Here is a 56,899-nt window from a genome sequence, read left to right as displayed (position 1 = left end):
CGAAGTCCACCTGTCCCCGGGGCACCCCGAGCGCGTCCGCGTCCACGGACCGCCGTAGCGCCTCGTGCAGTTTCGCCGGGGTCAGCACGCCGAGGAAGCGTGCCCCGTCCAGCACGGCGACCCATCCGGCGTCGTGCTGGAGCATCACGCCGAACGCCTGCTTCAAGGGGGCGCCCACCGGCACCCACGCGTTCATGCGGTGGGCGAGTTCGCCGACCGTGCCGCCCGCGGAGAGTTCGTCGGCCTTGACCCAGCCCTGCAACTCACCCTGTTCGTCGAGGACCACCGCCCACCGCGCGCCCTCCACCCGCAGCCGGTCGGCGGCCCGCTGTGCCTGCTCGTCCGCACGGGCGACCGGCGGCTGTTCCAGGTCGTCGGGCTCGATCTCCGTCACCGACAGCCGTTTCAGACCCCGGTCCGCGCCCACGAACTCGGCGACATACGGCGTCGCCGGCTTACCGAGCACCGCGCCGGGGGTGTCGTACTGCTCGATCCGGCCCTGCCCGTACACGGCGATACGGTCGCCGAGCCGTACCGCCTCCTCGATGTCGTGCGTGACCAGCAGCACCGTCTTGCGCACGGCGGCCTGCATCCGCAGGAACTCGTCCTGCAACTGCTCCCGCACCACCGGGTCGACCGCGCCGAACGGTTCGTCCATCAGCAGCACCGGCGGATCGGCGGCCAGCGCCCGAGCGACGCCGACGCGCTGGCGCTGCCCGCCCGAGAGCTGCTCCGGGTAGCGCGGGCCGTACGTCTTCGGGTCCAGGCCCACCAGATCGAGCAGCTCGGCGGCCCGGGCCCGCGCCTTCGTCCGCTTCCAGCCGACCAGGGACGGCACGGTCGCCGTGTTGTCGAGGACCGTGCGGTGCGGGAAGAGGCCCACCTGCTGGATGACGTATCCGATACGGCGGCGCAGTCGCACCGGGTCGACGGTGGCGATGTCCTCGCCGTTCACGAAGATCCGGCCGGAGGTGGGTTCGATGAGCCGGTTGACCATCATCATGGTCGTCGTCTTGCCACAGCCGGACGGGCCCACCAGCGTGACGAGTTCGCCCTCGTTCACCTCGAAGGACAGCCCGTCCACGGCCGTCGTACCGTCCGGGTACCGCTTGCTGACCTGCTCGAACCGGATCATGCCTTCACGCTAACGGCGCCGGTCCGCCGCCGCCCTTCAACAGCGTCCCACCGGCTGGTGACGCGGACACGCGGACCCTGGAATGATCCGAAGTACCTGCATCTTCCGGCGGGCCGAAGGGACAGCGGCATGAACGACGGAGTCGACGGAGTCCACGGAGCCGACGCGAGGGCCCGCACCGGAAGGCTGCGCCGCCGCACCTTGCTCACCACGGCGGCCCTGAGCGTCGTCCCCGCGGCGATGGCAGGAGGCAACGGCGCCGGAGGGACTACCGCGGCCGGCACCACGGTGTCGGGCCTGACCGTGGAGCACCGCACCGACCCGCTCGGCATCGACGCGGCACACCCGAGATTCGGCTGGCGCATGGCGTCCGCCGCGCGGGGCCGGCACCAGACGGCGTACCGGATCAAGGTCGCCACCTCGCCCCGCCACCTGAACCACGGCAGCGCCGACGTCTGGGACAGCGGCCGCGTCGACGCGGCGGACTCGGTCGCCGTCCGCTACTCCGGCCCCGAACTGCGCGCCTCGACCCGCTACCACTGGACGGTGACGGTGTGGGACGAGCACGGCCGCGCGGTCACCGCCGCACCCACCGCCCACTTCGAGACCGGCCTGCTCAGCACCGACGGCGTCACCGGCTGGGACGGCGCCCAGTGGATCGGCATGGCCGGCAAGCGCCCGAACACCGCCGGCGCACCCCTCCTGCGCAGCCAGACGGCGCTGACGGGCGGGCAGGTGACCGAGGCCCGGCTGTACGTCTCCGCGCTCGGCGTGTACGACGCCTACGTCAACGGCCGCCGTGTCTCCGTGCCCCAGGGCGACGGCACCACGTACGAGTTCATGCCCCCGGGCTGGACCAACTACGACACCACCGTCACCTACTTCACCTACGACGTCACGGACCTGCTCGCGGACCCGGCCCAGGTCACCCTCGCCGCCGTGCTAGGCAACGGCTGGTACAACGGCCGCATCGCCGAGAACAGCACCCACTACTCGGCCGACGGCAACCCCCTGGCCCTCAAGGCGAAACTCCTCGTCCGGTACGCCGACGGCTCCACCCGGACGATCGTCACCGCCCCCGACTCCGACTGGCGGGCCACCGACACCGGCCCCTACCGCGCCGACGACATCTACGACGGCCAGCTCTACGACGCCCGCAAGGAACTCCCCGGCTGGACGGCGAACGGCTTCGACACCTCGGCCTGGTCGCCCGTCGAGGCACAAGACCCCTTCCCCGACGCCCAGTTGGTCGCCTATCCCGGCGAGAGCGCCCGCCTGATGCCCGAGTGGGACCGCAAGCCGCACTCCGTCACCGTCTACACGGGAGTCACCGAGGCCGCGGAAGTCGCGGGAATCGCGGGCGTCTTGGGCCAGGACGGCAGCCTGAACGGCAAGGGCCGTATCGTCGTCGACCCCGCCCGCACGGTCACCGACCCCGTGCGGGCGTCCACCGTCTCCGTCACCCTGCACCCCGGCGACACCGCCGTCATCGACCTCGGCCAGAACCTGGTCGGTGTGCCCCGCTACACCCTGCGCGGCCCGGCGGGCGCCCAAGTCGCCTTCAAACCGGGGGAGATGCTCAACGACGACAGCGTGGGCGCCGACGGCCCCGCGGGCTCGGTCTACCGCGCGAACCTCCGCACCGCCGAGGCCACCAGCACCTACATCCTCAAGGGCGACCCGGCAGGCGAGACCCACCAGGACTCGCTGACCTTCTACGGCTTCCGGTACATAGCCGTCACCACGACCGAGACCGTGACTCTCGTCGAACTCACCGGCAAGGTCGCCACCTCCGCCGTCCACGACCTCGGCACCATCACCACCGACGACACCCACGTCAACCAGCTGATCGGCAACGTCCGTTGGGGCCAGCGCGGCAACTACCTCTGGATCCCCACCGACTGCCCGCAACGCGACGAACGCCTCGGCTGGACCGGCGACACCCAGCTCTTCTCCAGCACCGGCCTGTACAACACCGACGCCGTCTCCTTCCTCAGCCACTTCCAGGACACCCTGATCGACTCGCAGCACAACTACGGTGCGGGGAAAGCCCAGTTCCCCTGGGTCGCCCCCGGCCACCGCTTCAGCCAGCCGCTCCCGGCCAGCGGCTGGTCGGACTGCGGGGTGGTCGTGCCGTGGACCGTGTGGCAGATGTCCGGCGACACCACGATCGTCGACCGCAGTTGGGCGTCGATGACCAAGTACCTGGACTGGATCCGGAGCCGCACCGGCGACACCTACGCCGGCCAGGGCGCGATCTTCGGCGACTGGCTCGCCTTCCAGATCACCAGCACCCAGCTCATCAGCGACGTCTACTACGGCTACAGCGCCCGCCTCATGGCCGACATGGCCCGCGCCACCGGCCGCACCGCCGAAGCGGCCACCTACGAGCGGCTGTTCACCCACATCAAACGGGCCTTCATCACCAAGTACTTCGTCACCGACGCCCTCACCGGACAGCTGACCGTCCGGTCGAGCCTCGGCGACCCACCGCCCCACACCCCCGGCAACAGCGCCGGAAAGACCGAGGACGACACCCAGACCGCCCTGCTCTGGATCCTCAAACTCGGCTTCTACGACACCGAGTCGCAACACCGCCAACTGGTCACCCTGCTCACCGACAACATCGGCAACAGCCCGGCCTACAAGGCGGCCCACCCCGACAGCACCCGCGTGGAGTACCCGGAGAACACCCTCGCCGTGGGCTTCCTCGGCGTGAACGTCATCGCCCCGGTCCTCACCGACGAGGGCCGCGCCGACCTCGCGTACAGCCTCCTCCACCAGAACGCGATGCCGTCCTGGCTGTACTCGGTGGCCAACGGCGCCACCACGGTCTGGGAGCGCTGGAACTCGTACTCGAAGCAGGACGGCTTCGGTCCGGTCGACATGAACTCCTTCAACCACTACGCCTACGGCGCGATCATGGAGTGGATGTACGAGAGCATGGCCGGCATCGCCAAGGACCCCGAACACCCGGGCTTCCAGCACTTCTTCCTCCGGCCCCACATCGACCCGACCGGCAGGATCACGAAGGTCCGCGGCTCACACGTCTCTCCCTACGGCGAGATCGTCAGCGAATGGACCGCGCGGGACGGGAAGTTGACGTACCGGGCGGTCGTCCCCGCCAACAGCACGGCGACCCTGCACATCCCCACCACCGACCCGTCGACCGTCCACGAGGACAAGCGGCTCCTGGCCGAGGCGCTGGGCGTCGAGTTCCTCGGCTTCGCGGACGGCACGGCCTCCTACCAACTGCCGTCCGGAACCTACGAGTTGACCTCCACGCTCGCCTGATCGCTCACCAGCACCACCTCCAGGGTGCGCGGACCGTGCACCCCCTCGACCCGGTCCAGCTCGATGTCACTGGTCGCCGACGGGCCGGAGATCCAGGTCAACGGGCGTGTGGGATCGAGGAGTTGGAGCGCCTGGGGAACCGAGGACACCACCTGGTCCGGCACCCGTACGACACAGATGTGATGGTCGGGGACGAGCGTGATCCGGCGCCGGCCCTGGTCCGGGCCGCCGTCCAGGACGATGGTGCCGGTCTCGGCGATGGCGATCGCGCAGCCCGTGACCACGCTCTCGACCTTGTCGAGTTCGTGCGGCGTGCTCACGGCGCGGTCGTGGACGCGGGTGGGATCGGCGGCCGACATCCACTCCGGCGGCAGCCCCGGGGGCACCAGGACATACTGAGGTCCCCGTTGGGCGAGCAGCCGCATGATCAGGTACGGCAGTTCCTCCGGGTCGGTACGGTGCACGATTGCCCGGTAGTCGGCCAGGTTCTCGGCAAGCAGATCGACCGTCTGCTCGACACTCCGCTCCCCGTGCTCGCGCAGATAACCGCGCTCGAAGGCCTGCTCGTAGGGCGTGTCGTCCCGCGGCACGTCCGCGAGCGCGCGCTCCACGCGGCCCAAGATCCGTTCCCTGCTGCTCACTTGGCCGCCCCCTTGTCGCTGTTCCCGCCGTGCGTGCGCTGCCACCAGTCGCGGAACGGTTCCGCGGGCACGGCGGGCAGCTCCCGGGTGCCGGTCCACGCCTTGCCGGGGCCGGGCAGGGTCCGTGGGTGGAAGCGGCGGGTGCGGGACGCGAGCCGCTGGCCGGTGCGCAGGGCTCCCGGGTGGGAGAACGTCCAGCGGGCCGCCCGCATGGCCGCGCGCTCGGCGGCATGTCCCTTGGCGGGTTGCAGGACGACCTTGTTGCCCTCGCGGGTCACCGGCCCGCCCTCCACGATCCGCTCCCGCAGATGCACCAGCACCTCGGGGATGTCGATGGCGACCGGGCACACCTCGTAGCAGGCACCGCACAGCGACGAGGCGTACGGCAGCGAGGCGTCGATCTCGCTTGCCGTGCCCCGGAGTTGGGGGCTGAGGATCGCGCCGATCGGGCCCGGGTAGACCGAGCCGTAGGCGTGCCCGCCGGCCCGCTCGTACACCGGGCAGACGTTCAGACAGGCCGAGCAGCGGATGCAGCGCAGGGCCTGGCGGCCGACCTCGTCGGCGAGGGTGTCGGTGCGGCCGTTGTCGAGCAGCACCAGGTGGAAGGTGCGCGGGCCGTCACCGTCGGTCGTGCCCGTCCACGTGCTGGTGTACGGGTTCATGCGCTCGGCGGTCGAGGAGCGGGGGAGGGTCTGGAGGAACACCTCCAGGTCCTGCCAGGTGGGCACGATCTTCTCGATGCCGACGACCGAGATCAGCGTCTCGGGGAGGGTGAGGCACATCCGGCCGTTGCCCTCGGACTCGACGACGACGAGTGTGCCGGTGTCCGCGACCATGAAGTTGGCGCCGGATACGCCGACTTTGGCCCGCAGGAACTTCTCCCTCAGATGCAGGCGGGCGGCCTCGGCGAGTTCGGCGGGCGTGTCGGTCAGCCCGTCCGGGGCCGGGCGGCCCCACTCGCTCATCTCGCGGGCGAAGATCTCCCGGATCTCACCGCGGTTGCGGTGGATCGCGGGGACCAGGATGTGGGAGGGGCGGTCCTTGCCCAACTGGACGATCAGCTCGGCGAGATCGGTCTCGTAGGCGCGGATGCCCGCGGCCTCCAGGGCCTCGTTGAGCCCGATCTCCTGCGTGGCCATCGACTTGACCTTGACGACCTCCGACTCGCCCGTCTCCTTGACGAGTCGGGTCACGATCCGGTTGGCCTCGTCCGCGTCGGCGGCCCAGTGCACGATGCCGCCGGCCGCCGTCACCGACTCCTCCAACTGGACCAGATACCGGTCGAGATGGCGGAGGGTGTGGTCCTTGATCTGCTTGCCGGCCTCGCGCAGCGCATCCCAATCGGACAGCTCCGCCACGGCCTTGGCCCGTTTGGCGCGGATCGTGTGGGTGGCGTGGCGCAGATTCCCGCGCAGGGTCTGGTTGTTGACGGCCTCGTGCGCGGCCACGGGGAAGGCCGGATAGACGGGCGGGGGAAACGCGGGCATCCCGACGAACGTCTCGCTCATGCGCCCGCCTCCTCTTCCGTCTCCGTCGCGGCCAGAATCTCGGCGATGTGCACCGGCCGCATGTCCGTGTGAAGCCGGGCCATCGTGCCCCCGATGTGCATGAGACAGGAGTTGTCCGCCGCGCACAGCACCTCGGCACCCGTCGACTCGGCGCTGCGCACCTTGTCGGCACCCATCGCCGCCGAGACATCGGCGTTCTTCACGGCGAACGTCCCGCCGAACCCGCAGCACTCGTCCGCACCGGGCAGCTCGACCAACTCCAGCCCCTTGACGGCCTGGAGCAGCTTGAGCGGCCGGTCGCCGAGCCCGAGGCTGCGCAGCCCGTGGCAGGTGGGGTGGTAGGTCACCTTGTGCGGGTAGTAGGCCCCGACGTCCGTCACCCCGAGCACGTCCACGAGGAACTCGGTCAGTTCGTACGTCTTCGGCACCACCGGCGCCAAGGTGGCCGCCAGGGTGTCCCCGCGCCCTTCGGCCCGGGCCCGCTCGCCCATGCGCGGATACAGCTCCCGCACCATCGCCCCGCACGACCCGGACGGCGTGACGATCGCCTCGTACTCCCCGAAGACATCGGAGAAATGCCGGGCGAGCGGCTCGGCCTCATGGCGGTAACCGGTGTTGTAGTGCGCCTGCCCGCAGCACGTCTGGGCCATCGGGAAGTCGACCTCGACGCCCAGCCTGGTCAGCAGTTTCACCACGGCGCGCCCGGTGTCCGGATAGAGCGTGTCGTTGACGCAAGTCAGGAACAGGGCGACACGCATCGCGGCTCCTTAGTGGTCGATCATCGGATGGATGCAGCGTAGTCGGAGGTCACCGTCAGGGGGAGTCCCCGGTTGACCGCGTGCCGAGCCGGGCCGCCGAGCGGAGGGCACCCTCTCGGCGAGCCTCGGTTCACCGCCCGGCGAGCCGGGCCTCCGCCGCCCGCCACCGGGCGGTGTCGCCCTGAGGCTCGTAACGGGTCGACGGCTGCGTACGGGCGAGCAGCCCCCGCATCCCGGCCAGGTCACCCACGAGCCCATGGGCCCGCGCCTGGACGAGGACGTTGCCGAGGGCCGCAGCCTCCGTGGGACCGGCAATCACCGGCAACCCACAGGCATCGGCGGTCAGTTGGCACAACAGGGCGTTACGGGTACCACCCCCGACGATGTGCACGACGTCCACCGGATGCCCGGCGAGTTCCTGGGCATCGGTGACCGCCCGCCGATGGGCGAGCGCGAGGGAGTCGAGGATGCAGCGCGTGATCTCGGCCCGGGACTCCGGCACAGGCTGCCCAGAACCGCGACAGGCATCGGAGATCCGCTCGGGCATCCGCCCCGGCGCCAGAAACGCCGCGTCCCCCGCGTCGACGACCGACCGCAGCGCCGGCACCCGGGCCGCCCCGCGCAGCAACTCGCCCAACTCCGGCTCGCCCCAGGCCCGTACACACTCCTGGAGCAGCCACAGCCCCATGATGTTGCGCAGATAGCGGACCGTACCGTCGAGCCCCAACTCATTGGTGAAGTTGGCGGCACGGCTGGCCTCGCCGAGCACGGGCGCGTCCAGCTCCAGCCCGGCCAGCGACCAGGTACCGGTGCAGATATAGGCGAACCGCTCCTCAACCGCCGGAACAGCGGCAACAGCTGACGCAGTGTCATGCGACCCCACCGCCGTCACCGGCACAGGCCCCCGAAGCCCCGTCTCCTCCACCACCTCATCCCGCAACACCCCCGCGGGATCGCCCGGTTGCCGCAAGGGCGCGAACAGTCCGAGGTCGATACCGAGGCGCGAGGCGATGTCGTACGCCCAGTCGCGCGTCCGGGGATCGATGAGTTGGGTGGTGGAGGCGTTGGTCAGCTCGGTGCCCTGCTCGCCGGTGAGCCAGTACGACAGGAGATCGGGGACGAGCAACAACCGTTCGGCGTGCGCGAGTTGGGCCGAGTCGCGAGCGGCGGTCAGCTGATACAGCGTGTTGAACGGCGCGTACTGCAACCCGGTCGACGCGTACAACTCACTCGCGGGCACGGTGGCCCACACCTTCTCGGCGACCCCCTCCGTGCGGGCGTCCCGATAGTGCACGGGATTGCCCAGCAAGGCCCCGTCCGCGTCCAACAGCCCGTAGTCCACGGCCCAACTGTCGATACCGACCGAGTCGAGCCGCCCACCGGTGACCGCACCCGCTGCCCGGAGCCCGTCCAGGACACCGGCGTACAGCGAGAGGATGTCCCAGCGCAGCCCCTCAGGAGTCCGAACGGGCCGGTTCGGGAAACGATGGGCCTCCGCCAACTCCAGGGAGTCGGGCCCGACACGGCCGACCATGACCCGCCCACTGGACGCGCCGAGGTCGACCGCGGCGTACACGTTCACGTCAGCGCTCACCGAAGGAAGGCGGCCGCAACGCCGGCGTCGACCGGGATGTGCAGCCCGGTGGTGTGCGTCAGGTCCCCACCGGTGAGGGCGAAGACGGCGTTGGCGACATGCTCCGGCAACACCTCACGCTTGAGGATGGTCCGCTGGGCGTAGAACTCACCGAGCTTCTCCTCCTCGATCCCATAGGTCGCCGCCCGCTGCGCACCCCAACCTCCCGCGAAGATGCCCGACCCGCGCACGACACCGTCCGGGTTGATCCCGTTGACCCGGATACCGTGCTCGCCCAACTCGGCGGCGAGCAGCCGTACTTGATGGGCTTGGTCGGCCTTGGTCGCGGAGTACGCGATGTTGTTGGGCCCGGCGAACACGGCGTTCTTGGAAGCGATGTACAGGATGTCGCCCCCGAGCCCCTGCGCGATCATCGCCCGAGCGGCCTCACGAGAGACGAGGAAGGAACCACGGGCCATGATGTCGTGCTGTAGATCCCAGTCCCGGGCCGAAGTCTCCAGCAGGGGCTTGGAGATGGAGATCCCCGCGTTGTTGACGACAAGATCGACCCCGCCGAAGGCGAGCAGCGCAGCCTTGAAGGCATCGGCGATCTGCCCCTCGTCCGTCACATCAACGGTGACGGCAACGGCCTTGTCGGGCCCACCGAGCTCCTCCGAAACGGCCTGCGCACTATCGGAGTTGAGATCCGCGACAACAACACAAGCCCCTTCATCGACCAACCGCCGGGCAATGGCCTTCCCGATCCCACTCCCCGCACCGGTGACGAGCGCGACCCGAGTGGCAAGCGGCTTGGGCTTCGGCATCCGCTGAAGCTTGGCCTCCTCCAACGCCCAGTACTCGATCCGGAACTTCTCCGACTCCTCGATCGGCGCGTACGTAGAAGCGGCCTCGGCCCCACGCATCACGTTGATGGCGTTGACGTAGAACTCGCCGGCCACCCGCGCCGTCTGCTTGTCCTTGCCGAAGGAGAACATCCCGACACCCGGGATCAACACGATCGCCGGATCGGCACCACGCATCGCGGGGGAGTCGGGCAGAGCGTGCCGCTGGTAATAGGCGGCGTACTCCTCCCGGTAGACGGCATGCAGCTCCTTCAGCCGAGCGATCGCCTCGTCCAGCGGAGCGGTAGGCGGCAGATCGAGAACGAGCGGCCTGACCTTGGTCCGCAGAAAGTGGTCGGGACACGAGGTCCCGAGCGCGGCAAGCCGGGGATGCTCGGCCCGAGCGAGAAAATCAAGCACGACATCGGAATCGGTGAAGTGCCCGACCTGCGGCCGGTCTTGAGAGGCGACAGCACGAACGTACGGCGCAAGCGCGGCCCCCCGCTCCCGCCGCTCACCCTCGGCCAACGCCCCGTACCCCTCGACGACGGGCCCGAAGGGCTCAGCCTTCCCCCGCTCGACGAGAAACGCCTCGGCGGTACGGATGATGTGCAGAGAGTTCCGCTCACACTCTTCAGAGGTGTCACCCCAAGCGGTGATCCCATGCCCCCCGAGCACACACCCAACGGCCTGCGGATTGGCGGCCTTGACGGCGGCGATGTCCAGCCCCAACTGAAACCCGGGCCGTCGCCAGGGCACCCACACCACGCTGTCCCCGAAACACTCGGCGGTCAGCTTCTCCCCATCGGCGGCACAAGCGAGCGCGATCCCCGAGTCGGGATGCAGATGATCGACATGAGCGGCATCCACGAGCCCGTGCATAGCGGTGTCGATCGAGGGCGCCGCACCCCCCTTCCCATGCAGGCAGTAGTCGAACGCGGCGACCATCTCGTCCTCGCGCTCCACCCCCGGATACACGTCGACCAACGCCCGCATCCGATCCAGCCGCAACACGGCCAGCCCACCCTCGGTGAGCGTCCCGAGATCCCCTCCGGACCCCTTGACCCACATCAACTCGACATCACCCCCGGTAACGGGATCAGTGTCGGTGCCCTTCGCGGACGTATTCCCGCCGGCGTAGTTGGTATTACGAGGATCGGAGCCAAGCCGATTGGAACGAGAGAGGAGAGCATCAGCTTCGGGGTGCGGTCCCATGAACTTCCAGTCCTTTTCGAGAGAGGGCGAGCGCATTACCTTCAGGGGCGCGGGGAACTGCGCGACCAGCCACATACGACCCGCACCCAGCAACAAACAGAACCTGGCAGACGCTTACGCCCCCCAACCAGCCTGCTGCCCCCCCACCCGCTCAGCAACAATCCGCTCCTGCCACCCGCTGGAGCGATACGCCGCAATCGGGTCAGGGGCGAGCCCCTGTTCCTCCCGCAACTCCCTCAACAACGGCCGCACGTCAGTGTTATACGCGTCCATCACCACGGCATTCGCCTCCAACACATCACCGGCCCGCTGAGCCGCACCCAGGGCGACAGGGTCCACCAGCAACGCCTTGGCGGTAGCCTCCTGCACATTCATCACCGACCGAATGATCGCCGGAATCTTCGCCTCGATGTTGTGACACTGATCCAGCATGAAGGCAACATCCGCGGTGAACCCCCCACCCCGAATCACCTCATACATGATCCGGAACAACTGAAACGGATCAGCCGCCCCCACCATCAGATCATCGTCCGCATAGAACCGAGAGTTGAAGTCGAACGCCCCGAGCTTCCCCTCCCGCAACAACGTCGCCACGATGAACTCGATATTGGTCCCAGGCGCATGATGCCCGGTATCGACCACGACCTGAGCCTTGGGCCCCAGCTTCAGACAATGCGCGTACGCGGTACCCCAGTCCGGCACATCCGTCGCATAGAACGCCGGCTCGAAGAACTTGTACTCCAGCAACATCCGCTGCCCGTCCCCAAGCCGCTCGTACACGGCCGCGAGCGCCTCCGCCAACCGATCCTGACGCGCGGAAAGATCATCCTGCCCCGGATAGTTCGTCCCGTCGGCGAACCACAACTTCAGATCGGCGGAGCCCGTCGCATCCATGATGTCGACACACTCCAGCAGATGATCCAGCGCCTTGCGCCGCACCGCCGCATCGGGATGGCACACACTTCCGAGCCGGTAGTCGTCGTCCTGGAACGTGTTCGAGTTGATCGCGCCGAGCTTCAGCCCGTGGTCCTCCGCGAACTTCCCCAGCGCCCCGAAGTCGTCGACCCGGTCCCACGGGATGTGCAGGGCGACCGTAGGGGCCACGCCGGTGAACTCGTGGACCTTCGCCGCGTCCTCCAGCTTCTCCTGCGGAGTCCGGGGAACGCCCTCCTGGGCGAAGACCTTGAATCGGGTCCCCGAGTTCCCGTACGCCCACGACGGCGTCTCGACTGCCTGGGTCTGGAGAGCGGCCTTCACCGCGGCGAGATCGGTCACTTGAGGGCTCCTGTGACGTGCGACGGAACGGCGTGTGTATGAAACGATTCAGAGAGCGAAGTTATGAGCCTCCCGAAGGGGTGTCAAGCCCTACGGCGAAGCCTGTGGCCCGTGACTCCAATGTGACCTTTGGCTATCGAAAGTTTTTCGAGGCGGACCCATTGACGTGACAAGGCTGGCGCGCCTAACGTCCCGGCAACCAAGTTGAAACCTTTCACGACGCTGTGAGGGCCTACCCGCCGGCGTCGTCGAGGAGCCCCTCATGACCCACCCGTCAGAAGCGGGTCCGGCCCCGGTGCTCGCGCTCAAGGGCATCTCCAAGTCCTTCGGCGCGGTGCGCGCCCTGCGGGACGTGTCCCTCGAACTGTTCCCCGGTGAGGTGCACGCACTCGCCGGTGAGAACGGCGCGGGCAAGTCCACTCTCATCAAGACCCTCGCCGGTGTGCACCGGCCCGACGCCGGCCAGGTGCTGCTCGACGGCGCGCCCGTCCTCTTCCACGGCCCCGGTGACGCCCGCGACGCGGGTATCGCCGTGATCTACCAGGAACCGACGCTCTTCCCCGACCTGTCGATCGCCGAGAACATCTTCATGGGCCGCCAGCCCCGCCGCGCGCTGGGCCGTATCGACCACAAGGCCACCTACGCGGCGACCGCGGCCCTGATGAAGCGGCTCGGCGTCGAGCTGGACCCCGACCGTCCGGCGCGCGGACTGTCCATCGCCGACCAGCAGATCGTGGAGATCGCCAAGGCGCTCTCCTTCGACGCCCGCGTCCTCATCATGGACGAGCCGACGGCCGCCCTCACCGGCAGCGAGGTGGCCCGCCTCTTCGGCGTTGTCCGCACCCTGCGCGAACAGGGCGCCGCCGTCCTGTTCATCTCGCACCGCCTGGAGGAGATCTTCCAGATCTGCCAACGCGTCACGACCCTGCGCGACGGCGCCCTGATCTCCAGCGAGCCCATCGACGGGATGACCGAGGACGATCTCGTACGCCGCATGGTCGGCCGCGATCTCGACGAGCTGTACCCCAAGCAGGACGTCGAACCCGGTGAAGTCGCCCTGAGCGTCAAGCGGTTGACCCGCGAGGGTGTCTTCACCGATGTGTCCTTCGACGTACGGCGCGGAGAGATCGTCGGTCTCGCCGGACTCGTCGGCGCCGGCCGCACCGAAGTCGCGCGGGCCGTCTTCGGCATCGACCGGTGGGACGCCGGCGGGGTCGAGGTCGACGGCAGGTCGCTGACGAACGGCGCCCCTTCGACCGCGATGGCAGCGGGGCTCGCCCTCGTCCCCGAGGACCGACGCGCCCAGGGCCTGGTGATGGACATGTCCATCGAGCGGAACATCGGCCTGACCGGCCTGCGGACGACCGTCAGGGCCGGCCTCGTCGACCGGGGCGCCGAGCGCAGCCGTTCCCTCGACTGGGCGGTGAAGCTGCACGTCAAGTACGCGCGGATCGCCGACACCGTCAACACCCTCTCCGGCGGCAACCAGCAGAAGGTCGTCCTCGCCAAGTGGCTGGCCACCGGCCCGAAGGTGCTGATCGTCGACGAGCCGACCCGTGGCATCGATGTCGGGACCAAGGCCGAAGTGCACCGGCTGCTCAGCGAGTTGGCCGCCGACGGGGTCGCCGTCCTGATGATCTCCTCCGATCTGCCCGAGATCCTCGGCATGGCCGACCGCGTGCTCGTCATGCACGAGGGCCGCCTCACCGCCGAGATCCCCCGTTCCGAAGCCACCGAGGAAACCGTGATGGCCGCAGCCACCGGGAGGGCCGCCGCATGAGCAGCGCCTTCATGACGATCGCCGTTCTCGGGAGGGCCGCCGTATGACGGTCACGGCTCCCAATCCCGCGCCCGCCGCCGAAGTGCCCGAGTCGAGCAGCACGCGGCTCGTCGACCGGGTGTTCAAGATGCGGGAACTCGCCATCCTGGTCGTCTTCCTGGTGATGATCGGCATCACCCAGGCGGGCAACAGCGAGTTCCTGTCCGAGCAGGGCATCAAGGACCTGCTCCTCAACGCGACCATCCTGGTGCTGGTCGCCACCGGTCAGTCGCTGGTCGTCATCACCCGCAACGTCGACCTGTCCGTCGGCTCCACCCTCGGCATCACCGCCTTCGCCACCGGCACCTATCTCCAAGGTGGTGGCAACGCTGTCATCGCGATCCTGCTGGCGGTCCTGCTCGGTGTCGGACTCGGCCTGGTCAACGGGCTGTTGGTCAGTCTGGGGCAGGTGCCCGCGCTGGTCGTCACGCTCGGCACGCTCTACATCATCCGGGGCGTCGACTCCATCTGGGTCGGCTCACGGCAGATCACCGCCGCCGATCTCCCGGGCGGATTCGTGGACTTCGGCTCCGGCGGCCTGTCGGCCGTGCCCTGGCTGGCGATGATCGCGCTCGCCGTACTGATCGCCACCGCCTACTACCTCAAACACTTCGGCAGCGGACGGGAGTTGTACGCGCTCGGCTCCAACCCCGAGGCCGCCCGGCTCGCCGGCATCCCCGTCCGCAAGCGGATCCTCGCCGCGTACACCTTCTGCGGCGGACTCGCCGGACTCGCCGGCGCGATGTACCTCGCCCGCTTCGGCAACGTCGACTCCGGCACCGGCACCGGATACGAACTCACCGTCGTCAGCGCGGTGGTTGTGGGTGGCGTGGTCTTCACCGGCGGCTCCGGCAGCGTCTACGGCGCGGCCCTCGGCGCACTCCTGCTGACCTCCATCAACAGCGTGCTGCCCGCCCTCGGCGTCAGTTCCGTCTGGGTGCTCGCCATCAACGGCATCCTGCTCATCCTCGCCATCGCCGTCGACCGGATCGTCGCCCTGCGTGTGGCCACCGCACTGAAGAAGAGGAACGCCCGCCATGCCTGAGTCGTTGACGCGCGCGATCCGCTGGGACACGGTCGTCGGCGCCCTGCTCATCGTCCTGCTGCTGTTCTCCTTCTCCTTCGTGGACGGCTTCGGCAACGCGCTGAACCTGTCGTTCCTGATCGGCAACACCCTTCCCATCGCGCTGATCGCCCTGCCGATGACGCTGCTGGTCGTCTCGGGTGAGATCGATCTTTCGGTCGCCTCCACGGCGGGGCTGTCGGGCGCGGTGATGGGCAAGCTGTGGAACGACGGGATGACCATCGAGACGATCATCCCGATCTGCCTGCTGCTGGGCGTGGTCTGCGGGTTGATCAATGGGCTGTTGGTGACCCGGCTGGGGCTGCCGTCCCTCGCCGTCACGATCGGCACGCTCGCCGCGTATCGGGGGATCGCGCAGATCGTTCTCGGCTCCGATGCGGTGACCGATTTCCCCACGCAGTACCTGGACTTCGCGTCGGGGCGGCTCGGGGGCACGTTCCTTCCGCAGGCTTTTCTGCCCTTCCTCGTGTTGCTCGCGATCGCCGTGGTCGTGTTGCATGCGACGCCGTTCGGGCGGTCGTTGTTCGCGATCGGGGCGAATGTGGAAGCGGCGCGGTTCGCCGGTATTCGGGTTCGGCGGCAGAAGTTGATCCTGTTCACGGTGACGGGGTTGATGGCCTCGCTCACCGGGGTGTTCTGGGCGCTGCACTACGCCAGTGCTCGGTATGACAACGCGACCGGGCTCGAACTGTCCGTCGTAGCCGCGGTGTTGCTCGGCGGGATCGATTTCGACGGTGGGAAGGGGACGTTGGGAGGTGCGGTCGCCGGGGTGTTTCTGCTCGGGGCGTTGCAGAACGTGATGAGCCTGGTGAATGTTTCCGCGCAGTCTCAGATCGTTGTCACCGGTGTTCTGCTCGTGGTCTCGGTACTTGGGCCTCGGGTTGCTCGGCAAGTCGCTGTCTCTCGGGCCGCGGCACGATCCACCTAGTCGGTCGGTTGGCGGCTGCGAGTCCGTTGTGGCTGGTCGCGCCGTTCCCCGCGCCCCTGAAAAGGGGCGCTATCACTCAACCTCGTATCAAAGGAATCCCTGCCATGCGCAAAACATCCCTTCGGCGGGCCTGTGCCGCCCTCGTTGCCGTCACTTCGCTCACCCTTGTCGCCACCGCTTGTGGTGGTACCACCAAGAAGGATGTGAAGGACGAGAACACCGGGTCGGCCGTCACCGGTGGCAAGGCCGATCCGAATGCCGCGCTCAAGAAGGGGCTCACCGTCGCCTTCCTGCCCAAGGCGGTCAACAACCCGTACTTCACCACGTCCGACAAGGGCGGCGAGAAGGCGCTCACCGAACTGGGCGAGAAGTACAAGGAAGTCGGCACGACCAGTGCCACCGACACCTCCGGTCAGGTCTCCTACGTCAACACGCTCACCCAGCAGCAGGTGAACGCGATCGCCGTGTCCGCGCAGGACCCGGGCGCGCTGTGCACCGCGCTCAAGCAGGCCATGAGCAACAAGATCAAGGTCGTCACCTACGACTCCGACACCAACCCGGAGTGCCGCAACGCCTTCGTCTCGCAGGCCAGCGCCGAGGACCTCGGCCGCACCGAGGTGCAGTTGCTCGCCCAGCAGATCGGCTACAAGGGCGAGATCGCGATTCTGTCGGCCGCGCAGACCGCGACGAACCAGAACACCTGGATCGGCTTCATGAAGGAGGAGCTGAAGGACCCGAAGTACAAGAACATCAAGCTGGTCAAGGTCGCCTACGGCAACGACGACGCCCAGCAGTCCTTCCAGCAGACCCAGGGTCTCCTCCAGGAACACCCGAACCTGAAGGGGATCATCTCCCCGACCACCGTCGGCATCAAGGCCGCCGCCCAGTACCTGTCCGGTTCCAAGTACAAGGGCAAGGTCAAGCTGACCGGCCTCGGCACCCCCAACGACATGCGCAAGTACGTCAAGAACGGCACCGTCGACGGCTTCGAGTTGTGGGACCCGGCGAAGCTCGGCGCCCTCGCCGCGCAGACGGCGGTGGCGCTCGTGTCGGGGCAGATCACCGGCAAGGAGGGCGAGACCTTCAAGGCCGGCGGGACGTCGTACACCATCGGCAAGGACGGCGTGATCAGCCTCGGCAAGCCGACCGTGTTCGACGCGAAGAACATCGACCAGTTCAACTTCTAGTAGCCGAAGTCCCTTAAACCGGAGGGCTGTTGATGCAGCGTGTGTGCTTTCTGCTGAAGGTTCGGGCGGACCGCCTCGACGAGTACCGCGAGCGGCACGCCGCCGTGTGGCCCGAGATGCTCGACGCGCTCTCGGCCACCGGCTGGCACAACTACTCGCTCTTCCTGCGTGAAGACGGCCTGCTGGTCGGCTACTTGGAGACCGAGGACTTCGCCGCCGCCCAGGCCGGCATGGAAGCCACCGACATCAACTCCCGCTGGCAGGCGGAGATGGCGCCGTTCTTCGAGTCCCTGGACGGCGCCCGTCCCGACGAGGCGATGAAGCCCCTCACCGAGGTCTTCCACCTCGCGTGATCCCCCACAGGAGCCGTTCATGAGAAGACGCGCCGTGCTCACGACCGCCATACTTGCGGCCGTGGCAACGCCGGGCATCGCACGGGCGGCCGACCCCGGCCCGTCCGTCACCAAGAAGAGCACCACCCAACTCGACGCCCAGGCCGTCTACTTCGTCTCGTACGACGGCCTGGTCAACAACAACTCGTTCCAGAAGAACGGCCTGTTGACCTACAAGGGCTACCAGTACGCGGTCTGGTACACCGCCACCAAGCACGCCGTCGTCGCCCGCCGCGTCCTCGGCGGTTCCACCTGGTCCACGATCACCCTCTCCCACACCCTCAAGAGCGACGACTCCCACAACGTCATCTCCATGGGCGTCTCCCGCGTCGACGGCCGTCTTCACCTCGACATGGATTCCCACAGCGACGGCTTCTTCTACGTCAAGTCGGTCGCCGGCCTTCTCGACAACCCGGCGTCCACCGCCTGGACTTCGGCCGTCCTCGGCGCCGTACAGACATCACTGGACGGACTCGCCCTCACCACCCAGTTCACCTATCCTCAGTTCATCGCCACCCCTGAAGGCAAGCTGCAACTCAGCTATCGTGTCGGGATCTCCGGCAACGGACGCAACGCCCTTGCGGAGTACGACGGTTCGACCTGGACGGCGCTGGGGGAGTGGAGCAGCTCGACCGGCACCTACACCAGCGCGCACGGCTCCAGCACCGCCCGCAACATGTACCTGCACGGCATCGACTACGACGTCAACGGCCGACTGCACTCCTTCTTCACCTGGCGCGAGCAGTCCGCCGCCGTGATGTGCAACAGCGGCGGCATCACCAACCACGACACCGGCTACGTCTACTCGACCGACCGGGGCCGCAGTTGGCGCAACGACGCCGGAACTGCCGTAGGAACGACGGGTAGTTCGAACACCGTGGCCGTCACGGACGCCGGGTTGGTCGTCGACCCGCTCGACCCCGACCACTCCCTGATGAACCAGGAGAGCCAGTCCACCGACTCGACCGGCCTCCCGCACGCGATCATCAGCTACGTCCCCGGCCGCTTCGGCCAGTGCACCACCGACTACGTCACCGACCGCACCGCCAACGGGCGCGCCTTCCACGTCCGCAAGAACTCCGCCGGGACCTGGCAGAAGACGGAGATCCCGGTCGCCCTCAACTCCAGCCAGCGCACCAAGCTGGTCCTGGACAAGTACGACAACGCCTACGCGGTGCTGCCCTACGGCCGTGTCGCGGGCGCTTCGAAGGCCTCCGGATACACCGACTGGGCGCTGCTGTACGACGGGAGCGGCCTGAACGCGTTCGGTGAGGTCGTCGTCGACGAGCCACGGGTGAAGGCGGACAACGTGCTGTCGTTCATGTACCAGGAGAAGTCGAGCGGTACGACCCCCTCGGCACTCCACGTCGTCGACTTCGCCCTCCCGGCGTGAGCGGCGCCGCCGCAGGAGTCGGCACAGGTCATGGCGGTAATGTGAAGACCTGCCCGCCGCCCCATGTCACCCTGGAGGTCTCCGCCTGATGGCCCAGCCGGTGGGTATCAAGGACGTCGCCCGCGCCGCCGGAGTCTCCGTCGGCACGGTCTCGAACGTCATCAACCGCCCGGACACCGTCGCCACGGAGACCCGGGCCCGGGTGCTGTCCGCGATCGACCGCCTCGGCTATGTCCGCAGCGAGTCCGCGCGCCAGTTGCGCGCCGGGCGCAGCCGGATCATGGGGCTGCTCGTCCTCGACATGGGCAACCCGTTCTTCGTGGACGTGGCGCGCGGCGCCGAGCGGGCCGCGCGTGAATCGGGGCTCGGCGTGATGGTCTGCAACAGCGCGCAGAGCCCCGTCGAGGAGGCCGACTACCTGTCCCTCTTCGCCGAACAGCGGGTGCGGGGCGTGCTGTTGACCCCGGCCGACGCGACCGGACGCAACATCGAGTCGTTCCGCCGGCACGGCATCCCCTTCGTGCTCGTCGACCGGGTCGCCGAGGGCACCACCGAGTGCTCGGTCTCCGTCGACGATGTCGCCGGCGGCGCGCTCGCCGTACGGCACCTGATCGACGCCGGGCATCGCTCGATCGCTTACGTCAGTGGCCCGCCCGGCTTCAACCAGGTGCGGGACCGCCGTACGGGCGCGAAGAACGCGCTCGCCGAGGCCGGTCTCGACCCGGACACGCTGCGCGAACTGCCCACCGACCGGCTCGACGTGGCATCTGGGCGCGATGCCGGCGCCCGGCTGCTCGGCCTCGCCGACCGGCCCACGGCGGTCTTCTGCGCGAACGACCTCCTCGCCCTCGGCGTGCTCCAGGCCATGTACGCGGCCGGGGTCGGCGTCCCCGACGACCTCGCGATCGTCGGCTACGACGACATCGAGTTCGCCGCGGCGGCGGCCGTACCGCTCACCTCGGTGCGCCAACCGGCCGTCACCATGGGCGCGTTGGCCGCCGAGCTGCTCCTGGAGGAGACGGAGGCGGAGACCGCCGCGCGTCCGCACGAGCACCGGCGGGTCGTGCTCCAGCCGGAACTGGTGGTGCGCCGCTCCAGCCTGGCCGCCCGCTGATCGGTCGGTCAGTAGTGATCCGTAGGATTTCATGATCCAGGGGGTCGGATATCGGACGCGCATGTGCTGAGATGTGACGCGGCCCGTAAATCGTCCGTCCCAGGAGACCCGTTGTCCGTCAGCTACCGCCAGCCCGGCGTCGTCCTCACCGACCGCCACTTCACCGTGCCCCTCGACCACGAGGACCCCACGGGCGAGACCATCGAGCTCTACGCCCGTGAGGTCGTCGCGAGCGACAAGGCGCACCGTGAGGACCTGCCGTGGCTGCTCTATCTCCAGGGTGGACCCGGTTTCGGGGCGAATCGTTTCGTCGGTAGGCAGGCCTGGCTCGACCGCGCGCTCGACGAGTACCGCGTCCTCCTCCTGGACCAGCGCGGCACCGGCCACTCCACCCCGCTCACCCGGCAGACGCTCCCGCTCCGCGGCGGCCCCGCCGAGCAGGCCGAGCACCTCACGCACTTCCGCGCCGACTCGATCGTCCGGGACTGCGAGACGATCCGCCCGGCCCTCACCGGCGGCGCCCCCTGGACCGTTCTCGGCCAGAGCTTCGGCGGCTTCTGCGCGGTGAACTACCTGTCCACCGCCCCCGAAGGCCTGCGCGCCGCCGTCCTCACCGGCGGCCTCCCGTCCCTCGACGCCCACGCCGACGACGTCTACCGCGCCGCCTACCCGCGCATCGAGCGCAAGGTCGCCGCCCACTACGACCGCTATCCGCAGGACGTGGACCGCGCCCGCCGCATCGCCGAGCACCTGATGCGGCACGAGCCGGTCCTGCCCAACGGCTACCGGCTCACCGCCGAGGCCTTCCAGTCCCTCGGCATCATGCTCGGCGGCAGCGACGGCAGCCACCGCCTCCACTTCCTCCTGGAGAACGCCTTCGTCCGCACCCCGAGCGGCCACGAACTCTCCGACGCGTTCCAGGAAGAGGTCCAGAACTCCCTCTCCTACGCCGGCCACCCCCTCTACGCCCTCGTCCACGAGTCGGTCTACGGCCAGGACAGCCGCCCCACCGCCTGGTCGGCGGAGCGGGTCCGCGCCGAGTTCCCGCAGTTCGACGCGGCCAAGACCCTGGCCGGCGACAGCCCCCTCCTCTTCACCGGCGAGTCCATCCACCCCTGGATGTTCGACTGCGACCCCGCCCTGCGCCCGCTCCGCGACACCGCCGAACTCCTCGCCGCTCACACCGACTGGCAGCCCCTCTACGACCCCGCACGCCTGGCCGCCAACGAGGTCCCGGTCGCCGCGGCCGTCTACCACGACGACATGTACGTCGACGCGACCCACTCCCTCCGGACCGCCCGCGGGATCCGCGGCCTGCGCACCTGGGTCACCGACGAGTTCGAGCACGACGGGGTACGGGCGGGCGGCCCGCGGGTCCTGGACCGCCTGCTCGCTCTGACACGGGACGAGGCGTAAGGCAGCGGCTCTGCGGCCGGCGCGCGGGCTCCACCGGGTGGCCGTCGAGGACATGCAGTGTCGAAATGTCCGGCATATGGTTTATTTCGATGAATACCAAGCCACTGAACAGCAAGTCGCTCCGCCGGGGGCGCCCGGCCGCCCTGGTCCTCGCCGTCGTCGCGGCGAGCACGGTCGCGCTGGTGTCGTGCGGCGACGACAACGACAGCTCCGGCAGCAGCTCGCAGGCTTCCACCCCGGACACGGCCTCCTTCTCGGGCATGACACCGTCGGCCCTGAAGTCGGCCGCGTCTTCGGCGGTCGCGTCGGCCCGCGCGCAGGCCTCCGCCGCCGCGTCCTCCGCATCGGCCGCCGCGTCCTCCTTCGAGGCCTCCGTGTCGTCCGAGGTGGCCCGCGCGAGCAAGGACGCCCAGAACGAGCTGAAGGACGTCAAGGGCCAGGGCAACGCGATGTCGGACGTGGCCATGACCGGCAAACCGCGCGCCCAGACCGGCGGCCTGCTCGCCGTCCTCGTCACCATCACCAACAAGACCGACAAGAAGGCGTCCTACGCCGTCCAGGTCGACTTCCTCGACTCCTCGGGGAAGGTGGTGGAGACCCGTTACGTCGGCGCCGAGAACCTCGCCCCCGGCGCGAAGGCCCAGCCCGTCGCCATCAGCGCCCAGCCTCCGGAGCCGGTGCTGACCCCCAAGTTGGCGAAGGCGCAACGCTATTGAGAAATCCGGTGCCTCGACGAGGCACCGGATTCCCCTTCCGGGCTAGAAGGCCGCCGTCCTGTCCTCGCTGCGCGGGTCGGTCACCCGGTGCTCGGTGTAGACGCCCGCGCGTGCCTCACGACGCCAGGGACGGCCGTAGGTCACCGCGTCGGCGGCGGCCTCCGAACTGTCGTCGAGGTTCACGAAGGCCACCGACGCCGAGTCGTCCGAGGGGCACCGCGCGAGCCAGTGCCCGTTGGGAGCGACGATCCCGGACGGTGCGGTGCCGCTGTGCTGCGCGGGCACCGACAGGCTCACCCAGTAGCTGTTGACCGCGGCATGGCCCTGGGCCTGGGCGGCGATGTTGCCCGGGGTGCCGCTGGTCGAGAACAGGACGCAGCCGACGTCCGACTCCTCGTACTCCGCGAACAGTTCCGGGTAGTGGATCTCCATGCCGAGCAGGCAGCCGAAGCGCATCCCGTCGACCTCGAAGGTCACCGGTGAGACGCCCGGCGAGTACATGTACGAGACCTTCGTCCTCGACAGCAGGCGCTCGTCGTAGCGCGTGACGACCTCGCCGCGATCGGAGATGACGTAGAGGCTGTTGTGCGGACGGTTCGGGCCCGTCAGGCGGTGCACCGATGGGACCACCGTCCACAACCGCAGCTCGCCGGCCAGCTCGGCGATCGCGGCCAACTCCGCCTGGAGAACCGGCCATTGGCACCGGTCCCAGTCCGCCGGGCCGACCGCGTCCGGGCCGTCGACGGACATGACGAACTTGTTGGGAAAGCAGATCGCGCCTTCCGGGAAGTGCGTGATCCGCGCCCCCTGAGCACTGGCCTCGCGCATCAGCGCACGGACCTCACGCCCGCTCTCGCGCAGCGCTTCGACGTCTCGGGGGTCTTCGCGTACGGGGGTCTGCGCCACGGCGAGCCGCACGCTCCTGGTGTTCCTTGCTTCCGGCATGACGTCTCCTGATGGAGTCGGACGGAAGTGCCGGAGGGCGGTCGTATAGGACTCGCCGGTCTTGGCGGCGCGGGCGCGCACCTGGCGCTTGAAGTTCCTACGGGCTGTCATCGCGGCCTTCCACGCCTTGAGCGACGGCTCCCCGGCAACCCCGCCCGAGGCGATCGGGCTGCGACAACGACCTGAGACACTGGTCCCTTTGCCTCCGCTGGGAGACCGTGCCGGGGACGGTCGTGGGAGGTTCGGCGTAGGCCACGCAGTCGGTCATCATGCCGTCGCGTGCGGGCTCCGTCAATATCCTTCAGTACGTCCAGCGAGCCGTCCGACGACCGGCCGCCGGCGAGAAATCCACGACGGGGGCGGTATGAACGACGAGGAACTTCTGGCCGACCGCTTCGAGGAGCACCGGGGCCGGCTGCGCGCGGTCGCCTACCGCATGCTGGGCTCGGTGCCGGAGGCGGAGGACGCCGTCCAGGAGACGTGGCTGAAGCTCAGCCGGACCGACGCGGACGACATCAGGAACCTCGGCGGCTGGCTGACCACGGTCGTCGGCCGGGTCTGCCTCGACCTGCTGCGCTCCCGTACGTCACGCCGCGAGGACCCCATGGACGAGGCCTTCGCCGAGACCTTCGTCCCCGACCCCTTGATCAGACCGTTCACGGAGCTGGACCCGGAGGAGGAGGTACTCCACGCCGACTCGGTGGGCCTCGCCCTCCTCGTCGTCCTGGAGACCCTGGAACCCGCCGAACGGCTCGCGTTCGTCCTGCACGACCTGTTCGCGGTGCCCTTCGACGACATCGCCCCGATCGTGGAACGCGGCTCGGCCGCCACCCGCCAACTGGCCAGCAGGGCCCGCCGCCGAGTCCAGGGCGCGAGCCCGTCGACCGCCCCCGACCTCGCCCGCCAGCGCGAGATCGTCGAGGCCTTCCTCGCCGCCGCCCGCGAGGGCGACTTCGACGCCCTCGTAGCCCTCCTCCACCCGGACGTGGCCCTGCGCGCCGACTCCGGAGCCCTCGTGCGGGGCGCCGCCGCGTCCAAGTCGATGCGCGGCGCGGGCGCGGTCGCCGAACAGGCGCTCATGTTCGCCCCGTTCGCCCGCTACGCCCAACTCGCCCTCGTCAACGGCACGGTGGGCGTCGTCAACGCTCCCGAGGGACAGGTCCTCTCGGTCATGGGCGTCACCGTCGCCGACGGCCGGATCACCGAGATGTACATCCTGTCCGACCCGGATCGGCTGGCGCGCCTCGATGTGAGCAGGTCAGTACGCTGAACGGCATGGAAGATCACATAGCGGCCCGCTCCGACCTCCGCGGCGACTGCGAGCGCTGCTTCGGCCTGTGCTGTGTGGCACTGCCGTTCGCCACCTCGGCCGACTTCGCGCTCGACAAGGCCGCCGGGACGCCGTGCCCGAATCTTCAGGGCGACCACCGCTGCGGAATCCACGCGAAGCTCCGGCCCAGTGGCTTCACCGGCTGCACGGTCTACGACTGCTTCGGCGCCGGGCAGCGGGTCTCGCAGGTCACCTTCGCCGGCCAGGACTGGCGCACGGCTCCCCGGGAGCAGGCCCGGCGGATGTTCGACGTGTTCCCCGTCGTACGGCAGCTTCACGAACTGCTCTGGTACCTGACCGAAGCGCTCACCCTGCCCGCCGCCGGCCCGGTCCACCCCGACCTGCGCCGGGCCCTCGGCCGTACCGAGGAACTCACGCGCGGGACGCCCGAAGAACTCGCCGCGCTGGACGTGGGCGCGCATCGGCAGGAGGTCAACGTGCTGCTGCTCCGGAGCAGTGAGCTGGTGCGGGCCGGGGCGCGGGGCAAGAAGAAGGAGCGGCGGGGCGCCGACCTCATGGGTGCCCGGCTCAGGGGCGCCGATCTGAGCCGGGCCAATCTGCGCGGTGCCTACCTCATCGCCGCCGATCTCACCGGGGCCGATCTGCGCGGTGCGGATCTGATCGGTGCCGACATGCGGGACGCCGATCTCACGGACGCGGATCTGACCGGCGCCTTCTTCCTCACCCAGCCGCAGGTCAACGCGGCCCGGGGGAGCGCCGGGACCAGGTTGCCGGAGTCAGTCGTCCGTCCCGTGCACTGGACAGCGGGGCTCTGACCGCGCCTCGTCGGGGACCGTGACCGGTGCGGGGGCCGCTGCCGTGGTGCGGCGGTCGAGGTGCAGGCGCAGGCCCTCCGGCATCAGCGTCAGACGTTCGGTCACACGCAGGCGGTACGCCGGGTCGGGGCGCAGTTCGTAGCGGCGCAGCAGCAGGCCCAGGACCAACGTCGCCTCGTGCAGGGCGAATTGGCGGCCGATGCAGGCCCGCGCGCCCGTCCCGAACGGCTTGAAGGTGTGCGGGGCGCGGGAGCGTACCGCCTTGGCGTCGAAGCGGTCCGGGTCGAACTCCTCGGCGTCCGCGCCCCACACCTCGGGGTCGCGGTGCAGCATCGGCGTGAGGATCAGCGCCCAGCCGCCCCGGCGCATCGGGTGGACCCCGGTCAGTTCGGTGTCACGGGTGGCCTCACGGGCGTACGCGGGGGCCGTCGGCCAGAGCCGCAGCGACTCGTCGAGGATCCGGCGGACGTAGCGCAGCTTGGCGACCTGCTCGTAGCCCGGGATCTGCGTGTCGCCCCACACCTGGTCCACCTCGGCGCGGGCGCGGGCCGCGATGTCCGGGTGGCGGGCGAGGTAGTGCAGGGCGAAGGACAGGGAGCCCGAGGTCGTCTCGTGGCCGGCGACGAGGAAGGTGATGACCTGGCGGCGGACGTTCTCGGGGGAGAGGCGTTCGCCGGTCTCGGGGTGGCTCGTGTCGAGCATGCGGTCCAGGAGGTCGCCGTCGCCGGTTCCGCTCGCCTCGCGGCGGGTCCGCACCATCTCGTCGACCGTGCGGTTGAGGTAGGCGATGTCCGCTTCGTTGCGGCGAGTTGCGCTGCGCAGCAGGAGCGGGGCCAGCGGCGACGGCACGGAGTTGAGGCGCTGTGCGTAGCTGAGCGTGCCCACCATCGACGTCACGAAGGGGTGCGGGCGGTCGCGTTCGAAGGAGCCGAAGTCATGGCCGAAGCCGGTGCGCGAGATCGTCTCCAGGGTCAGCTTGGTCATGTCGGCGGGGACGTCCACCGAGCGTCCGGCCGTCAGTTCGCGGTCCCAGCTGTCGGTGAGGCGCTCCGCCACGGACAGCATCATCGGGTGGTAGCCCGCCATCGCCTCGCGGCTGAAGCCGGGGGCCAGGACGTCGTGCGCCAACTGCCAGTTGGGCTCGTGGTTGTACGCCGTGAACAGCCCGTCCCCCGCGACCGGCCGCAGGTTCGCGACCCCGAGACCGACATGCTTGGCGAACCGCGACTCGTCCGCCATGTCGGCGACCAGATCGGCGCCCCACACGAACACGAACTCTTTGCCGAACGCCTTCCGCCGGAAGATCGGGCCCAGCTGACGGGCGTAGCGCAGCGTGTCCTGGAGGGGGGTGCGGCGGTCGGCACCTAGGACGTCACCGAGCAGCGGGACCCGGCGCGGGGGATGCGGGATGCGGTCGAGGTGGGGCCAGCCCTGCTCGGCGCCCCGGAATCCCTTCGGCAGCGCGGTCGGCGTCGCCGTCGTCGTCTCCGCCATGACGCGATCTCCCTTGATCCTGCGGACCGTTGAGGGGCACAGAGCCTGTTGTACGTCGGTTCAATAACGTGTTTCAGTGTGATCCCGTCGGCGAACCGACGTCAAGTAAAGTGCGGGAATGGCCGCGAACCAGGGAGGGCGCACGCGCCGTCGGCTCAGCACCGAGGAGCGTCGGGAGCAACTCCTCACGGTGGGCGCGCGGTTGTTCTCCGAGGATCCGTACGACGACGTGTGGATCGAGCAGGTCGCCGAGATCGCCGGGGTCTCCCGCGGGCTGCTCTACCACTACTTCCCGACCAAGCGGGACTTCTTCGCGGCCGTCGTCGAGCGCGAGAGCGAGCGGATGCTGCGGATGACGGAGGCCGTGCCGGGAGTGCCGGCCCGTGAGCAGCTCGCCGTCGCCCTCGACACGTATCTGGAGTACGTGCACACCCACGCGCACGGCTACCGCGCCTTCCACCGAGCCGACGCGGCGGGGGATCAGACCGTACGGCGGGTCTATCAGCGGGCGTTGGCGGCGCAGGAGCGGCAGATCCTCGCCGCGCTCGCCGCGGATCCCGAGTTCGGGCCGGCCGTGGCCGAGCGGCCCGACGCGAAGCTCGCGGTGCGCGGGTGGCTGGCCTTCACCACCGCCGTCTGTCTGGAGTGGCTGCGGGGGCCGGAGTTGAGCCGGGAGCAGGTGCGCGATCTGTGCGCGCGGGCGCTGTTGGGCGTCATCTCGCCCTGAACTCGTCCTGGAGCCGCCCGGAACTCGTCCTGGACGACTTGGTGGAGAGATTGCGTGGCGTGGTTGGCGTGCGCCCCGATCTTCGGTAGGTTAGGCAAGGCTTACCTAAGGAGGTTCAGGGATGGGTGACAGCCAGACGTGGACGGCCGTGCCTGCCGCGGCCGAGCGAGCCCGCTCGGTGCTCGCCGCCGCATGGTCCTGCGCGGTGACCGCGGAGGGCGGTCGCGAGGAGTTCGTCGGTGCGCACAGCGTGGACGACGACGGCCGGGTGCTCCTGCAAGTGCCCGAGGACAGCGCCCTGTTGGCGGCCGCGATCTGCGCGCCCCGCGGAGAGCCGTCCGCCGTCCTGGAGTTCGCGGACGTCGCGCCCGTCCCCGTGCGCAACCGTATCCGGGCCCGGCTGTGGATGGCCGGCTGGTTCGTCCCCGAGGACGACCAACTCGCCTTCCGCGCCACGCGCGTGGTGCTGCGCCCGGCGACCGGCGCGGTCGTCGTCGACCTCGACGAGTTCGCCGCCGCCGAACCCGACCCGCTGGCCCTGGCCGAGGCCCAGCTGCTGACCCACCTCGCCGACTGCCACTCCGACGCGGTCGAGCGGCTCACCCGGCTCGTCGAACCCGACAGCCTGCACGGCGCGGTCCGCGTCCAGCCCCTCGCCGTGGACCGGCACGGACTGACGCTGCGCATCGAGCGCGCCCGCGCCCACGGCGACGTACGGCTGCCGTTCCACGCGCCCGCCGACACGGTCTCCCACCTCACCGAGCGCATGCATGTGCTGCTCACCCAGGCCAGCGCCGCGTCCTGCCCGCGCCCCCTACAGCGGCAGCGCACAGACGGCGACCGGTGAGGCGAACGGCTCGCCCGCGAGCGTGAGTTGACCCGTGTTGTCGTCCACATGGAACACGCTGACCGTGCTCGACCTCTGGTTCGCGGTGAACAGCAGCGTCCCGTCCGGCGAGAGCGCGATCTGCCGCGGGAAGTCACCGGACACCGGTACCGTGCCGAGCAGCCTGAGCCGGGCGCCGTCCGCCTCGACGGCGTACCGGGCCAGGGTGTTGTCACCGCGGTTGGCGAGATAGGCGTACGCGCCGTTCGACGTCACCAGGATCTGCGCCGGGTAGTTGGTGGTACTGCCCGTGCCGCCGCTGGACTGCGGGGCGCCGATCGAGAGGGCGCCCGTGCCCGGGTCGTAGGCGCAGACCGCGATGGTGTCGTCGACCTCGTTGGCCAGGTAGGCGTACCGGCCGCCGGGGTGGAACGTGAGGCTGCGCGGGCCCGCGCCCGCGCGGGTGTGTGCCTGCGAGACCTCGGCGAGCGTGCCCTTCGTGGTGTCCAGGCGGTAGGTGTAGACCGTGTCGGTGCCCAGGTCGACGGCGAGGACATGGCCGCCGTCCGGAGCGGTCACGAACTGGTGCGCGTGCGGCCCGTCCTGCCCCGGGCCGGGCTGCGGACTGGAGTGCTTGGCCAGCGCGGTGCGTTCGCCGAGCGCGCCCGAACTGTCGATCGGGTGCACGGCCACGCTGCCCGACGTGTAGTTGGCGCTGAGCAGCCAGCGCCCGGTGGGGTGCACGGACAGATGGCAGGGACCCGCGCCGCCGGTGCTCCGCGCGCCGAGGACCTTGCGGTCCGCCAGTCGTACGGCGGTCACCGCGCCGGCCGTCTGCTCGTCGACCGCGTACAGCGTGCGGCCGTCGGGGTGCACGGTGAGGTACGACGGGTCGGCGACCCCGGTGAGCGTGCCCGCGCCGGTGATCTTGCCGGTCGACGCGTCGTAGGTGGCCAGGCCGATGCCCGTGCCGCCGCCGTCGACCGAGGTGTAGGTGCCGAGGTAGAGGGGGCGGGGGCCGGAGGCCTTTCCGGCGGCGGGTGGTGCGGCGGGTGCCGGTGCCTTCGCGGCCGTCGAGCCCGTCGTAGGAGTGGTTCCGGGGTCGGCCGGTGCCGAAGCCGGTGCCGGGACCGCGATCACCGCCGCCGTTCCGCCCAGGGCGCCGATGAAACGGCGCCTGCTCCAGCCCTCGCGTGACGCCTCCGCACCACTCGTCATGCCCACACCCTCAGGTCGTCGCTCGCCTCGGTCGTCACAGCAACCTTGGCGTGCGGGGCCTGTTTAGCGCAAGACCGGCAACGGGCGTTGCGTTCAGTGCAACGAGTGTCGGGCGGGTGCCCTGCCCAGTCGACTGCCCGGGGATGGCCTACCAGTCGCCGTCCTCCACCGGCTTCCCCTGCGCGTCCTTGATGGGCTGCACCTGGTCGGCCGCGGGTTCCTGCCAGGGTTCGTGGTCGTCACCCAGCCAGTCACCGACCGGCTGGACCGCGCCCAGGGTGTCGGTGGGGGCGAGATCCTCGGCGTCCTGGTCGTAGTAGTCGAACCAGGGGAGCCCCGCCCGGGTGTACGCGGCACGGTCCACCGGTGACGGCGGCGGGGCCTCGCCGGTGATGCGGCGCCACTCCGGGGGCGTCACCAGGTGCACGAAGACCCGCCCGGCGGGCGCGTCGGCCCAGTCCTTCAGGGGGCGGTCGTCCTCGTAGACCTCCTGGTGCATCGAACCGCCGACACCGAGTCCCATGGCAGCGGCGGCGCGGGGGCTCGGTGCCGGTGGGGCGCCGGGCGCGGACATCATCGGCGCGGCGGGCATGCCGTAGCCGCCGGTCGGCAGGGTCGTCGTCCGCGCCCGCTCCGAGCGACGTCGCTCGGCCTCGCGCCACTTGGTCAACTCCCGCTCACCGAGCGGGAAGGACTGGAGTTGGACGCCGCCCCACACCTCCTCGCCCGTGACCTGCCCCTCGACCGTCGCGCCGAGACCGAGCGGGACCGCCACGAACTGACGGACCGTGTCCTTGCCGGAGTTGATGCCGTCGAGCCACGGCTGGCGGGGCAGCACCACGTAGTTCTGCGGGTTCCGGGACAGCCGGTCGCTCCACGGCTCGCCCGAGACCGCGCACACCTTGCCCACCCCGACCTGAAGTGCGGCCGGCTCCCGCGTGCCCGCGAAGCTCAGCCACATCGCCTCACGCAGATACACCGGCAGCAGCACCCCGCCCCGCGCGCGCCACTCCGCGGGCACCGTGTCCGGGAAGTCCGCGACCCGCCGGACCGGGAACTCGCCGATCCCCGGCGGCAACGGATGCGTACCCGTCTCGGGCAGCCGCAGCGTGCGGACGAACCGCACCGCCACCCCACCGGGCAGCCGCAAGGTGTTCCCGTCGATCCGTACGGTGCTGTCGGTCATACGCCCGCCCCCATGGTTCCGCTGTGCCGAGTCGTCCTCCTGGGCGCGCCCCGCCCCCAGGTGACCTCGTCACCTAGAACGATCGGCGCCCCTGCCCCGGTTCCTGCGCAGCCGATCCGGAACCCCCACCCGCTCCCGCAGCCACGCCAGCCACGGCAGGCGCTCGCGCTGCTCACTGGCACACCGGTCGAGTTCCTCCAGCAGCCGGCGCGAGCGGTGCTCGGTGTCCAGCTCGTCCAGCATGCGGTTGACCTCGGTCAGCATGGCACCCAGCAGCTGCCACTGCGCCGCGTCCCGCTGCACCTCCTCCAGGAGCAGCTGGGCCAGCTTGTCGCGGGTCGCGGCGGCCGTGTGCAGCTCGGTGGTGAGCCGTGACTCGGCGGACTCGGCGCTCACCGACACATCGGTGGTCACCAGCACCGCGAAACTGACCACGGCGTCACCGATCTCGGACAACAGCTGTTCTACGGCCGCGCCGGTGGGCGGCGCGAACAAAGGCTCGGGGTCACGCTGTTTCGCCAGGTCGGTGAAGGTGCGGGCGAGGACGCGGAGCACGACCGTGCAGATCTCCAGGGTGTCCAGGCCGGTCCGCAGCACGACCCGGTGCAGCAGCCCCTCCCGTACGCGCGGATTGAGCCGCAGGCTGTCCTCGGCCTGCCGCAGGGCCGCGTCCACCTCGACGATGTCGTGGTCGAGCCGGCGCGCCTCGTGCAGCCGCGCGGTGGCGTGGTCGACGGGTGTGCGGCCCGCCGCCTCCTCGCCCATGCGCCGCATCAGCCGCCGTAGCCGACGGGCCAGGCCCTCGATCGACTCGCCGGCCTCGTCCACCCACACCGGGGGAGCCAGCAGCAGATTGCAGCCGAGTCCGACGACCGCGCCGATCAGTGTCTCCACGATCCGCGCCCAGGCCGTGTTCCCGACCGTGGTGACCCCGAGGACCAGCATCGCGCTGATCGCCACCTCGGGCACGTACTCGTCGACCCGCACCAGCCGCCCCACCACCAGCGCGGCCACGATCAGCAGGGCCAGGCTCCACCAGGTCAGACCGACCAGCAGGCTGAAGGCGATGGCGACGAGCACGCCCGCGACCACGGCGGTCACGCGGCGGATGCCGTTCGTGAGGGTGGCGTAGAGGGTGACCTGGACGACGAGGAGCGCGGTGAGGGGAGCGGTCAGCGGGGCGGGCTCGGGGCTCAGGCGCAGGGCGACGACGTACGCGACCGTCGCCGCGGTCGCCGACCGCAGCGTCTGGACGACCACCGGGTCCCGGTGCCGCCCCAGGAACCGCACCAGTGGCGCCGTCCACTCACGGACATCTCGCATCCTTGGCCTATTCCCTCTCACCGATGCGCCGAACGTCTCTCTTGCGGACAGTAGCTGTCCGCAAGGCCTCCTAGATTGTCATCACCGCACGGAACGAAGGGGAGGGGAACGTTCATGACGAACATCCAGGGCATCGAGGTACTGGCCCGCTCGCACGACTACCTGCGCGAGGTGGTCGCCGCCGTGCCCGAGGCGGCCTGGACTGCGCCCACGCCGTGCAGCGAATGGACGGTACGGCAGGTCCTCAACCACGCGCGCATCGACCAGCAGGCCTACGGCCTCGTCCTCACCGGCGACCGGCCCGACTCCGACCCCTTCCACCCGGAGGACGCCCTCGCCGGGGACCCGGTCGCCGAACTCGACAAGGTGCTCCGCATGGTGGCGGACGCGTACGCCCACCTGCCCGCCGACGCCGAACAGGTGCCGACACCGCTGGGCCCGATGCCCCTCCCGTTCGCCGCGGCGACGGCCGCCATGGACGCGGCCGTGCACGCCTGGGACATCGCGGCGGCCACCGGCCGGAACCGGCCACTGGGCGCGGACCTCGCCGAGGGGATCTGGCCGGCCGCGGACCGGCTCGTCGACCAACTCCGCGACTCCTACCAGGTGTTCGCGCCCGCGCTGGCGGTGAAGGACGAGTACGACCGGGCCGAGACGCTCCTCGCCTTCCTCGGCCGCTACCCGCACTGGACACCCGCCGGTTCCTGAGGGAAACCCCACCCCGATACGGAGGACCACCGCATGGTCCCCGCCCCCGGGGCACGCGACCCTCGCACCATGAAACGGCATCGGACCGGACTGATCCTGACCCTGCTCATCAGCCTCGGCACCGTCGCGGCCGGCACCCCGGCCGCGACGGCAACGCCAACTCCCGCGCCCTCGGACGTGGTTGCGTCCCTCGACCGCTCCGCCCACCCGCTGCGGACCGTCGAACCGGGCGGCCCCACCGACGACTTACGCCCCCTCGACCGGATGATCGGCGGCGCCCGCGTCGTCGGCCTCGGCGAGGCCACCCACAGCTCCCACGACTTCCTCGCCCTCAAGGACCGCGTCTTCCGCCACCTCGTCGAGAAGAAGGGCTTCCGCACCTTCGCTCTGGAGGGAGCCTGGAGCACCGGCCTGCGCCTCAACGACTATGTCCTGTACGGCGAAGGGGACCCGCGGCGCATCTTCCGCGAGGAGTTCCAGCGCGACTACCTGTGGTGGAACAACACCGACTATCTGAAGCTCGTCGAGTGGATGCGCGCGTACAACGTCCGGCATCCCGGCGACCCCGTGCGCTTCATGGGCGACGACATCGGCTGGGCCGGACCGGAGCTCTACGACTCGGTCACGGCCTATGTGGCCGACACCCACCCCGAGTTGAGCACCCGTCTCGCCGACCTGTACCGAGGGCTGCGGCCCACCGTGCCGGCCGGGACGTACATCGAGCAGTACCTCGACAAGCCGTACGCCGAACGCCAGGAGATGGCCGAACGCACCGGCCGCGCACTGGAGTTGCTGAAGCGGCAGTCACCGGGGAAGGACCGCGAGGCGTACGACTGGGCCGTGCGGAACGCGACCGTCCTCGACCAGGTGGCCCGGCAGTACGACTTCGACTTCGCCGACCCCGCGCAGGTCCCCGCGGCCATGCGCTACCGGGACGAGACGATGGCGGCCAACGTCGTCTGGTGGCAACGGCACACCGGCACCAAGGTGTTGCTGTCCGCGCACGACGCCCACATCGGCTATGTGCCGTCCGACCCGGCCAACTACCCCAAGATGCAAGGGGCGTTCCTGCGCGACACCCTCGGCTCCCGGTATCGCAGCGTGGGCCTGACCTTCGACCGGGGCTCGTTCAACGCCACCGGCCCCGACGACGCGATCCACCGCTGGACACTGGGACCGGCCGGGGCCGGCAGCAACGAACGGACCCTGGACCAGGTGCGGTTCACCGACTACCTGGTCGATCTGCGCTCGGTGGGATCACCGGCCCGCGCATGGCTGGCGGAGGCACGGCCGACCCGCAGTATCGGCACCGACTACCCGGAGGACCTGCGGACCATCGCCCTGGCCCGAAGCTACGACGTGTTGATCCATCTTCACTCGGTCACGGCGGCCCGACTGCGCGACCGATAGCCCGCGATCTTCGCGAGGTTGCCGCAGCGGTCCATCGAGCACCAACGGCGGCGGCGGGCCTGGGAGTCGTCGAGGAACAGCAGGGAACACTCGGGGTTCTCGCACTCCTTGACCCGCTCCAGCAGCGGACTGCCCACCAGCAGGACGCCGTCCCGGGCCACCGTCGCCAGCGCCGCGCGCGCCGGATGCGCCGACTTCCAGCGCTGGTCGCCCAGTTGGGGCGCGAGATCCGGCCGCGCGGCGGCCTCGTTGACCCGCTCGACATCGGCCGCCGCCGGTTCCCGACCGGCCATCGCGTCCCGTACGACCCGGTAGAGCGCCTCGCGCAGGGTCCGCGCGTCCGTCAGCTCCCGGGCCGTGACCCGCACCGGCTCGGTGCCCACCGACAGCTCCGCCTCCGTGATCCAGCCAGCCAGGGCCGCCGGGTCAGGAAGCCGCTCCACGGGCGTGCCGTGCCGCTTGCCGAGCGTCGCCGCGAAGTTCAGGCACGGGCGTCCGCCGATGAACGGGAAGACGGGCGGGATGGTCATGGCAGCGAGCTTACCTCGCGTACACCGGTTCATGCGGTGTACGCGAGGGCGACCGGCCGCGAGCGACGCTCTCCGTCAGGCCTTGACACCGGTTCGTCCGGTGTCGCATGGTGACACCAGTTCAACAGGTGTCAGTCGGATCGGCCCGAGTTCGGTGGCCGTGACAGGGAGCAGGTGGCTCATGCGTGCGGTACGGATCGACGAGTTCGGCGGGCCCGAGGTGCTGGTACCGGTCGAGGTGCCCGACCCGGTCGCGGGTCCCGGGCAGGTGCTGGTGCGGGTCGCCGCGGCGGGCGTGAACCGCGCGGACGCCCTGATCAGGTCCGGGAACTACCACCGGGCCGGGAAGCCGCCGCTGATCCCGGGAGTGGAGGGCGCCGGGACCGTCGCCGGGCTGGGGGAGGGCGTCACCGGCTTCACGGTCGGGCAACGGGTCGTGGCCCTCGACGGCATCAACTCGCCCGGTTTCTACGCCGAGTTGGTGGCCGTACCCGCCACCCGGGTCGCCGCCCTGCCCGACGGGATCGACCTAGCGCACGCAGCCGCCCTGCCCGTCGCCTGGCTGTCGGCCTGGTACTGCCTGCGACACCTCGCCCGGGTCACCAAGGAGGACACGGTGGTCGTGAAGGCCGCCGCGAGCGGGGTCGGCAGCGCGGCCGTACAGATCGCGGCCGAGACCGGCGCCCGGGTCATCGCCCTCGCCGGATCACCCGAAAAGGCAGCCTGGGCAGGGGAGTTCGGCGCCCACGCCACGCTCGACACGTCCTCCTGCCCTGACGACGCGGAGGTCGACGAGGTGCTACGGCTCACCGGCGGGCGGGGCGCGGACGTCATCCTCGACACCGTCGGCGGCCCCGCCTTCGGGCGCAGCCTGCGCGAGATCGGGCACGGCGGCCGGGTCGTCGCCCTCGCCAATGTCGCCCTGGAGCCGAGCACCGTCGACACCCGCGACTTCTACCCGAAGAACGCGTCGATCCTCGGCTTCCAGCTCACCAACCTCCAGATCCACGGCGGCTACGACCCCCGCGCGGACCTGCGGGAACTCGCCGAGCGGGTCGCCGCCGGCATGTACCGGGTGCCGATCGAGACCGTCGTACCGCTCGCCGAGGCGCGTGCCGCCCACGAGCGGCTGGAGCGCCGGGACAACCGGGGGAAGATCGTGATCGCCGTAGGGCGGGAGTGATCTCGGACGGGTGGCCGGGCTGACGTCAGACGTACAGCTTTTCCAGGAACGCGGTCAGATGGGCCACCGTCCGGTCGATCTGCTGTTCCACGGTCAGGCTCTCCTCGATGCGGATGCCCGACTCGGGGATCTTCCGGCCGCGCGCATAGAGGGAACAGGCGAGGTCGGTGCACATGTACAGGCCGACCGAGTTGCCCTCGCGGCCCGCCGGGCCGGCCTTGCGCGCGGTCATCAGGGAGACGCCGCCGCCCGAGTGGGTCGTCACGCACAGCGAACACATGCTCCGGTGCGGGAAGCCGCGCTGCGAGGACGGGAAGCGGAGCGTGACGCCGATCAGCCCGTCCGCGCGCTCGGTGACGAGGTAGCTGCGGTCCGGTGCACCGGGATCTCGCCAGCCCAGGAAGTCGAGGTCGGCCCAGGGGCGGGTGTCGAGATCGCGGGGGATCGCGAGCCGCTTGGCCTCGCCCTTCGAGCAGTTGACAAAGGAGTTGCGGATGTCCTGCTCGGTGAGTGATCTCATGGGGGAGTCTCCTGGGGCGGTACCGGTTCCGAAACCTAGGGGGTCTAGGTTTTGGGTCAGGGTAGTGAGGCGAGCGGTGGAGGGGCCAATGGATTTCGGGGGCGTCGACGGCGTCGGGGCACGCCAGGCACGGGCGTTGCGGCATGTGGCCGAGAGCTCTTCGGGCCCGGCCGTCGACCCGCGCTTTCGCATCACCCTCAACTTTCATCCCGACCGTACGGCGACGGCGACCGGCCGCCCGATTCTCGACGCGCTGGCCCAAGACGGCGCGTACCACTCGCAGTTCGTGACCGGCACCAGCAACGGCGGTCTCACCGCCCGCCCGGGCGGCGACCGTTGGCGCTGGGAGAGCCGGATCTTCGCCGGTGCCTACGACGAGGCGCCCGCACCCGAGCGACCGGTGTACGGCGCGCTCGACTTCCGGCGCCAAGTGGTCGGCGCCGCCCCGCGGTTCGGCTCCTCGCACTTCCGGCTGAGCGGTACGACCCTCGCCCGCGCGACCTTCTGCTACCCGGACAGCGCGGCCGAACCGACCGACTTCGGCGTCGCGTCCGGCATGAACCTGATCGCGCTCGCCGAGGCCGACGAAGACGAACAGGACGCCCTGAACGACTACATCGAGACACAGGTGCACGGAGGTGTCGTCCTCGCCCGGGACATGGAGGCCCTCGTCCTGGACGCGAGCTACCGAGGCACCCCGGTCGAGACCGCCGCCCGCCGCCTGCCCTGCCCCGTCGAATGGCACCCCGGATATCGGCTCACCGTGCGGGAGTTGCACCGGCACGCTGACTATCGCGGCCAGGAGTATGCCGATCTGGGCGCCCGCATCGCCGAGCGCGGTGTCATCGACCCGAGGGTCATCGGCGACGCGGCCCGCACCGGTCGCCATGAACTCCAGGACCTGAAGATGGTGTGGCACACCCTCGCCCGCTTCGGGGCGCCGGAGGGAGCGGGTACGGCCTACCGTTCGTCGGTGTCCGTGACAGGTACCGGCGGCCAGACCCCGGGCGTCAGCACCCCAACCGCATAGGCACGGGCGACCAGTTCGGTGCGGTTCGCCGCGTCCCACCGGGCCGACAGGCGCCGTAGGTGATAGGTCACGCCGTCCGTCGTGAGGCCGGTCTCGCGGGCCGCGCGGGCGGTGGTGGCGCCGCCGGCGAGCAGGGCCAGGATGCGGGCCTCGACCGGGGTGACCTGGGTGGGGGAGTTCTCGTCGGGACTGTCGGCACCGGGTTCGCCCTCGCCCCGCACGCGGAGCATGACCAGCAGTGCCGGTGTCTCCTCGACCGTGTCGCTGACCGGGTCGGCCGTCAACTCCCCATAGCGTTCCGTGCCGTTGGGGGACCGCCACCGTACCGACACCTGGTAGCGGGACCGGTGCCGCAGCCGCAGCGCCTGCGCGATCCGCTCGACCTGTCCGGTCTCCTGCGGCCGGAAGAGGTCGAGCACGTCCCGGCCGCGCAGCCGCCCCGGTGTCGTACCGCACTCCGCCGCCATCGCGGGATTGGCGGCCTGCACCGAGCCGTACACGTCACACACCGCGACCGGCACCGCCACCCGGTCGAAGAGCATCAGGGCACGGTTGCGCCACACCACGCCCTCCCTGCGGGTCCAGTCCACCGGCACCTCCTGTCACGCCCTGCCGCACTACACAATCATGCGGCTCAGGGACATGTCCCGCTGCCGCTGTAGCAGGGCGAGTAGCCCGCGCTCGGTGGGGGCGCGGGGTCCGGATGAGCGCGGTCCCACTCGTGCTGCGCGCCCGTGAGCAGTGTGAACACGAGACCGGCGGTGAGGAGGTGCGACACCGCCGTCCATGGTGCGCGGGAGAGCGCCGCGAGGCCCGCCAGGGCGAGGACGACGTAGAGGAAGTGTTCTGTCCAGGCGATGTTCGCGAGCGTCGCCGCGTCGATCCTGTCCTGGTCGTCCTGTGCGGCCCAACTCTCCATTCCGTAGCCGAAAGTCGTCCAGGCGAAGTCGGCGGCCTCACCGATGAACAGGATGATGGCGGCGAGGATGTCCGGAGCGTGGGGCGTCCTGTTGGACCACGGCCATAGGCCGTGCCGAGGCGGATGTTCGGGCAGTACATGCGTCATGCGCCCACCCTGCCGGGCCGGTCGTGGGGCATGCATGAGTACGCACACTCAGTACGCGCACTCAGGCCGCGCGCCCGGTTAGCCGCCTCGCGCCGTCCGTGCAAGACGCCATCGGTGCTTTTCACTACACGATCGTGTAGTCGCACGGCGCGGTCCGCCGGGGCGGGGCGAGCACGCTGGAACGCAGTACTTCCGTACCGCGAAAGGCAGTTGTCGCGCCATGCCCCCCACCGCGCCGCACCCCCAGCCCGTCGACACGCTCCCCGGCGTGCCCGTCGTCGACATCACCGCGACCGGCCCCGGTCGCACCCCGATGCAGCAGATCATGGAACTGATGCGCCGTCATGGCCCCGTGTTCGTACGGCGGTTGCACGGGCGGGACACGCTGTTCGTCAGCGATCTGGACCTGGTGACCGAGCTCGCCGACGAGCGGCGGTTCGCCAAGCACATCGGGCCCGCCCTGGAGAACGTCCGGGCCTTCGCCGCCGACGGACTCTTCACGGCGTACAACGACGAGCCCAACTGGGCCAAGGCGCACGACATTCTGATGCCCGCGTTCGCGCTCGGCTCGATGCACACCTACCACCCCGTGATGCTGAAGGTGGCCCGCAGGCTCGTCGAGGCCTGGGACCGCGGCGCCCGTGCCGGGCAGCCCGTCAACGTGCCCGACGACATGACCCGGATGACCCTCGACACCATCGGACTCGCCGGATTCGACTACGACTTCGGGTCGTTCGAGCGGGACGAGCCGCACCCCTTCGTCGAGTCCATGGTGCGCAGCCTGGAGTGGAGCATGACCCGGCTGGCGCGCGTCCCGGGCGAGGACCACTCGGCGGCCGACGCGGCGTTCCGGGCCGACGCCGACCACCTCGCGCAGGTCGTGGACGAGGTCATCGCCGCCCGCACCGGGACCGACCAGGGCGACGCCGGGGACCTCCTCGGGCTCATGCTCAGCGCCGAGCACCCGGTCGACGGCACGACGCTCGACACCGCCAACATCCGCAACCAGGTGATCACTTTCCTGATCGCGGGCCATGAGACGACGTCCGGCGCGATGTCGTTCGCGCTGTACTACCTGGCCAAGCACCCGGCGGTGCTCCAGCTCGTGCAGCGCGAGGTGGACGCGCTGTGGGGCGACTCGGCGGACCCGGAACCGACGTACGACGAGGTCGGCCGGCTCACCTATACGCGCCAAGTCCTCAACGAGGCGCTGCGGTTGTGGCCCACCGCCGCCGCGTTCAGCCGGCACGCGCTGGAGGACACGGTGCTCGGCGGGCGCATCCCGCTCCGTGCCGGGCAGGCCGTCACCGTGATCGCGCCCATGCTGCACCGGCAGCCCGGCTGGGGCGACAACCCCGAGCTGTTCGACCCCTCGCGCTTCACCCCCGAGGCGGAGGCGACCCGTTCCGTGCACGCCTTCAAGCCGTTCGGCACCGGTGAACGCGCCTGTATCGGGCGGCAGTTCGCGCTGCACGAGGCGACCATGCTGCTCGCGATGCTCGTCCACCGCTACCGACTCCACGACCACGCCGACTACCGACTCACGGTGAAGGAGACCCTCACCCTGAAGCCCGACGGCTTCACGCTCACCCTCACCCCGCGCACCCCCGCCGACCGCGTGCACACTCCGCTGCCGGGTGCGGTCGAAGCCCCGGCGACTCCTACGGCCGACACCGCCACCCTGCCCGCGCGCGTCCGCCCCGGCACCGCGGCCCTCTTCCTGTACGGCAGCAACTACGGCACGTGCCGCGAGTTCGCCGCCCAACTCGCTGACCAGGCAGCCATGTTGGGGTGCTCGGTGGAAGTCGCGCCGCTGGACGCGTACGCCGACGGACTGCCCACCGACCGGCCCGTCGTCATCACCTCCGCCTCCTACAACGGCCGCCCCACCGACGACGCCCTCGCCTTCGCCGCCTGGCTGGAGGAGACCCACGACCTCACCGACGTGACCTACGCCGTCCTCGGCGTCGGCGACCGCAACTGGGCCGCCACCTACCAGCACATGCCGACCCGCATCGACGCCCGCCTCGCCGAACTCGGCGCCACTCGCCTGACCGACCGCGCCGCCGCCGATGCCTCCGGCGATCTCACCGGCGCCGTACGGGAGTTCACGGCCCGGCTGCGCACGGCACTCCTGGAGACGTACGGCGATCCGGACGCCACGGACGTCAAACCCCTGGAGGAGATCTGCGCCTACGAGGTCCGCACCCTCACCGGCGGCCACCTGGACGCCCTCGCCGCACGGCACGACCTCGTCCCCATGACCGTCACCGAGGCCCACGACCTCACCGCACCCGGCCACCCGCGCCGCAAGCGCTTCGTCCGCGTCGCCCTGCCGGACGGGACCGCCTACCGCACCGCCGACCACCTCACCGTCCTGCCCGCGAACGCCCCGGCGCTCGTCGAACGCGCGGCCGCGGCCCTCGGCGTCGACCTCGGCACCGTCCTCGACATCCGCCCGGGCCGCCCACGCCGCGACGGCCTCGCGGTCGACCGTCCCGTGACGGCGCGTCAACTTCTCACCCACTACGTCGAGTTGCAGGACCGCCCGACCGCCGACCAACTGGTCGCGCTGGCCGCCGCCAACCCCTGCCCGCCCGAGCGCAGCGCCCTCGCCGCTCTCACCGACGACCCGCGCACCTTCGTCGAACTCGTCGAGGACCACCCGGCGTTGCGCGGCGCCCTGGACTGGCCCACGCTCCTCGAACTCCTCACCCCGCTGCGCCCCCGGCACTACTCGATCTCGTCCTCGCCCGCCGTCGACCCCGGCCACGCGGACCTGATGGTCTCCCTGCTGGAGGCCCCGGCCCGCTCGGGCAAGGGCGTCTACCGGGGCACGGGCTCCGGCCACCTCAACACCGTCGCACCCGGCGACACGGTGTACGCCCGCGTCCAGCCGTGCCGCGAGGCCTTCCGGATCGACGACTCCACCCCGGTCGTGATGATCGCGGCGGGCACCGGCCTCGCCCCCTTCCGCGGCACCATCGCGGACCGTACGGCCGCCCTCGCCTCCGGTGCCGAACTCGCCCCGGCTCTCAGCTACTTCGGTTGTGACGCGCCCGACGCCGACTACCTCCACGCCGACGAACTCCGCGCCGCCGAGCGCGCCGGAGCCGTCTCGCTCCGCCCGGCGTTCAGCGCGGCCCCGGAGGACGGAGTGACCTTCGTCCAGCACCGCGTCGCCGCCGAGGCCGACGAGGTGTGGGCCCTGCTGGACGCGGGCGCCCGGGTGTTCGTCTGCGGCGACGGCTCGCGCATGGCACCGGGCGTGCGGGAGGCGTTCCGTACCCTGTACCGGGACCGCACGCCCGGCGCCGACGACGCGACGGCCGAGCGGTGGCTCAACGCACTGATGGCGGACGGGCGTTACGTCGAGGACGTGTACGCCGCCGGCTGACCGAGAGGAAGAGGTGGGCGCACGGTGACGGACTCCTCGGAGCGAGCCCGACAGGTACTCCGCGCGGCGGGCATCCCGCCCGGCGACCTCGCCCACCTCCGCCCCCTCGGCGGCGGCACTTACAACACCGTCGAGGAACTCACCCTCACCGACGGCACCCGCTACGTCCTCAAGACCGCACCCACCGACCCCGGCCTGGCGCACGAACGCCAACTCCTCGTCTCCGAGGCCGACTTCTACGGCGCCGCCGCCAAGGCCGGGGTGGCGGCGCCGCGTGTCGTGGTCCTCGACGGCGACACCCTCCTCATGACGCGCTGCCCCGGCGAACCCTGGGACGACTCCCTCACGGACCCCGAAGTGGCCGACCTGCGCACGGAGTTGGGTTGCCGGCTCGCCCACCTGCACGAGATCACCGGCCCCGGCTTCGGCTACCCCTCCGGCGCCCTCGGCCCCCTCGCCCCCGACTGGCGCACCGCGTTCACCACGCTCTACGACGCCGTCCTCGACGACACCCGCCGCTACGAGGCCTGGCTCCCGCTTCCCGCCGACGACATCGCCCGCACGGCCCGGTCCGCCTACGGCGCCCTGGACGAGGTCACCGACCCCTGCGCGGTCCACTTCGACCTGTGGCAGGGCAACATCCTGGTCGACCGCACGACCGGAACGCCCCGGGTCGGTGGCCTCATCGACGGCGAGCGGATGTTCTGGGGCGACCCCCTCGCCGACTTCGTCTCCCTGGCGCTGCTCGGGGACATCAGGGAGGACGAGCCGTTCCTCGCGGGCTACCGGGAGGCAGGCGGGCGGGCCGAGTTCGACCGGTCGGCCCGCCTCCGTTACGCCCTCTATCGCAGCTACCTCTACCTGATCATGCTCGCCGAGACGGTCCCCAGGAAGTTCGGCGAGGAAGAGAACCGTTGGCGGCGGGAGAGGGTCGCCCCCGAGCTGCTCGCCGCCCTGCGAGAGATCGACGAGACGGCTTCCACCCCGTAGTGTGCATTCCGCCGCCCCTTAGTTCAGGGCGTGAATTAAGAAGGCGGAGAAAGTCGCGCCCGGCGGGACCGCAGGAGTATCTTGCAGGTCGGGCAGGGTTCGGAGGGAGCCACATGGCGGGGCGGAACGGGCGCACGGTACGCGACCTGAGGCGGGCCAACCGCACGGCCGTACTGCAACGGCTGTACTTCGACGGACCCCTCAGCCGCTTCGAGCTGGGCCCGGCCACCGGACTCAGCTCCGGCTCGGTGAGCAACGTCGTCGCGGACCTCGTCGCCGACGGACTGGTCGAGGAGGCCGGCAGCGTCGACTCCGACGGCGGCCGTCCCCGCACCCTCCTCCAAGTCGCCCCGCACAGCGGCCACATGATCGGCGTCGACGTCGGCGAGACCCGCGTCCGTGTCGAGCTGTTCGACCTCACCCTCACCGAACTCGCCCGCGCCGAACGCCCGTTGGAGCAGCAGCGCTACGAGGTCGAGGTCATCGTCGGCCACATCCGCGACGGCATAGCCGAGGTCCTCGCCGCCGCCGACATCGCACCGGAACAGCTCCTGGGCGTCGGCATCGGCGTCCCCGGCATAGTCGAGCACACCCCGGACCACGGCGCCGTCGTGCACGGCCAGACGATCGGCTGGGACGCGGTCCCCCTCGAAGAACTGCTCCGCTCCACCTCCCAACTCCCGCACGCCGTCCCGTACTTCATCGACAACGGCGCCAAGACGCTCGGCCAGGCCGAGATGTGGTTCGGCGGCGGGCGCGGCGCACGCAACGCGATCGTCGTCCTCTTCGGCTCCGGTGTGGGTGCCTGCCTCGTCACTCCCGAGGTGGAGAACGGGCGGGCCGTCGAGTGGGGGCATCTGACCGTACGGGTCCGTGGCCGCCGTTGCCGCTGCGGCGCCCTCGGCTGCCTGGAGGCGTACGCGGGCGCCGAGTCGCTGCTCGACCGCTGGCGCGAGCAGGGCGGACGCCCGCCCGAGGGCACCGACGAGGAGACCGCGATGACCGCGCTGCTGGTCGCCGCCTACCCGCCCGAGGGCACCGAGGCCGACCCCGTCGCGCTCGCCGTCCTGGAGGAGACCGCCGAGTACCTCGGCGCCGGACTGTCCGACCTGATCAACCTCTTCCAGCCCGAGCGCATCCTCATCGGCGGCTGGGCCGGACTCCAGCTCGGCACCCGCTTCCTGCCCGCCGTACGCCACCACGCCACCGCCTACGCGCTGCGCCACCCCGCCGGACGCGTCACCATCGAGCTGGGCCGCCTCGGCCCCGACGCGGTCACCGTCGGCGCCGCGATCCTCCCCCTCGCCGACTTCTTCGCCCGCGGCGGCCGCCGGGCCGAACCCGAACCCGAGGGCCCGGCGCCCGCCTGGCGCACGGCACTTGAGGAACGAGCCCCGCACTGAGGGCACGGGCACGTGGGGGATGATCACTCCATGAGCGAGATCATCCTGATGTCCGACGCCCGGGTCGCAGCCATCCCCGTCGAGGAGTGCGGAGAGCCCCTCGTCGACGTGAGCGACGTACTGCTGGTCGACGACCGCAAGAACGACAGCGGCGCCGAACTCCACCTGCGCCAGGGCGTGTTGGACCGGCTCCTGGAAGCGGAAGCCCTGCTGCCCGACGGCCTGCGCCTGCTGTTCGTCGAGGGCTACCGGCCGCCGGCCCTCCAGCGCCGCTACTTCGAGGGCTACGGCGACGAGCTGCGCGCCGCCAACCCGGACTGGTCCGCCGATCGCGTCCGGTCCGCCGCCAGCCGCTATGTGTCGCCGCCCGAGATCGCCCCGCACTCCGCCGGCGCGGCCGTCGACCTGACCCTCGCCGACGCCGACGGCCGTGAACTCGACATGGGCACCCCGATGAACGCCAACCCGGAGGAGAGCGACGGGGCTTGCTACACCGGCGCCGACAACATCACCGCCGAGGCCGGGGCCCACCGCGCCGTGCTGGGCAAGGCGCTCGGCGCGGTCGGCCTGGTCAACTACCCGACGGAGTGGTGGCATTGGTCGTACGGAGACCGTTACTGGGCGCTGATGAGCGGTGCGCCCGCCGCCCTCTACGGGCCGAAGGACCTCGACCTCTCGTGAGGCTGTACCCGGTTCTATCCGGCGAACGCGTCCACACCGGTTAGATCGGCGGACAGCTTCCACAGACGGGCCGCCTGCTCGGGGTCGGTCGCCCAGGACTTGACGCCGATGCGCTCGCCGTCGGCGGGGGCGGGTTCGGCGATGTCGCAGTCCTCCAGATAGACACCGCCGAGGCCGTCCAGCTGGGGCGAGGTCGCGGCCCAGACCTGCGTGGCCGCGCCCTGCTCCGGGGTCTTGAAGGCGTCCGGATTCAGCAGGTTGCCGTCCTCGTCGATCCAGCCGCGCTCCACCATCTCCTCCGTGGCCAGGTGGCGTTGGAGCGGCGTGAGGATGCCACCCGGGTGGAGCGCGAAGGCCCGCACGCCGTGGTCGGCGCCCAGCCTGTCGAGGTGGACGGCGAACAGGACGTTCGCGGTCTTCGCCTGCCCGTAGGCCTCCCACTTGTCGTAGTCGTGGCTCCAGTGGACGTCGTCCCAGCGGATCCCGGAGGAGTGGTGGCCGGTCGAGGACACCGAGACCACCCGGGCGCCGCCCGCCGCGATGGCCGGCCACAGCCGGTTGACGAGGGCGAAGTGGCCGAGGTGGTTGGTGGCGAACTGCGCCTCCCAGCCGGGCCCGACCCGGGTCTCCGGGCAGGCCATGATGCCGGCGCTGTCGATCACGAGGTCCACGGTGCGGCCGGAGGCGAGGAAGCGGTCGGCGAAGCCGCGCACGCTCTCCAGGTCGCCGAGGTCCAGCTCGTCCAACTCGACACCGTCGAGCCCGGCCACGGCCTCCCGCGCGGTGTCGGGACGGCGGGCGGGGACGACGACTCGGGCCCCCGCCTTGGTGAGCGCACGGGTGGTCTCCAGGCCGATGCCCGAGTAGCCGCCGGTGACGACGGCGAGCTTTCCGGTGAGGTCGATGCCCTTCAGGACGTCGTCGGCGGTGCTCTTCGCACCGAATCCGGAACCGATCTTGTGCTGTGCAGTGGTCATACCTGAACGCTACGAATTGGAGTGCGCTCGAAGTCAAGGATCCAAGACAAGGACCCAGGTCAAGGAGAAGCCCCGACCGCGACGGGGGAATCACGGCCGGGGCGGCCAAGTGGTGGGCACGGAAGGCGGTCGCCTCGCGGCGAAAGGCTCCACAGGGCTTCAGCCGAACGATCGTCCCTGTGGGCGGAGGTTGAGGCCCGGGGACACTGTTCCCTCCGCACCCACGGTCTGTTCAACGGCAAACTACCGGCGAGTGTTCCTGTGCGGGCCACCGCAGGCGGTGATGTGCATCACTTGCCATTGGTCCAGTCCAGTAGCGCGGCCGCCGACCAGGTCGTCACCACCCGTTCGGCGGGCACCCCGCACTCCTCGGCCCGCGCGCAGCCGTTGATCTGCCAGTCGAGCTGACCGGGCGCGTGCGCGTCGGTGTCGATCGAGAACAGCACCCCGGCGTCAACGGCCTTCCGCAGCAGCCGCCTCGGCGGGTCGAGCCGCTCCGGACGGCTGTTGATCTCCACGGCCGTACCCGACTCGGCGCAGGCGGCGAACACCTCGTCCGCGTCGAAGACGGACTCGGGCCGCGCGGCACCCCCGTTCCGCCCGATCAGCAGCCGCCCGGTGCAGTGCCCGAGGATGTCCGCGTGCGGATTCCGTACGGCGGCCACCATGCGGCGGGTCATGGCGCGGGCGTCCATGCGCAGCTTGGAGTGCACGGAGACCACGACGACGTCGAGCCGTTCCAGCAGCTCCGGTTCCTGGTCCAGCGAGCCGTCGTCGAGGATGTCGCACTCGATGCCGGTGAGCAGCCGGAAGGGCGCCCAGGTCCCGTTCAGCGCCGCCACCACGTCCAGCTGCTCGCGCAGCCGCTCCGGGGAGAGTCCGCGGGCCACGGTCAGCCGGGGGGAGTGGTCGGTCAGCACCGCCCACTCGTGGCCGAGCCCGGCCGCCGTACGGCCCATCTCCTCGATCGGGCTGCCGCCGTCCGACCAGTCGGAGTGGAGGTGGCAGTCGCCGCGCAGCAGCGCCCGCAGTTTTCGGCCGCCGGGGCCGGACGGGGCGGGGGCCTCGGCCTCCAGTTGCTCCAGATAGGCGGGGACCCGCCCGTCCAGGGCCTCGCGGACCACCTGCGCGGTCTTCGGGCCGATGCCCTTGAGGGACTCCAGGGTCCCCGCCGCCGCGCGTTCGGCGACCTCGCCCTCGGGGAGCGCCGTCAGGACCCGGGCCGCCGTACGGAAGGCGCGTACGCGGTAGGTCGGGGCCAGGGAGCGTTCCAGCAGGAAGGCGATCCGGTCCAGTGCCCGCACGGGATCCATCGAGCCTCCTCCCGCGGGCGGTCCCCGGCCGGGAACCGTGGACCGCTCGCGTCCGCGTGATGCGTTCTAGGCTCTATTGCATGACCGAAATGTCCAGCCCGCACATCTCCAGTCCGCGGATCATGGTGCTCAAGGTGCAGCCCGGTACCCCGCCGTTCCGGATCGTGGAGATCGACGGGGAGATGGTCTGCGAGGCCAGAACCCTCACGGACGTCCTACAGGTCGCGGCCGTGTGCGGCATCACGGTGCATGACCTGGACGACCCGGACGTGATCCGCTGGGTCGGCGGGGACAAACTCACCTGGATGCCGCACTAGGCGGTGAATACCGGGGTTCTACGAGGTCAGCCGACCGTCCACTTCTGGTTGGCGCCACCCGAGCAGGTCCAGATCTGGAGCGGGGTGCCGTTGGCGGAGGTGTTGCCGGTGACGTCCAGGCACTTGTTCGCCTGAGGGTTGACGATGTCGTTCGCCGAACTGACGGCCCACTGCTGTGCGGCGGATCCGTTGCAGTCGTAGAGCTGCACCTTGGTGCCGTCCGCGGTGCCGCCGGCGTTCACGTCCAGGCACTTGCCGAGCGCGCGGATCGTGCCGTCCGAGCCGACCGTCCACTGCTGGGCGGCCGAGCCGTTGCAGTCGTAGAGCTGGATGGCGGTCCCATTGGCGGAGCTGGCCCCGTTGACGTCGACGCACTTGCCGGCCAGGCCCTTGATCGCCACGCCGGTGGCCGTGTTACTCGTGGTCACCGACACCGAGTCCACCAGCAGTTGGGCCGGGAAGGCCGTGGCACTGTTCGGGTCGCCCGGCCAGTCGCCGCCGACCGCGAGGTTGAGGATGAGGAAGAACGGCTTGTTGAACGCCCAGGTGTTGCCGCCGACGTCGGCGGGCGTACGGGTCTGGTAGACGACCCCGTCGACCGACCACTTGATCGAGTTGGGCGCCCAGTCGACGGCGAACGTGTGGTAGGCGTCGGCGAAGGCCGCGCCGTTCGCCAGCGTGTAGCCGGCGCCTATCCCGTTGGCGCCGGAGTAGCCGGGGCCGTGGATGGTGCCGTGGATCGTGGAGGGCTCGAAGCCGACGTTCTCCATGACGTCGATCTCACCGGAGTTGGGCCAGCCGACCGACCCGATGTCGGTGCCGAGCATCCAGAACGCGGGCCACATGCCCTGCCCGCGCGGGATCTTCATCCGGGCCTCGACATGCCCGTACTGCGCGCTGAACTTCCCGGAGGTGTTCATCCGCGCCGAGGTGTACTGGCAAGTCCCGTACCAGCACTGGTAGTTGGCCGGGTTCTCCTTCTTCGCCGTGATCACCAGATGGCCCTGGCCGTCCAGGGACGCGTTGTTGGTGCCGGACGTGTAGTACTCGCGCTCGTGGTTGTTGACGTTGTCGCCGGTCTCCTGCGTCCACTTCGAGGAGTTGACCGCCGAACCGGCGGCCCCGTCGAAGGTGTCGGAGAACGTGACGGCGTCGGCCTGGTCGGCCGACGTGGAAGCCGCCCGCGCCGGACCGATCGCGGCGGACGCGACCAGTGCGGCGGACAGAGCGGCGAAAAGACATCTGCGGAGCATGCGTGGGGAGGCCACGGCATTCCCTTCTGTACGGCGGACGTGGGGACCGACACGCCGACTGAGGTGGGGGGTGAAAGCGTCGCCTCTTGATTTAAGGAGTGAGATAAGGAGAGCGTCAATACCTTGGTACGGACCAGTAGTTGAATGTTACGGGCCAGTAGTTGATCGTTACGAAGTGGCCTTCGGCGCTTTGGACGCCTTCGATGCCTTTGGTGTCCTCGCCGGCTTCGCGACGGGCTTCCGCGCGTGCACCGCCCGGCCCAGCCGGCGCCCCAGCAGGACCCAACCGATCAGCGCGCCCGAGGTGTTGAGGATGACGTCGTCGATGTCGAAGGCCCGCCCGGTGATCAACGCGCCCTGCGCGAATTCCACCAGGAGCATGACGGTCGCCGTCAGCAGCAGCACCTTCAGGATGCCGCGTGCCCGTGGCGCGAACACGGGCACCAGCACGCCGAAGGGGATACCGAGGACGACGTTCCCGCCGATCTGCTTGATGGCGTCCCGCATGGCCGGCTGGTCGAGATAGGCCTTCAGGGAGCGGCCCGGGTGCAGATTGGTGTGCACGAGGGCCTTGGACGCGGGGGACGGCTCCAGCGTGAGCTTGGCCAGTACGACGGCGAACGCCACCATGAAGACGAAGCCGATCAGCATCGCCAACAGACGCACGGGGAGGGACAGTTGGTGGCGTCCGCGGTCGGGCCGGGCCGACTTCGGCTCGGGCTCCGTCTTCTTGGTGGTGCGCAGGCGCGGGACGGTACGGGCCATGCGGTGGGCCTCCAGCTTTCCATGGTTCAGCAGCGCCCGGTCAGGCGCTGTACGAGATGGTCACGGTCTTGAAGCCGAGCGAACCGAGGAGACCCTTGAGCATGCTGGTGGTGTTCGTCTCGGCACGCGTGGTCAGCCCGCTGGTCTTCGCCGCCTCGGCGATGTGCTTGGAGGCGAGCTTCTGCACGGCCTGCTCGCTGTTGGGGTTGTCGGAGAAGATGTCGCCCAGGCGGTCCAGCAGGCCCCGTTGCTTGGAGACCGTGTAGGAGTGGTCCGGGTCCAGCGCCGGCTTGCCGAGCGTCGCCTTCGGCAGTTTGATGCTGGCCGTCGTGCGGTCGGCGTTGACCGTCACGTCCTCCTTCCCGAGCTTGCCGAGGTCGACATAGCCCTCCACGGTGCCCGCGCCGACGTACAGGGTGCGGGTGCCGCGAATCGCGTCGGGCAGGAACTTGGCGTCCTTCTCCAGGTCCACGACGACCTGGAAGTTGCCGGAGGCCGCGTCGTAACGGCTCATGTCCTGGATGGACTTGAGCAGCGCCGGACCCGAATTGTCGTGGGTCTCGGTGCCGAAGATGTCCCGCAGGCCCGGGAGCACGGCCAGCCGGAGCCCGGCGAACAGCACGGCGATCACAACGACGACGGCGGTGAGCACCTTCGCCCAGCCCGGCATCCGCCGGGGTATACGGCTGATGGAAGTCGTCATGGGGACGGCCCTCCCTTCCTCGGTATGCGCATGCCCCCCAAATGCCCTGCCAGACAGACCTGTTGGTCGATCGGTCCATCTGACGGGGGCACGGAGGGCGCACAGGGGTGAAAAGTCATGGTTCAGGCCCGCCAGGAGTCCTGGCCCGCCGCAGACAGCATGTCCCGGCCGCGTCGCCCCATGCGTCCCGTGACCTATCCGGAGCACGGTCCGTTCCGTGTTGTGACACTGGCCGGTAACACCCTTCAGTGCGACGGTAGTTCACGGTCTCCCGACGGCCGTGACCACCACATCCCCTCCCCGTGCGTGAGCCCGGGCAGGGCCAGTTCCACGTCCCGCACCCGGCGGGCCGGCAGCTCGCCGGTGATCAGCCAGGAGCCGACACCACCCGTCGTCCCCGCGAACTCGGCGCGGCAGGAGGCGAGATGAGCGGTCACCGGCGCGAGCGCCTCCAGCGGGACCTCCGTCTCGAACATGACGTACGGCTCGTACAGCCGCGTCCGCGCGAGCCGCAGCGCTCGGCGCAGCACGATCGGGGTGAGACCGCGGAAGTCGGCGGCCGTGCTGAGCGGGGCGGCGTACCCGGAACGGGTCAGGGCGACCCGGTAGTCCGTCACGGGGGCGCCCTCCAGCCCGCTGAGCAGGGTCGCGTGGACCGTGTCCTCGATGGCCTGGTGGAACGCCCTTGGGAGTGCGCCGAGTTCGGTCTCGTAGCCGAAGACCCCGCCGGAGCCGCGCTCCGCCGGTTCGACGCGCAGCCCGATCGTCGCCCAGTAGTGGGTGCGGTCGTGCCACGGGAACTCGTCCCAGGCCTCACCGGTCCCGGCCGGGCGTTCCAGGAACCGCACCCGGCTCGGCTCGAAGTCGGCCTCGATTCCGAAGTCCTGGACGAGAGTCGCCGCGACGACCTCCTTCTGGACCTCCCCGTACAGGAGCAGCACGGTCGCCCCGGACGCGGCCGGCCGCGCGTGCAGCAACGGGTCCTGGTCGGCCAGCGCGAGCAACGCCGTACGCAGTGCCGCCGCCTGCTCGGGCCGCCGTGCCCGTACGATCGTCTCCAGCGTCGGCGGCGCGAACTGCGGTGCCCGCTCGGTGAGTTCACCGAGCCGGTCGCCGACGCGGACGTCCTTCGGCCCCGTCAGCGCTCCGATGTTCCCGGCGGTGAGCGGACCGGGGCGGCCGATGACATCGAGCCGCGTGACGCGTCCGGAGACCTCGACCGTCCGGCCGTCCGCCCCGTGGCGGCGGAACGTGAGCCGCTGGTGCGGGGCCACCTCACCGTCGTAGAGCCGCAGATACGCCGTCCGTTCGCGGCCGGGGCCGGGGCGTACGGCGAACACCGTGCCCCTCGGGGTGCCTGAGCCGGTGGGTGTGGGTGGGATCAACCGGACCAGGTGGGCGACGAGTTCGGCGACGCCCTGCCCGCCGAGGGCCGAGCCGTGGAACAGGGGGTGGATCGAGCCGTCGGCGGTGCGGGCGGCCAGGGACTTGCGCAGGTCGTCCGGGGTCGGGTGGGGGCCGTCGACGACGGCCGCGAGGATGTCCGGGTCGACCTCGGCGAGTGCCTCGGCCAGGTCCGGGTCGGCGGGCGGGCGGGGGTGCACGCGTGCTGCGGGTGTGCCGAGGCCGGTCACGTCCGTGAGCGGTACGACGTGCGGGGTCAGCCGGTGGCGGATGTCCGCGAGGAGGTCCTCGGCGCGGGCGCCCGCCCGGTCGATCTTGTTGACGAGGACGAGCGTGGGCAGCCGTAGCCGACGCAGGGTCCGCAGCAGGACGCGGGTCTGCGCTTGGACGCCCTCCACGGCGGAGAGCAGCAGGACCGCGCCGTCGAGGACCTCCAGGGCGCGCTCGACCTCCGCGATGAAGTCCGAGTGGCCCGGAGTGTCGATCAGGTTGACCTGGGTGTCGCCGGAGGTGAACGCGGCGACGGCCGAGCGGACGGTGATCCCGCGCTGCCGCTCGATCGCGCCGTCGTCCGTACGGGTGTCACCCGCGTCGACGCTGCCGAGCCGGTCGATCGCGCCGTGGTCGAAGAGCAGCCGCTCGGTGAGGCTGGTCTTACCGGCGTCGACGTGGGCCAGAATTCCGATGTTCAGGGTGTGCATGCGTGGTCGAGTCCTCAAGAACCGTCGTCCGGTGGGCAGGGCGGTGGATTCCGAGGAGTCGGCGCATCTGGGGCTCCTGACATGCGGGGGAGTACGGGCGCCGCCATCATGGCCCACAGGAGTGGGCGGTAGGCAACCCGTTTTCGCGGGTCAGTAGCATGAACCACGGCCGGGAATGATCATGCGAGGAGCAGTAGATCGTGCGAGACATCGCCGTGTTCAGCGGGAATGCCCACCCCGAGTTGGCCAGGGAGGTCTGCGCACATCTCGGTGTTCCGCTCAGCCCCACCCGGGTCAGCCGGTTCGCCAACGACTGCCTGGAGGTACAGCTCCAGGCCAACTGCCGGGAACGGGACGTCTTCCTGATCCAGCCGCTGGTGAAGCCGGTCCAGGAGAACCTCGTAGAGCTGCTGTTGATGTGCGACGCGGCACGCGGTGCCTCCGCCGGGCGGATCACCGTCGTCATGCCGCACTACTCGTACGCCCGCTCCGACAAGAAGGACGCCCCGCGCATCTCGCTCGGCGGCCGGCTCGTCGCCGACCTGATGGTGGCGGCGGGCGCGAGCCGCGTCCTGGCCATGACCCTGCACTCGCCACAGGTGCACGGCTTCTTCTCGGTGCCGGTCGACCATCTGCACGCGCTGCGTGAACTGGCCGCGCACTTCCGGCAGTACGACCTCTCCCGCACCACCGTCGTCTCCCCGGACCTCGGCAACGCCAAGGAGGCCGCCGCGTTCGCCCGGCTGATCGGCGCCCAGGTGGCCGCCGGCGCCAAGCAGCGGTACGCGGACGACCGGGTCGTCATCAGCTCCGTCATCGGTGACATCGCCGACCGGGACATCATCGTGCTGGACGACGAGATCGCCAAGGGCAGCACCGTGCTCGAACTCCTCGACCGCCTGAGGGAGTTGGGCCCGCGCTCGATCCGAGTCGCCTGTACGCACGGCCTGTTCGCGGCGGGCGCGCTGAAGCGGATCGGGGAGCAGCCCGACGTCCTGGAGATCGTCTGCACCAACACCGTGCCAGTGCCCGAGGAGGAGCGCACCGAGAAGCTGCGCATCCTGTCCATCGCCCCGGCGCTCGCCGAGGCCGTACGCCGCATTCACAACGGCGAGTCCGTCAGCGCCCTGTTCGACGCGCCGCCGAACGAATAGACATGAGGGGACGGAGCAACGCTCGGCATCAACCGAGGTGATCAGGAGGACTCGCCGTGGCGAAGGCGAAGTTCGAGCGGACCAAACCCCATGTGAACGTCGGCACCATCGGGCACATCGACCACGGCAAGACCACCCTCACAGCGGCCATCACGAAGGTGCTGCACGACCGGTTCCCCGACCTCAACCCCTTCACACCGTTCGACCAGATCGACAAGGCGCCCGAGGAACGGCAGCGCGGCATCACGATCTCGATCGCCCATGTCGAGTACCAGACCGAACACCGGCACTACGCGCACGTCGACTGCCCCGGGCACGCCGACTACATCAAGAACATGATCACCGGCGCCGCCCAGATGGACGGCGCGATCCTCGTCGTCGCGGCCACCGACGGACCCATGCCGCAGACCAAGGAACACGTCCTGCTGGCCCGGCAGGTCGGGGTGCCGTACATCGTCGTCGCCCTGAACAAGACGGACATGGTCGACGACGAGGAGATCCTGGAACTCGTCGAGCTGGAGGTGAGGGAACTGCTCACCGAGTACGAGTTCCCCGGCGACGACCTCCCGGTGGTCAAGGTGTCCGCGCTCAGGGCCCTCGAAGGCGACCCGGAGTGGACTGCATCGGTGCTCGAACTCCTTGCAGCCGTCGATGAGTTCGTGCCGCAGCCGGTACGGGACGTGGACCGGCCGTTCCTGCTGCCGATCGAGGACGTCTTCACCATCACCGGGCGCGGCACGGTCGTCACCGGCCGGATCGAGCGCGGGATCCTGAAGGTCAACAACGAGGTGGAGATCATCGGCATCCACCCGCAGAAGACCCGGACGACCGTCACCGGCATCGAGATGTTCCGCAAACTCCTCGACGAGGGCCGGGCCGGCGAGAACGTCGGACTGCTGCTGCGCGGGGTCAAGCGCGAGGACGTGGAGCGCGGCCAGGTCGTCATCAAGCCCGGATCGGTCACCCCGCACACGGAGTTCGAGGCCCGCGCCTACATCCTGTCCAAGGACGAGGGCGGCCGGCACACGCCCTTCTTCCACAACTACCGCCCACAGTTCTACTTCCGCACGACGGACGTGACCGGAGTGGTGACCCTGCCGAAGGGCACCGAGATGGTCATGCCGGGCGACAACACGACCATGCACGTCGAGCTGATCCAACCCATCGCGATGGAGGAGGGGTTGAAGTTCGCGATCCGCGAGGGCGGGCGCACGGTGGGGGCCGGTCAGGTTACCAAGATCCTCAAGTAACGCTCCCCGTAAGGCTCATAACGTGCCGGACGTGGCCTCGGGCTGCCCCAGAGCCGCGTCCAGCGTCGGCTGCGGCGGCAGCAGCCGGTTGAGCCCGGTGACCCGCAGGATGCGCAGGGTCAGCGGGTGGGTGCAGACGAGACGCAGCCGCCCGTCCCGCTCCAACACCCGCTGCCGCGCCCGGAACAGCAGGCGCAGCCCCGAGCAGTCGAAGAACTCGACCTGCCGCAGGTCGATCACGATCCGCGCGCGGGGCCGCGCCGTCACCCGGTCCAGATACGGCTGGATCTCCGTCGCCGCGGCGATGTCGATCTCCCCGCGGAACTCCAGGACCGTGAACCCGCGGTCCCGGTGGATCCGCAGATGCCGGGTCAGCGGCGCGGGTTCCTGCTGCACGTCCACTTCGCCTCCAACCGGCCCTCGGTGAAGCGGGGTTGAGCGTAGAAGCGCTCCCCGCCCTGCAAGTTACCCTCGATGGAGTGAATTTGAGCATGTTCGATTGACATATGTCTTCGAATCGAGCCAGAGCTTTCTGTGATGTGCGCGGCAGCCACGCACCGGCGCACGCCCGGGCCTACGACAGTGCGTGCCACGCCTTGGAGAGTGCCAGGCGGAACTGCTCGCTCTGGTGCGCCGTGAGCTCGCGCACCATCCGCTCCTCCAGCTCCCGCACCGGCCCGGCGCACCCCGTCAGCAGGTCGCGCGCCTCCTCGGTCAGCAGGATCAGCAGCTCGCGACGGTTCCGCGGATTGCGCTCCCGGCGGATCAGCCCGCGCCCCTCCAGGGAGCGCACGAGGTCGGCGATGGACTGCGCGGTGACGAAGGAGTCCCGGGCGAGCTGCGCCGCCGACAGGCCGTCGTGTCGCTCCAGGACCGTGAGCGCGGTGTACTGGAGCGCGGTGATCCCGTACGGCCTGACCAACTCGTCCAGGTGCGAGCGGACGACCAGCTCCACCTGCTTGACCATGTACAGCAGGGAGGGGGGTGCCTTCGTCGCGTGGGTGCCGACGACAGGTTCGGTCAAGGGGCCAGCCAGGGGTTCAGCCATGGATTCACCCTAGAGCATTGACAGGAAACCTGTCTGTAACGAGACTGCGGACCAGACGAGAAACCAACAGGAATCCTGTTGGTTGAAATCTTGGCAACGATAGTCCTGGCAACGATGCTGAGGAGTGGCGATGACCGCCTTCGAGATCGAACCCGGCCGCCTGTTCATCGGGGGCCGCTGGTGCGAGGCCGCCGACGGAGCGCGCACCGAGGTGGTCGACCCGTCCCGGGGCCGGGTCGTCACCACGGTCGCGGAGGCCGGCCCCGCCGATGTGGACGCGGCCGTCCGCGCCGCCCGCGAGGCCTTCGACAGCGGCCACTGGTCCGGGCTCAGCGGCCGGGAACGCGGCCGGATCCTGCACCGCGTCGCCGAGCTGATCCGCGAGAACGCCGACGAACTCGCCCAGTTGGAGAGCCTCGACGTCGGCAAACCCATCACCCTGTGCCACGCCGTCGACGTGACCAACGCGGCCAACGACTACGAGCACTACGCGGCCCTCGCCCACTCCCTGGACGGCGCTGTCCGCGACACCCCGCTCAACGCCCTCGCCTACACCAAGCGCGAGCCGCTCGGCGTGGTCGCCGCGATCACCCCCTTCAACTTCCCGCTGATTCTGGCCGGTTCGAAACTCGCCCCCGCCCTCGCGGCCGGCAACACCGTGGTCCACAAGCCCGCCGACGAGACCCCGCTCAGCGCCCTCTACATGGCCGGACTGCTCCAGCGGGCCGGCGTCCCGGACGGTGTCGTCAACGTCGTCACCGGCGCGGGCCCGGTCGCCGGCGAGGCCCTGCTGCGGCACACCGGCGTCGACAAGATCGCCTTCACCGGCTCCACCGCCGTCGGCCGGCACGCCGCGAGCGTCGCCGGCGAGAACCTCAAGCCCGTGACCATGGAACTCGGCGGCAACGCGGCCCACCTCGTCTTCGAGGACGCCGACCTGGAGAAGGCCGTCGGCGCGGTCATCAAGGGATTCGTCTTCAA

General features: G+C 70.2%; 50 protein-coding genes (2 of these 50 running past the window's edge). 26 read left to right on the top strand and 24 right to left on the bottom strand.

Annotation, left to right across the window (positions count from 1 at the left end; all coding sequences use genetic code 11):
* Window positions 1-1,135: the 5' portion of a betaine/proline/choline family ABC transporter ATP-binding protein gene (locus OG194_RS04150; protein ID WP_327399452.1), read on the bottom strand. 20 nt of this gene lie to the left of the window's left edge; 1,135 of the gene's 1,155 nt are visible here — the first part of the coding sequence; the start codon lies at window positions 1,133-1,135; the stop codon falls past the left edge of the window.
* Window positions 1,136-1,264: 129 nt separating this feature from the next.
* On the opposite strand from OG194_RS04150, the gene OG194_RS04145 reads away from it, so the two are divergent.
* Complete coding sequence (locus OG194_RS04145; RefSeq protein ID WP_327399451.1) at window positions 1,265-4,429, top strand: family 78 glycoside hydrolase catalytic domain; 3,165 nt, start codon at window positions 1,265-1,267, stop codon at window positions 4,427-4,429.
* On the opposite strand, the gene OG194_RS04140 is transcribed toward OG194_RS04145, so the two are convergent.
* The 6 genes from OG194_RS04140 to rhaI form a co-directional block, all read right to left on the bottom strand.
* Complete coding sequence (locus tag OG194_RS04140; RefSeq protein WP_327399450.1) at window positions 4,402-5,070, bottom strand: LutC/YkgG family protein; 669 nt, start codon at window positions 5,068-5,070, stop codon at window positions 4,402-4,404. The two genes, OG194_RS04145 and OG194_RS04140, sit on opposite strands and share 28 nt — an antisense overlap.
* A complete protein-coding gene (locus OG194_RS04135; protein WP_327399449.1) occupies window positions 5,067-6,578 on the bottom strand; it encodes a LutB/LldF family L-lactate oxidation iron-sulfur protein in 1,512 nt (503 codons plus the stop codon). Before OG194_RS04135 ends, OG194_RS04140 begins: the two co-directional genes overlap by 4 nt.
* Window positions 6,575-7,336 (bottom strand): (Fe-S)-binding protein, encoded by a 762-nt coding sequence (locus tag OG194_RS04130; protein WP_327399447.1) that lies wholly within the window; start codon window positions 7,334-7,336, stop codon window positions 6,575-6,577. The genes OG194_RS04135 and OG194_RS04130 overlap by 4 nt, the downstream gene beginning before the upstream one ends.
* 130 nt (window positions 7,337-7,466) lie before the next feature.
* A complete protein-coding gene (locus OG194_RS04125; RefSeq protein ID WP_327406971.1) occupies window positions 7,467-8,918 on the bottom strand; it encodes a rhamnulokinase in 1,452 nt (483 codons plus the stop codon).
* An 8-nt stretch (window positions 8,919-8,926) separates the two neighbouring features.
* Window positions 8,927-10,966, bottom strand: coding sequence for a bifunctional aldolase/short-chain dehydrogenase (locus OG194_RS04120; protein ID WP_327399446.1), 2,040 nt, complete (start codon window positions 10,964-10,966; stop codon window positions 8,927-8,929).
* Between the two features lie 114 nt (window positions 10,967-11,080).
* Window positions 11,081-12,241, bottom strand: a complete 1,161-nt coding sequence (rhaI, locus tag OG194_RS04115) for an L-rhamnose isomerase (protein ID WP_327399445.1) — start codon at window positions 12,239-12,241, stop codon at window positions 11,081-11,083.
* 262 nt (window positions 12,242-12,503) lie between these two features.
* Here rhaI and OG194_RS04110 point away from each other — a divergent pair, with 262 nt between their 5' ends.
* From OG194_RS04110 to OG194_RS04070, 9 genes are all read left to right on the top strand, one after another.
* The gene (locus OG194_RS04110) at window positions 12,504-14,021 is read left to right on the top strand and encodes a sugar ABC transporter ATP-binding protein (protein ID WP_327399444.1); all 1,518 of its coding nucleotides are present in this window, start codon (window positions 12,504-12,506) and stop codon (window positions 14,019-14,021) included.
* A 43-nt stretch (window positions 14,022-14,064) separates the two neighbouring features.
* On the top strand, window positions 14,065-15,105 hold the full coding sequence (locus OG194_RS04105) for an ABC transporter permease (RefSeq protein ID WP_327399443.1): 1,041 nt from the start codon (window positions 14,065-14,067) through the stop codon (window positions 15,103-15,105).
* Window positions 15,098-16,072 carry an ABC transporter permease gene (locus OG194_RS04100; protein WP_327399442.1) on the top strand — a complete coding sequence of 325 codons (975 nt, stop codon included), beginning with the start codon at window positions 15,098-15,100 and terminating at the stop codon, window positions 16,070-16,072. The genes OG194_RS04105 and OG194_RS04100 overlap by 8 nt, the downstream gene beginning before the upstream one ends.
* A 104-nt stretch (window positions 16,073-16,176) precedes the next feature.
* Window positions 16,177-17,259, top strand: coding sequence for a rhamnose ABC transporter substrate-binding protein (gene rhaS / locus OG194_RS04095; RefSeq protein ID WP_327399441.1), 1,083 nt, complete (start codon window positions 16,177-16,179; stop codon window positions 17,257-17,259).
* Between the two features lie 32 nt (window positions 17,260-17,291).
* Window positions 17,292-17,612, top strand: a complete 321-nt coding sequence (locus OG194_RS04090) for an L-rhamnose mutarotase (RefSeq protein ID WP_033278944.1) — start codon at window positions 17,292-17,294, stop codon at window positions 17,610-17,612.
* A gap of 19 nt (window positions 17,613-17,631) precedes the next feature.
* The gene (locus OG194_RS04085; protein WP_327399440.1) at window positions 17,632-19,044 is read left to right on the top strand and encodes a BNR repeat-containing protein; all 1,413 of its coding nucleotides are present in this window, start codon (window positions 17,632-17,634) and stop codon (window positions 19,042-19,044) included.
* A gap of 88 nt (window positions 19,045-19,132) precedes the next feature.
* The gene (locus OG194_RS04080) at window positions 19,133-20,158 is read left to right on the top strand and encodes a LacI family DNA-binding transcriptional regulator (protein ID WP_327399439.1); all 1,026 of its coding nucleotides are present in this window, start codon (window positions 19,133-19,135) and stop codon (window positions 20,156-20,158) included.
* A gap of 111 nt (window positions 20,159-20,269) precedes the next feature.
* Window positions 20,270-21,574 carry an alpha/beta fold hydrolase gene (locus tag OG194_RS04075; protein WP_327399438.1) on the top strand — a complete coding sequence of 435 codons (1,305 nt, stop codon included), beginning with the start codon at window positions 20,270-20,272 and terminating at the stop codon, window positions 21,572-21,574.
* 89 nt (window positions 21,575-21,663) lie between these two features.
* Window positions 21,664-22,290 carry an FxLYD domain-containing protein gene (locus OG194_RS04070; protein WP_327399437.1) on the top strand — a complete coding sequence of 209 codons (627 nt, stop codon included), beginning with the start codon at window positions 21,664-21,666 and terminating at the stop codon, window positions 22,288-22,290.
* A gap of 42 nt (window positions 22,291-22,332) precedes the next feature.
* Here the strand turns inward: OG194_RS04070 and OG194_RS04065 are convergent, their stop codons facing one another.
* The gene (locus OG194_RS04065) at window positions 22,333-23,346 is read right to left on the bottom strand and encodes a carbon-nitrogen hydrolase family protein (protein WP_327399436.1); all 1,014 of its coding nucleotides are present in this window, start codon (window positions 23,344-23,346) and stop codon (window positions 22,333-22,335) included.
* A 253-nt stretch (window positions 23,347-23,599) separates the two neighbouring features.
* On the opposite strand from OG194_RS04065, the gene sigJ reads away from it, so the two are divergent.
* Window positions 23,600-24,505, top strand: a complete 906-nt coding sequence (sigJ, locus tag OG194_RS04060; RefSeq protein ID WP_327399435.1) for an RNA polymerase sigma factor SigJ — start codon at window positions 23,600-23,602, stop codon at window positions 24,503-24,505.
* Window positions 24,506-24,510: 5 nt separating this feature from the next.
* Complete coding sequence (locus tag OG194_RS04055; RefSeq protein ID WP_327399434.1) at window positions 24,511-25,341, top strand: pentapeptide repeat-containing protein; 831 nt, start codon at window positions 24,511-24,513, stop codon at window positions 25,339-25,341.
* Here the strand turns inward: OG194_RS04055 and OG194_RS04050 are convergent.
* Window positions 25,303-26,835 (bottom strand): cytochrome P450, encoded by a 1,533-nt coding sequence (locus OG194_RS04050; RefSeq protein ID WP_327399433.1) that lies wholly within the window; start codon window positions 26,833-26,835, stop codon window positions 25,303-25,305. The genes OG194_RS04055 and OG194_RS04050 overlap by 39 nt on opposite strands.
* Before the next feature lie 118 nt (window positions 26,836-26,953).
* On the opposite strand from OG194_RS04050, the gene OG194_RS04045 reads away from it, so the two are divergent.
* A complete protein-coding gene (locus tag OG194_RS04045; RefSeq protein ID WP_327399432.1) occupies window positions 26,954-27,562 on the top strand; it encodes a TetR/AcrR family transcriptional regulator in 609 nt (202 codons plus the stop codon).
* A 121-nt stretch (window positions 27,563-27,683) separates the two neighbouring features.
* A complete protein-coding gene (locus OG194_RS04040) occupies window positions 27,684-28,409 on the top strand; it encodes a DUF2470 domain-containing protein (protein WP_327399431.1) in 726 nt (241 codons plus the stop codon).
* On the opposite strand, the gene OG194_RS04035 is transcribed toward OG194_RS04040, so the two are convergent.
* From OG194_RS04035 to OG194_RS04025, 3 genes are all read right to left on the bottom strand, one after another.
* The gene (locus OG194_RS04035) at window positions 28,377-29,606 is read right to left on the bottom strand and encodes a lactonase family protein (RefSeq protein WP_327399430.1); all 1,230 of its coding nucleotides are present in this window, start codon (window positions 29,604-29,606) and stop codon (window positions 28,377-28,379) included. The genes OG194_RS04040 and OG194_RS04035 overlap by 33 nt on opposite strands.
* A 148-nt stretch (window positions 29,607-29,754) precedes the next feature.
* Window positions 29,755-30,792: a hypothetical protein gene (locus OG194_RS04030; protein WP_327399429.1), complete on the bottom strand. Its 1,038-nt coding sequence runs from the start codon at window positions 30,790-30,792 to the stop codon at window positions 29,755-29,757.
* 69 nt (window positions 30,793-30,861) lie between these two features.
* A complete protein-coding gene (locus OG194_RS04025) occupies window positions 30,862-32,115 on the bottom strand; it encodes an FUSC family protein (protein ID WP_327399428.1) in 1,254 nt (417 codons plus the stop codon).
* A gap of 114 nt (window positions 32,116-32,229) precedes the next feature.
* On the opposite strand from OG194_RS04025, the gene OG194_RS04020 reads away from it, so the two are divergent.
* Both OG194_RS04020 and OG194_RS04015 read left to right on the top strand, forming a co-directional pair.
* Window positions 32,230-32,823, top strand: a complete 594-nt coding sequence (locus OG194_RS04020; protein WP_327399427.1) for a TIGR03086 family metal-binding protein — start codon at window positions 32,230-32,232, stop codon at window positions 32,821-32,823.
* Window positions 32,824-32,892: 69 nt separating this feature from the next.
* Complete coding sequence (locus OG194_RS04015) at window positions 32,893-34,233, top strand: erythromycin esterase family protein (protein WP_327399426.1); 1,341 nt, start codon at window positions 32,893-32,895, stop codon at window positions 34,231-34,233.
* On the opposite strand, the gene OG194_RS04010 is transcribed toward OG194_RS04015, so the two are convergent.
* On the bottom strand, window positions 34,197-34,763 hold the full coding sequence (locus tag OG194_RS04010; protein ID WP_327399425.1) for a CGNR zinc finger domain-containing protein: 567 nt from the start codon (window positions 34,761-34,763) through the stop codon (window positions 34,197-34,199). The two genes, OG194_RS04015 and OG194_RS04010, sit on opposite strands and share 37 nt — an antisense overlap.
* A gap of 181 nt (window positions 34,764-34,944) precedes the next feature.
* Between OG194_RS04010 and OG194_RS04005 the strand changes: the two genes are divergently transcribed.
* Complete coding sequence (locus tag OG194_RS04005) at window positions 34,945-35,946, top strand: quinone oxidoreductase family protein (protein WP_327399424.1); 1,002 nt, start codon at window positions 34,945-34,947, stop codon at window positions 35,944-35,946.
* Window positions 35,947-35,971: 25 nt separating this feature from the next.
* Here OG194_RS04005 and OG194_RS04000 read toward each other — a convergent pair whose 3' ends face one another.
* Window positions 35,972-36,466 carry an FBP domain-containing protein gene (locus tag OG194_RS04000; RefSeq protein WP_327399423.1) on the bottom strand — a complete coding sequence of 165 codons (495 nt, stop codon included), beginning with the start codon at window positions 36,464-36,466 and terminating at the stop codon, window positions 35,972-35,974.
* An 88-nt stretch (window positions 36,467-36,554) separates the two neighbouring features.
* On the opposite strand from OG194_RS04000, the gene OG194_RS03995 reads away from it, so the two are divergent.
* Window positions 36,555-37,496, top strand: coding sequence for a DUF3626 domain-containing protein (locus OG194_RS03995; RefSeq protein ID WP_327399422.1), 942 nt, complete (start codon window positions 36,555-36,557; stop codon window positions 37,494-37,496).
* Here the strand turns inward: OG194_RS03995 and OG194_RS03990 are convergent.
* On the bottom strand, window positions 37,427-38,038 hold the full coding sequence (locus OG194_RS03990) for a PAS domain S-box protein (RefSeq protein ID WP_442811779.1): 612 nt from the start codon (window positions 38,036-38,038) through the stop codon (window positions 37,427-37,429). The genes OG194_RS03995 and OG194_RS03990 overlap by 70 nt on opposite strands.
* 92 nt (window positions 38,039-38,130) lie before the next feature.
* Window positions 38,131-38,562 carry a DUF6234 family protein gene (locus OG194_RS03985; protein WP_327399420.1) on the bottom strand — a complete coding sequence of 144 codons (432 nt, stop codon included), beginning with the start codon at window positions 38,560-38,562 and terminating at the stop codon, window positions 38,131-38,133.
* A gap of 220 nt (window positions 38,563-38,782) precedes the next feature.
* Between OG194_RS03985 and OG194_RS03980 the strand changes: the two genes are divergently transcribed.
* The 4 genes from OG194_RS03980 (at window position 38,783) to OG194_RS03965 (ending at window position 45,033) form a co-directional block, all read left to right on the top strand.
* Window positions 38,783-41,959 (top strand): bifunctional cytochrome P450/NADPH--P450 reductase, encoded by a 3,177-nt coding sequence (locus tag OG194_RS03980; RefSeq protein WP_327399419.1) that lies wholly within the window; start codon window positions 38,783-38,785, stop codon window positions 41,957-41,959.
* A gap of 24 nt (window positions 41,960-41,983) precedes the next feature.
* A complete protein-coding gene (locus OG194_RS03975) occupies window positions 41,984-42,949 on the top strand; it encodes a phosphotransferase family protein (protein ID WP_327399418.1) in 966 nt (321 codons plus the stop codon).
* 113 nt (window positions 42,950-43,062) lie between these two features.
* On the top strand, window positions 43,063-44,352 hold the full coding sequence (locus OG194_RS03970) for an ROK family transcriptional regulator (RefSeq protein WP_327399417.1): 1,290 nt from the start codon (window positions 43,063-43,065) through the stop codon (window positions 44,350-44,352).
* A gap of 30 nt (window positions 44,353-44,382) precedes the next feature.
* Window positions 44,383-45,033: a M15 family metallopeptidase gene (locus tag OG194_RS03965; protein ID WP_327399416.1), complete on the top strand. Its 651-nt coding sequence runs from the start codon at window positions 44,383-44,385 to the stop codon at window positions 45,031-45,033.
* 14 nt (window positions 45,034-45,047) lie between these two features.
* Here the strand turns inward: OG194_RS03965 and OG194_RS03960 are convergent, their stop codons facing one another.
* The gene (locus OG194_RS03960; RefSeq protein WP_327399415.1) at window positions 45,048-46,010 is read right to left on the bottom strand and encodes an SDR family NAD(P)-dependent oxidoreductase; all 963 of its coding nucleotides are present in this window, start codon (window positions 46,008-46,010) and stop codon (window positions 45,048-45,050) included.
* A gap of 290 nt (window positions 46,011-46,300) precedes the next feature.
* On the bottom strand, window positions 46,301-47,323 hold the full coding sequence (locus tag OG194_RS03955) for a PHP domain-containing protein (protein ID WP_327399414.1): 1,023 nt from the start codon (window positions 47,321-47,323) through the stop codon (window positions 46,301-46,303).
* A gap of 80 nt (window positions 47,324-47,403) precedes the next feature.
* Between OG194_RS03955 and OG194_RS03950 the strand changes: the two genes are divergently transcribed.
* Window positions 47,404-47,640: a hypothetical protein gene (locus OG194_RS03950; protein WP_327399413.1), complete on the top strand. Its 237-nt coding sequence runs from the start codon at window positions 47,404-47,406 to the stop codon at window positions 47,638-47,640.
* 26 nt (window positions 47,641-47,666) lie between these two features.
* Here the strand turns inward: OG194_RS03950 and OG194_RS03945 are convergent, their stop codons facing one another.
* The 4 genes from OG194_RS03945 to otr(A) form a co-directional block, all read right to left on the bottom strand.
* Window positions 47,667-48,908 carry a ricin-type beta-trefoil lectin domain protein gene (locus OG194_RS03945; protein ID WP_327399412.1) on the bottom strand — a complete coding sequence of 414 codons (1,242 nt, stop codon included), beginning with the start codon at window positions 48,906-48,908 and terminating at the stop codon, window positions 47,667-47,669.
* 153 nt (window positions 48,909-49,061) lie between these two features.
* Window positions 49,062-49,658 (bottom strand): VanZ family protein, encoded by a 597-nt coding sequence (locus tag OG194_RS03940; RefSeq protein ID WP_327399411.1) that lies wholly within the window; start codon window positions 49,656-49,658, stop codon window positions 49,062-49,064.
* Between the two features lie 40 nt (window positions 49,659-49,698).
* A complete protein-coding gene (locus OG194_RS03935) occupies window positions 49,699-50,361 on the bottom strand; it encodes a DUF4230 domain-containing protein (RefSeq protein WP_327399410.1) in 663 nt (220 codons plus the stop codon).
* A 245-nt stretch (window positions 50,362-50,606) separates the two neighbouring features.
* Window positions 50,607-52,466: a tetracycline resistance ribosomal protection protein Otr(A) gene (gene otr(A), locus OG194_RS03930; RefSeq protein WP_327399409.1), complete on the bottom strand. Its 1,860-nt coding sequence runs from the start codon at window positions 52,464-52,466 to the stop codon at window positions 50,607-50,609.
* 200 nt (window positions 52,467-52,666) lie between these two features.
* Here otr(A) and OG194_RS03925 point away from each other — a divergent pair, with 200 nt between their 5' ends.
* Together OG194_RS03925 and tuf are read left to right on the top strand one after the other, a co-directional pair.
* Window positions 52,667-53,620, top strand: coding sequence for a ribose-phosphate diphosphokinase (locus OG194_RS03925; protein ID WP_327399408.1), 954 nt, complete (start codon window positions 52,667-52,669; stop codon window positions 53,618-53,620).
* A 56-nt stretch (window positions 53,621-53,676) separates the two neighbouring features.
* A complete protein-coding gene (tuf, locus tag OG194_RS03920) occupies window positions 53,677-54,870 on the top strand; it encodes an elongation factor Tu (RefSeq protein ID WP_327399407.1) in 1,194 nt (397 codons plus the stop codon).
* A gap of 15 nt (window positions 54,871-54,885) precedes the next feature.
* On the opposite strand, the gene OG194_RS03915 is transcribed toward tuf, so the two are convergent.
* Together OG194_RS03915 and OG194_RS03910 are read right to left on the bottom strand one after the other, a co-directional pair.
* The gene (locus tag OG194_RS03915) at window positions 54,886-55,266 is read right to left on the bottom strand and encodes an anti-sigma factor antagonist (protein WP_327406970.1); all 381 of its coding nucleotides are present in this window, start codon (window positions 55,264-55,266) and stop codon (window positions 54,886-54,888) included.
* Between the two features lie 178 nt (window positions 55,267-55,444).
* Window positions 55,445-55,918 carry a MarR family winged helix-turn-helix transcriptional regulator gene (locus OG194_RS03910; RefSeq protein ID WP_327399406.1) on the bottom strand — a complete coding sequence of 158 codons (474 nt, stop codon included), beginning with the start codon at window positions 55,916-55,918 and terminating at the stop codon, window positions 55,445-55,447.
* 130 nt (window positions 55,919-56,048) lie between these two features.
* Between OG194_RS03910 and OG194_RS03905 the strand changes: the two genes are divergently transcribed.
* Window positions 56,049-56,899 carry the 5' portion of an aldehyde dehydrogenase family protein gene (locus OG194_RS03905; RefSeq protein WP_327399405.1) on the top strand. 604 nt of this gene lie beyond the right edge of the window, so the window shows 851 of its 1,455 coding nt (coding positions 1-851); its start codon is at window positions 56,049-56,051; its stop codon lies beyond the right edge, outside the window.

Source organism: Streptomyces sp. NBC_01288, assembly GCF_035982055.1.
In the GTDB taxonomy this organism is placed as follows: domain Bacteria; phylum Actinomycetota; class Actinomycetes; order Streptomycetales; family Streptomycetaceae; genus Streptomyces.
The sequence above is the reverse complement of the archived record's forward strand: the minus strand, read 5'-3'. Positions and strand labels throughout refer to the sequence as shown.

What these genes read in the sequence shown, in the direction of transcription:
- OG194_RS03940 (WP_327399411.1), bottom strand. Translation starts at nt 49,658, where the DNA reads ATGGCCCGTACCGTCCCGCGCCTGCGCACCACCAAGAAGACGGAGCCC.
- OG194_RS03980 (WP_327399419.1), top strand. Translation starts at nt 38,783, where the DNA reads ATGCCCCCCACCGCGCCGCACCCCCAGCCCGTCGACACGCTCCCCGGC.
- OG194_RS04135 (WP_327399449.1), bottom strand. Translation starts at nt 6,578, where the DNA reads ATGAGCGAGACGTTCGTCGGGATGCCCGCGTTTCCCCCGCCCGTCTAT.
- OG194_RS04105 (WP_327399443.1), top strand. Translation starts at nt 14,065, where the DNA reads ATGACGGTCACGGCTCCCAATCCCGCGCCCGCCGCCGAAGTGCCCGAG.
- OG194_RS03990 (WP_442811779.1), bottom strand. Translation starts at nt 38,038, where the DNA reads ATGCTCTTCGACCGGGTGGCGGTGCCGGTCGCGGTGTGTGACGTGTAC.
- OG194_RS03955 (WP_327399414.1), bottom strand. Translation starts at nt 47,323, where the DNA reads ATGGATCCCGTGCGGGCACTGGACCGGATCGCCTTCCTGCTGGAACGC.
- OG194_RS04130 (WP_327399447.1), bottom strand. Translation starts at nt 7,336, where the DNA reads ATGCGTGTCGCCCTGTTCCTGACTTGCGTCAACGACACGCTCTATCCG.
- OG194_RS03985 (WP_327399420.1), bottom strand. Translation starts at nt 38,562, where the DNA reads ATGACGCATGTACTGCCCGAACATCCGCCTCGGCACGGCCTATGGCCG.
- OG194_RS04070 (WP_327399437.1), top strand. Translation starts at nt 21,664, where the DNA reads ATGAATACCAAGCCACTGAACAGCAAGTCGCTCCGCCGGGGGCGCCCG.
- OG194_RS03965 (WP_327399416.1), top strand. Translation starts at nt 44,383, where the DNA reads ATGAGCGAGATCATCCTGATGTCCGACGCCCGGGTCGCAGCCATCCCC.
- OG194_RS04035 (WP_327399430.1), bottom strand. Translation starts at nt 29,606, where the DNA reads ATGACGAGTGGTGCGGAGGCGTCACGCGAGGGCTGGAGCAGGCGCCGT.
- OG194_RS04080 (WP_327399439.1), top strand. Translation starts at nt 19,133, where the DNA reads ATGGCCCAGCCGGTGGGTATCAAGGACGTCGCCCGCGCCGCCGGAGTC.
- OG194_RS03970 (WP_327399417.1), top strand. Translation starts at nt 43,063, where the DNA reads ATGGCGGGGCGGAACGGGCGCACGGTACGCGACCTGAGGCGGGCCAAC.
- OG194_RS04090 (WP_033278944.1), top strand. Translation starts at nt 17,292, where the DNA reads ATGCAGCGTGTGTGCTTTCTGCTGAAGGTTCGGGCGGACCGCCTCGAC.
- OG194_RS03960 (WP_327399415.1), bottom strand. Translation starts at nt 46,010, where the DNA reads ATGACCACTGCACAGCACAAGATCGGTTCCGGATTCGGTGCGAAGAGC.
- rhaS (WP_327399441.1), top strand. Translation starts at nt 16,177, where the DNA reads ATGCGCAAAACATCCCTTCGGCGGGCCTGTGCCGCCCTCGTTGCCGTC.
- OG194_RS04065 (WP_327399436.1), bottom strand. Translation starts at nt 23,346, where the DNA reads ATGACAGCCCGTAGGAACTTCAAGCGCCAGGTGCGCGCCCGCGCCGCC.
- OG194_RS04055 (WP_327399434.1), top strand. Translation starts at nt 24,511, where the DNA reads ATGGAAGATCACATAGCGGCCCGCTCCGACCTCCGCGGCGACTGCGAG.
- OG194_RS04145 (WP_327399451.1), top strand. Translation starts at nt 1,265, where the DNA reads ATGAACGACGGAGTCGACGGAGTCCACGGAGCCGACGCGAGGGCCCGC.
- OG194_RS04005 (WP_327399424.1), top strand. Translation starts at nt 34,945, where the DNA reads ATGCGTGCGGTACGGATCGACGAGTTCGGCGGGCCCGAGGTGCTGGTA.
- OG194_RS04045 (WP_327399432.1), top strand. Translation starts at nt 26,954, where the DNA reads ATGGCCGCGAACCAGGGAGGGCGCACGCGCCGTCGGCTCAGCACCGAG.
- OG194_RS03950 (WP_327399413.1), top strand. Translation starts at nt 47,404, where the DNA reads ATGACCGAAATGTCCAGCCCGCACATCTCCAGTCCGCGGATCATGGTG.
- OG194_RS04040 (WP_327399431.1), top strand. Translation starts at nt 27,684, where the DNA reads ATGGGTGACAGCCAGACGTGGACGGCCGTGCCTGCCGCGGCCGAGCGA.
- OG194_RS04100 (WP_327399442.1), top strand. Translation starts at nt 15,098, where the DNA reads ATGCCTGAGTCGTTGACGCGCGCGATCCGCTGGGACACGGTCGTCGGC.
- OG194_RS03935 (WP_327399410.1), bottom strand. Translation starts at nt 50,361, where the DNA reads ATGACGACTTCCATCAGCCGTATACCCCGGCGGATGCCGGGCTGGGCG.
- OG194_RS03910 (WP_327399406.1), bottom strand. Translation starts at nt 55,918, where the DNA reads ATGGCTGAACCCCTGGCTGGCCCCTTGACCGAACCTGTCGTCGGCACC.
- OG194_RS04120 (WP_327399446.1), bottom strand. Translation starts at nt 10,966, where the DNA reads ATGGGACCGCACCCCGAAGCTGATGCTCTCCTCTCTCGTTCCAATCGG.
- OG194_RS04085 (WP_327399440.1), top strand. Translation starts at nt 17,632, where the DNA reads ATGAGAAGACGCGCCGTGCTCACGACCGCCATACTTGCGGCCGTGGCA.
- OG194_RS04050 (WP_327399433.1), bottom strand. Translation starts at nt 26,835, where the DNA reads ATGGCGGAGACGACGACGGCGACGCCGACCGCGCTGCCGAAGGGATTC.
- OG194_RS04015 (WP_327399426.1), top strand. Translation starts at nt 32,893, where the DNA reads ATGAAACGGCATCGGACCGGACTGATCCTGACCCTGCTCATCAGCCTC.
- OG194_RS04030 (WP_327399429.1), bottom strand. Translation starts at nt 30,792, where the DNA reads ATGACCGACAGCACCGTACGGATCGACGGGAACACCTTGCGGCTGCCC.
- OG194_RS03995 (WP_327399422.1), top strand. Translation starts at nt 36,555, where the DNA reads ATGGATTTCGGGGGCGTCGACGGCGTCGGGGCACGCCAGGCACGGGCG.
- OG194_RS04020 (WP_327399427.1), top strand. Translation starts at nt 32,230, where the DNA reads ATGACGAACATCCAGGGCATCGAGGTACTGGCCCGCTCGCACGACTAC.
- OG194_RS04025 (WP_327399428.1), bottom strand. Translation starts at nt 32,115, where the DNA reads ATGCGAGATGTCCGTGAGTGGACGGCGCCACTGGTGCGGTTCCTGGGG.
- sigJ (WP_327399435.1), top strand. Translation starts at nt 23,600, where the DNA reads ATGAACGACGAGGAACTTCTGGCCGACCGCTTCGAGGAGCACCGGGGC.
- OG194_RS04010 (WP_327399425.1), bottom strand. Translation starts at nt 34,763, where the DNA reads ATGACCATCCCGCCCGTCTTCCCGTTCATCGGCGGACGCCCGTGCCTG.
- OG194_RS04110 (WP_327399444.1), top strand. Translation starts at nt 12,504, where the DNA reads ATGACCCACCCGTCAGAAGCGGGTCCGGCCCCGGTGCTCGCGCTCAAG.
- OG194_RS04000 (WP_327399423.1), bottom strand. Translation starts at nt 36,466, where the DNA reads ATGAGATCACTCACCGAGCAGGACATCCGCAACTCCTTTGTCAACTGC.